This is a genomic window from Bradyrhizobium sp. 2TAF36 (genome assembly GCF_052114925.1).
Taxonomy (GTDB): Bacteria; Pseudomonadota; Alphaproteobacteria; order Rhizobiales; family Xanthobacteraceae; genus Bradyrhizobium; species Bradyrhizobium barranii.
Genome location: NZ_JBFRFR010000058.1, coordinates 1 through 54165, shown reverse-complemented (window position 1 = coordinate 54165; position 54165 = coordinate 1). Strand labels below are relative to the sequence as shown.

63 protein-coding genes, 1 tRNA gene and 1 pseudogene (1 of these 65 only partly in view) are annotated in these 54165 nt (G+C 62.8%); 25 read left to right on the top strand and 40 right to left on the bottom strand.

Features of this window, described 5'->3' with window-relative positions:
• Positions 1-400: the beginning of a division plane positioning ATPase MipZ gene (locus AB4Z51_RS29965; protein ID WP_063982760.1), read on the bottom strand. The gene continues 524 nt to the left of window position 1, outside the view; the window shows 400 of its 924 coding nt (coding positions 1-400); the start codon lies at positions 398-400; the stop codon falls past the left edge of the window.
• Between the two features lie 280 nt (positions 401-680).
• On the opposite strand from AB4Z51_RS29965, the gene panC reads away from it, so the two are divergent.
• Together panC and AB4Z51_RS29955 are read left to right on the top strand one after the other, a co-directional pair.
• Entirely contained in the window at positions 681-1532 is an 852-nt protein-coding gene (gene panC / locus AB4Z51_RS29960) for a pantoate--beta-alanine ligase (protein ID WP_135214874.1), read from the top strand.
• 76 nt (positions 1533-1608) lie between these two features.
• A complete protein-coding gene (locus AB4Z51_RS29955; protein WP_135214875.1) occupies positions 1609-2358 on the top strand; it encodes a hypothetical protein in 750 nt (249 codons plus the stop codon).
• Positions 2359-2367: 9 nt separating this feature from the next.
• Here the strand turns inward: AB4Z51_RS29955 and AB4Z51_RS29950 are convergent, their stop codons facing one another.
• From AB4Z51_RS29950 to AB4Z51_RS29930, 5 genes are all read right to left on the bottom strand, one after another.
• Complete coding sequence (locus tag AB4Z51_RS29950; RefSeq protein ID WP_135214876.1) at positions 2368-2808, bottom strand: DUF1489 family protein; 441 nt, start codon at positions 2806-2808, stop codon at positions 2368-2370.
• A gap of 43 nt (positions 2809-2851) precedes the next feature.
• Entirely contained in the window at positions 2852-3844 is a 993-nt protein-coding gene (locus tag AB4Z51_RS29945; protein ID WP_135214877.1) for a hypothetical protein, read from the bottom strand.
• Positions 3845-4001: 157 nt separating this feature from the next.
• Positions 4002-4193, bottom strand: a complete 192-nt coding sequence (locus AB4Z51_RS29940) for a hypothetical protein (protein WP_014494643.1) — start codon at positions 4191-4193, stop codon at positions 4002-4004.
• A 205-nt stretch (positions 4194-4398) separates the two neighbouring features.
• Positions 4399-4767, bottom strand: a complete 369-nt coding sequence (locus AB4Z51_RS29935) for a YidB family protein (protein ID WP_135214878.1) — start codon at positions 4765-4767, stop codon at positions 4399-4401.
• A gap of 89 nt (positions 4768-4856) precedes the next feature.
• The gene (locus AB4Z51_RS29930) at positions 4857-5519 is read right to left on the bottom strand and encodes a glutathione S-transferase family protein (RefSeq protein WP_135214879.1); all 663 of its coding nucleotides are present in this window, start codon (positions 5517-5519) and stop codon (positions 4857-4859) included.
• A gap of 130 nt (positions 5520-5649) precedes the next feature.
• Between AB4Z51_RS29930 and AB4Z51_RS29925 the strand changes: the two genes are divergently transcribed.
• Positions 5650-6366 (top strand): DUF599 domain-containing protein, encoded by a 717-nt coding sequence (locus AB4Z51_RS29925; protein ID WP_135214880.1) that lies wholly within the window; start codon positions 5650-5652, stop codon positions 6364-6366.
• 527 nt (positions 6367-6893) lie between these two features.
• Here AB4Z51_RS29925 and AB4Z51_RS29920 read toward each other — a convergent pair.
• The gene (locus tag AB4Z51_RS29920; protein WP_155257864.1) at positions 6894-7043 is read right to left on the bottom strand and encodes a hypothetical protein; all 150 of its coding nucleotides are present in this window, start codon (positions 7041-7043) and stop codon (positions 6894-6896) included.
• Here AB4Z51_RS29920 and AB4Z51_RS29915 point away from each other — a divergent pair.
• The gene (locus tag AB4Z51_RS29915; protein ID WP_135214881.1) at positions 7033-7431 is read left to right on the top strand and encodes a hypothetical protein; all 399 of its coding nucleotides are present in this window, start codon (positions 7033-7035) and stop codon (positions 7429-7431) included. The two genes, AB4Z51_RS29920 and AB4Z51_RS29915, sit on opposite strands and share 11 nt — an antisense overlap.
• 253 nt (positions 7432-7684) lie before the next feature.
• Here the strand turns inward: AB4Z51_RS29915 and AB4Z51_RS29910 are convergent, their stop codons facing one another.
• The 4 genes from AB4Z51_RS29910 to mgtE all read right to left on the bottom strand — a co-directional run bounded on the left by AB4Z51_RS29910 (position 7685) and on the right by mgtE (position 11498).
• On the bottom strand, positions 7685-8659 hold the full coding sequence (locus tag AB4Z51_RS29910; protein WP_135214882.1) for a hypothetical protein: 975 nt from the start codon (positions 8657-8659) through the stop codon (positions 7685-7687).
• Between the two features lie 49 nt (positions 8660-8708).
• Positions 8709-9527, bottom strand: a complete 819-nt coding sequence (locus AB4Z51_RS29905) for an aldo/keto reductase (RefSeq protein WP_135214883.1) — start codon at positions 9525-9527, stop codon at positions 8709-8711.
• Between the two features lie 145 nt (positions 9528-9672).
• Positions 9673-10008, bottom strand: coding sequence for a helix-turn-helix domain-containing protein (locus AB4Z51_RS29900; protein ID WP_135214884.1), 336 nt, complete (start codon positions 10006-10008; stop codon positions 9673-9675).
• A gap of 68 nt (positions 10009-10076) precedes the next feature.
• A complete protein-coding gene (gene mgtE, locus AB4Z51_RS29895) occupies positions 10077-11498 on the bottom strand; it encodes a magnesium transporter (protein ID WP_441498596.1) in 1422 nt (473 codons plus the stop codon).
• 82 nt (positions 11499-11580) lie between these two features.
• Between mgtE and AB4Z51_RS29890 the strand changes: the two genes are divergently transcribed.
• Both AB4Z51_RS29890 and AB4Z51_RS29885 read left to right on the top strand, forming a co-directional pair.
• Positions 11581-12387 (top strand): polysaccharide deacetylase family protein, encoded by an 807-nt coding sequence (locus AB4Z51_RS29890; RefSeq protein ID WP_135214885.1) that lies wholly within the window; start codon positions 11581-11583, stop codon positions 12385-12387.
• A gap of 161 nt (positions 12388-12548) precedes the next feature.
• Positions 12549-13862, top strand: coding sequence for a polysaccharide deacetylase family protein (locus tag AB4Z51_RS29885; RefSeq protein ID WP_135214886.1), 1314 nt, complete (start codon positions 12549-12551; stop codon positions 13860-13862).
• Positions 13863-13865: 3 nt separating this feature from the next.
• On the opposite strand, the gene AB4Z51_RS29880 is transcribed toward AB4Z51_RS29885, so the two are convergent.
• Entirely contained in the window at positions 13866-14240 is a 375-nt protein-coding gene (locus AB4Z51_RS29880) for a hypothetical protein (protein ID WP_441498595.1), read from the bottom strand.
• Between the two features lie 215 nt (positions 14241-14455).
• On the opposite strand from AB4Z51_RS29880, the gene AB4Z51_RS29875 reads away from it, so the two are divergent.
• From AB4Z51_RS29875 to AB4Z51_RS29865, 3 genes are all read left to right on the top strand, one after another.
• Entirely contained in the window at positions 14456-14713 is a 258-nt protein-coding gene (locus AB4Z51_RS29875) for a hypothetical protein (protein WP_174770120.1), read from the top strand.
• Between the two features lie 223 nt (positions 14714-14936).
• Entirely contained in the window at positions 14937-16151 is a 1215-nt protein-coding gene (gene zigA / locus AB4Z51_RS29870) for a zinc metallochaperone GTPase ZigA (RefSeq protein WP_441498594.1), read from the top strand.
• Positions 16148-16333 (top strand): hypothetical protein, encoded by a 186-nt coding sequence (locus tag AB4Z51_RS29865; protein WP_049826125.1) that lies wholly within the window; start codon positions 16148-16150, stop codon positions 16331-16333. Before zigA ends, AB4Z51_RS29865 begins: the two co-directional genes overlap by 4 nt.
• A 45-nt stretch (positions 16334-16378) precedes the next feature.
• On the opposite strand, the gene AB4Z51_RS29860 is transcribed toward AB4Z51_RS29865, so the two are convergent.
• Positions 16379-17554 carry a lipase family protein gene (locus AB4Z51_RS29860; protein ID WP_167768056.1) on the bottom strand — a complete coding sequence of 392 codons (1176 nt, stop codon included), beginning with the start codon at positions 17552-17554 and terminating at the stop codon, positions 16379-16381.
• A gap of 199 nt (positions 17555-17753) precedes the next feature.
• On the opposite strand from AB4Z51_RS29860, the gene AB4Z51_RS29855 reads away from it, so the two are divergent.
• The 5 genes from AB4Z51_RS29855 (at position 17754) to AB4Z51_RS29835 (ending at position 21015) form a co-directional block, all read left to right on the top strand.
• On the top strand, positions 17754-18047 hold the full coding sequence (locus AB4Z51_RS29855) for a hypothetical protein (RefSeq protein ID WP_441498593.1): 294 nt from the start codon (positions 17754-17756) through the stop codon (positions 18045-18047).
• Between the two features lie 287 nt (positions 18048-18334).
• Positions 18335-18964 carry a DUF1326 domain-containing protein gene (locus AB4Z51_RS29850; RefSeq protein WP_135214888.1) on the top strand — a complete coding sequence of 210 codons (630 nt, stop codon included), beginning with the start codon at positions 18335-18337 and terminating at the stop codon, positions 18962-18964.
• A gap of 49 nt (positions 18965-19013) precedes the next feature.
• The gene (locus AB4Z51_RS29845; protein WP_135214889.1) at positions 19014-19835 is read left to right on the top strand and encodes a DUF2182 domain-containing protein; all 822 of its coding nucleotides are present in this window, start codon (positions 19014-19016) and stop codon (positions 19833-19835) included.
• A gap of 524 nt (positions 19836-20359) precedes the next feature.
• The gene (locus AB4Z51_RS29840; protein ID WP_135214890.1) at positions 20360-20599 is read left to right on the top strand and encodes a hypothetical protein; all 240 of its coding nucleotides are present in this window, start codon (positions 20360-20362) and stop codon (positions 20597-20599) included.
• Between the two features lie 155 nt (positions 20600-20754).
• A complete protein-coding gene (locus AB4Z51_RS29835) occupies positions 20755-21015 on the top strand; it encodes a hypothetical protein (RefSeq protein WP_193560886.1) in 261 nt (86 codons plus the stop codon).
• Between the two features lie 252 nt (positions 21016-21267).
• Here AB4Z51_RS29835 and AB4Z51_RS29830 read toward each other — a convergent pair whose 3' ends face one another.
• The gene (locus tag AB4Z51_RS29830) at positions 21268-21516 is read right to left on the bottom strand and encodes a DUF768 domain-containing protein (protein WP_135214892.1); all 249 of its coding nucleotides are present in this window, start codon (positions 21514-21516) and stop codon (positions 21268-21270) included.
• A 311-nt stretch (positions 21517-21827) separates the two neighbouring features.
• Here AB4Z51_RS29830 and AB4Z51_RS29825 point away from each other — a divergent pair, with 311 nt between their 5' ends.
• The 4 genes from AB4Z51_RS29825 to AB4Z51_RS29810 all read left to right on the top strand — a co-directional run bounded on the left by AB4Z51_RS29825 (position 21828) and on the right by AB4Z51_RS29810 (position 23872).
• The gene (locus AB4Z51_RS29825; RefSeq protein WP_441498592.1) at positions 21828-22295 is read left to right on the top strand and encodes a hypothetical protein; all 468 of its coding nucleotides are present in this window, start codon (positions 21828-21830) and stop codon (positions 22293-22295) included.
• A 210-nt stretch (positions 22296-22505) separates the two neighbouring features.
• Positions 22506-23156, top strand: a complete 651-nt coding sequence (locus AB4Z51_RS29820) for a hypothetical protein (protein WP_135214894.1) — start codon at positions 22506-22508, stop codon at positions 23154-23156.
• Positions 23157-23202: 46 nt separating this feature from the next.
• A complete protein-coding gene (locus AB4Z51_RS29815; protein WP_441498598.1) occupies positions 23203-23415 on the top strand; it encodes a hypothetical protein in 213 nt (70 codons plus the stop codon).
• A gap of 241 nt (positions 23416-23656) precedes the next feature.
• Positions 23657-23872: a hypothetical protein gene (locus AB4Z51_RS29810; RefSeq protein WP_135214895.1), complete on the top strand. Its 216-nt coding sequence runs from the start codon at positions 23657-23659 to the stop codon at positions 23870-23872.
• Positions 23873-24144: 272 nt separating this feature from the next.
• On the opposite strand, the gene AB4Z51_RS29805 is transcribed toward AB4Z51_RS29810, so the two are convergent.
• The 17 genes from AB4Z51_RS29805 to AB4Z51_RS29725 form a co-directional block, all read right to left on the bottom strand.
• A complete protein-coding gene (locus AB4Z51_RS29805) occupies positions 24145-24348 on the bottom strand; it encodes a cold-shock protein (protein WP_135214896.1) in 204 nt (67 codons plus the stop codon).
• Between the two features lie 317 nt (positions 24349-24665).
• Positions 24666-25331: an HAD family hydrolase gene (locus AB4Z51_RS29800; protein WP_135214897.1), complete on the bottom strand. Its 666-nt coding sequence runs from the start codon at positions 25329-25331 to the stop codon at positions 24666-24668.
• A 23-nt stretch (positions 25332-25354) separates the two neighbouring features.
• Positions 25355-26371: a zinc-dependent alcohol dehydrogenase gene (locus AB4Z51_RS29795; protein ID WP_135214898.1), complete on the bottom strand. Its 1017-nt coding sequence runs from the start codon at positions 26369-26371 to the stop codon at positions 25355-25357.
• An 88-nt stretch (positions 26372-26459) separates the two neighbouring features.
• Positions 26460-27914 carry a xylulokinase gene (gene xylB, locus AB4Z51_RS29790; RefSeq protein WP_135214899.1) on the bottom strand — a complete coding sequence of 485 codons (1455 nt, stop codon included), beginning with the start codon at positions 27912-27914 and terminating at the stop codon, positions 26460-26462.
• Entirely contained in the window at positions 27911-28816 is a 906-nt protein-coding gene (locus AB4Z51_RS29785; RefSeq protein WP_135214985.1) for a sugar-binding transcriptional regulator, read from the bottom strand. Before AB4Z51_RS29785 ends, xylB begins: the two co-directional genes overlap by 4 nt.
• Before the next feature lie 38 nt (positions 28817-28854).
• Positions 28855-29655, bottom strand: coding sequence for an inositol monophosphatase family protein (locus tag AB4Z51_RS29780; protein WP_039151984.1), 801 nt, complete (start codon positions 29653-29655; stop codon positions 28855-28857).
• A 1-nt stretch (position 29656) separates the two neighbouring features.
• Entirely contained in the window at positions 29657-31192 is a 1536-nt protein-coding gene (locus AB4Z51_RS29775) for an alkaline phosphatase D family protein (protein ID WP_135214900.1), read from the bottom strand.
• Positions 31189-31950, bottom strand: coding sequence for a glycerophosphodiester phosphodiesterase family protein (locus AB4Z51_RS29770; protein ID WP_039151988.1), 762 nt, complete (start codon positions 31948-31950; stop codon positions 31189-31191). The genes AB4Z51_RS29775 and AB4Z51_RS29770 overlap by 4 nt, the downstream gene beginning before the upstream one ends.
• Before the next feature lie 9 nt (positions 31951-31959).
• Complete coding sequence (locus AB4Z51_RS29765) at positions 31960-32880, bottom strand: ABC transporter permease subunit (RefSeq protein WP_135214901.1); 921 nt, start codon at positions 32878-32880, stop codon at positions 31960-31962.
• Position 32881: 1 nt separating this feature from the next.
• Positions 32882-33832 carry an ABC transporter permease subunit gene (locus tag AB4Z51_RS29760; RefSeq protein ID WP_063982694.1) on the bottom strand — a complete coding sequence of 317 codons (951 nt, stop codon included), beginning with the start codon at positions 33830-33832 and terminating at the stop codon, positions 32882-32884.
• A gap of 86 nt (positions 33833-33918) precedes the next feature.
• Entirely contained in the window at positions 33919-35238 is a 1320-nt protein-coding gene (locus tag AB4Z51_RS29755; protein ID WP_039151995.1) for an extracellular solute-binding protein, read from the bottom strand.
• A 211-nt stretch (positions 35239-35449) separates the two neighbouring features.
• Positions 35450-35827 carry an NUDIX hydrolase gene (locus AB4Z51_RS29750; protein WP_063982693.1) on the bottom strand — a complete coding sequence of 126 codons (378 nt, stop codon included), beginning with the start codon at positions 35825-35827 and terminating at the stop codon, positions 35450-35452.
• A gap of 1 nt (position 35828) precedes the next feature.
• Positions 35829-36668, bottom strand: coding sequence for an endonuclease/exonuclease/phosphatase family protein (locus tag AB4Z51_RS29745; protein WP_135214902.1), 840 nt, complete (start codon positions 36666-36668; stop codon positions 35829-35831).
• Positions 36668-37477 carry a carbohydrate ABC transporter permease gene (locus tag AB4Z51_RS29740; RefSeq protein ID WP_441498591.1) on the bottom strand — a complete coding sequence of 270 codons (810 nt, stop codon included), beginning with the start codon at positions 37475-37477 and terminating at the stop codon, positions 36668-36670. The genes AB4Z51_RS29745 and AB4Z51_RS29740 overlap by 1 nt, the downstream gene beginning before the upstream one ends.
• Positions 37474-38394 carry a carbohydrate ABC transporter permease gene (locus tag AB4Z51_RS29735; RefSeq protein WP_039157426.1) on the bottom strand — a complete coding sequence of 307 codons (921 nt, stop codon included), beginning with the start codon at positions 38392-38394 and terminating at the stop codon, positions 37474-37476. Before AB4Z51_RS29735 ends, AB4Z51_RS29740 begins: the two co-directional genes overlap by 4 nt.
• A 46-nt stretch (positions 38395-38440) precedes the next feature.
• Positions 38441-39700, bottom strand: coding sequence for an ABC transporter substrate-binding protein (locus AB4Z51_RS29730; protein WP_135214986.1), 1260 nt, complete (start codon positions 39698-39700; stop codon positions 38441-38443).
• A gap of 65 nt (positions 39701-39765) precedes the next feature.
• Entirely contained in the window at positions 39766-40785 is a 1020-nt protein-coding gene (locus AB4Z51_RS29725) for an ABC transporter ATP-binding protein (RefSeq protein ID WP_135214904.1), read from the bottom strand.
• A gap of 252 nt (positions 40786-41037) precedes the next feature.
• Here AB4Z51_RS29725 and AB4Z51_RS29720 point away from each other — a divergent pair, with 252 nt between their 5' ends.
• From AB4Z51_RS29720 to AB4Z51_RS29710, 3 genes are all read left to right on the top strand, one after another.
• Entirely contained in the window at positions 41038-41841 is an 804-nt protein-coding gene (locus AB4Z51_RS29720; protein ID WP_135214905.1) for a DeoR/GlpR family DNA-binding transcription regulator, read from the top strand.
• Positions 41842-42857: 1016 nt separating this feature from the next.
• Positions 42858-43337, top strand: a complete 480-nt coding sequence (locus tag AB4Z51_RS29715; protein WP_167768057.1) for a hypothetical protein — start codon at positions 42858-42860, stop codon at positions 43335-43337.
• 115 nt (positions 43338-43452) lie between these two features.
• Positions 43453-44316 carry a tyrosine-type recombinase/integrase gene (locus tag AB4Z51_RS29710; RefSeq protein ID WP_167768058.1) on the top strand — a complete coding sequence of 288 codons (864 nt, stop codon included), beginning with the start codon at positions 43453-43455 and terminating at the stop codon, positions 44314-44316.
• 26 nt (positions 44317-44342) lie between these two features.
• On the opposite strand, the gene AB4Z51_RS29705 is transcribed toward AB4Z51_RS29710, so the two are convergent.
• A tRNA-Leu gene (locus AB4Z51_RS29705) sits at positions 44343-44427 on the bottom strand.
• Positions 44428-44607: 180 nt separating this feature from the next.
• Positions 44608-44850, bottom strand: coding sequence for a FliM/FliN family flagellar motor switch protein (locus AB4Z51_RS29700; protein ID WP_015685538.1), 243 nt, complete (start codon positions 44848-44850; stop codon positions 44608-44610).
• Between the two features lie 82 nt (positions 44851-44932).
• On the opposite strand from AB4Z51_RS29700, the gene lipB reads away from it, so the two are divergent.
• Together lipB and AB4Z51_RS29690 are read left to right on the top strand one after the other, a co-directional pair.
• Complete coding sequence (lipB, locus tag AB4Z51_RS29695) at positions 44933-45670, top strand: lipoyl(octanoyl) transferase LipB (protein WP_441498590.1); 738 nt, start codon at positions 44933-44935, stop codon at positions 45668-45670.
• 198 nt (positions 45671-45868) lie between these two features.
• Complete coding sequence (locus AB4Z51_RS29690; RefSeq protein ID WP_135214908.1) at positions 45869-46582, top strand: DNA helicase; 714 nt, start codon at positions 45869-45871, stop codon at positions 46580-46582.
• Between the two features lie 45 nt (positions 46583-46627).
• On the opposite strand, the gene AB4Z51_RS29685 is transcribed toward AB4Z51_RS29690, so the two are convergent.
• Positions 46628-47050, bottom strand: coding sequence for a tautomerase family protein (locus AB4Z51_RS29685; protein WP_135214909.1), 423 nt, complete (start codon positions 47048-47050; stop codon positions 46628-46630).
• 113 nt (positions 47051-47163) lie between these two features.
• On the opposite strand from AB4Z51_RS29685, the gene AB4Z51_RS29680 reads away from it, so the two are divergent.
• Entirely contained in the window at positions 47164-48015 is an 852-nt protein-coding gene (locus AB4Z51_RS29680) for a LysR family transcriptional regulator (protein WP_135214910.1), read from the top strand.
• Positions 48016-48023: 8 nt separating this feature from the next.
• Here the strand turns inward: AB4Z51_RS29680 and AB4Z51_RS29675 are convergent, their stop codons facing one another.
• The 4 genes and pseudogenes from AB4Z51_RS29675 to AB4Z51_RS29660 form a co-directional block, all read right to left on the bottom strand.
• Positions 48024-48452 (bottom strand): hypothetical protein, encoded by a 429-nt coding sequence (locus AB4Z51_RS29675; protein ID WP_135214911.1) that lies wholly within the window; start codon positions 48450-48452, stop codon positions 48024-48026.
• A gap of 9 nt (positions 48453-48461) precedes the next feature.
• Positions 48462-49898 (bottom strand): annotated as a pseudogene (locus AB4Z51_RS29670) (TIGR01777 family oxidoreductase).
• Complete coding sequence (locus AB4Z51_RS29665; protein ID WP_135214912.1) at positions 49895-50560, bottom strand: DUF4166 domain-containing protein; 666 nt, start codon at positions 50558-50560, stop codon at positions 49895-49897. The pseudogene AB4Z51_RS29670 and the gene AB4Z51_RS29665 overlap by 4 nt, the downstream one beginning before the upstream one ends.
• 16 nt (positions 50561-50576) lie before the next feature.
• A complete protein-coding gene (locus tag AB4Z51_RS29660; protein ID WP_135214913.1) occupies positions 50577-51134 on the bottom strand; it encodes a GbsR/MarR family transcriptional regulator in 558 nt (185 codons plus the stop codon).
• Between the two features lie 151 nt (positions 51135-51285).
• On the opposite strand from AB4Z51_RS29660, the gene AB4Z51_RS29655 reads away from it, so the two are divergent.
• Positions 51286-52806, top strand: a complete 1521-nt coding sequence (locus tag AB4Z51_RS29655) for a PAS domain-containing sensor histidine kinase (RefSeq protein WP_354113677.1) — start codon at positions 51286-51288, stop codon at positions 52804-52806.
• A gap of 67 nt (positions 52807-52873) precedes the next feature.
• Here the strand turns inward: AB4Z51_RS29655 and AB4Z51_RS29650 are convergent, their stop codons facing one another.
• Together AB4Z51_RS29650 and AB4Z51_RS29645 are read right to left on the bottom strand one after the other, a co-directional pair.
• Entirely contained in the window at positions 52874-53173 is a 300-nt protein-coding gene (locus AB4Z51_RS29650; RefSeq protein WP_014494616.1) for an acylphosphatase, read from the bottom strand.
• Positions 53170-54036, bottom strand: a complete 867-nt coding sequence (locus AB4Z51_RS29645) for an isocitrate lyase/PEP mutase family protein (RefSeq protein WP_135214915.1) — start codon at positions 54034-54036, stop codon at positions 53170-53172. The genes AB4Z51_RS29650 and AB4Z51_RS29645 overlap by 4 nt, the downstream gene beginning before the upstream one ends.
• Positions 54037-54165 lie beyond the last annotated feature (129 nt).

The window sequence follows — 54165 nt, the reverse complement described above, 5'->3', positions numbered from 1 at the left end:
TCGAGTGCGCCAAGCGCATCAGATAGCTGTCGGTGCCGGGCGTATCGATGACGATGAAGTCGAAATTGCTCTCGACCGCCGAGACCGCCTCCATGAACTGCTGGAACTCGGAATTCTCGTTCTCGGCGATCTGCATGGTCTCGCCGAGCTTGATGCAGCGATGCACCGGCAGCTCGAGGCCGAGGCCGGTGCGGCGCGCCCAGGCGGAACGGTTGCCGATGTAGCGGGTAAAGCTCTGCTGACGGCAGTCGAGGTCGATCGTGGCGACGCGCTGGCCGGCCTTCAGCAGCGCGACCGCGATGTGCAGGGCGGTGGTCGACTTGCCGGAGCCGCCTTTTTCGTTGCCGAGCACGACGACATGCGCCGAGCCGGATTGGCCTTGGCTAGCCTGCACAAGCATAGCGATCCTCAACACCCCTGATGAATATCTTCGAGTTGGYCGCGTCTGCGGTCAAGTGAAATGCGTGACAGTAAATGCAAATCGCAGCGCGCCGTGTTCGAAATGAATCACGGCACCATCTCTCGCTTGTGATTCAGCCATGTCGCGACATCGTTCGCGGCCTCGCGCGGGATGCTGTGCCGCTTCCGAATGCATGGCGTCCACGATCGGCGCTTGTTAAGGTTAGCCGGCCGGGCGCCGGGACGCGCCCGCTTCCCATTCCCAACCCTGTCGAGTCCTGATGTCACGAAGCCCCTTGATCGCCCGCACGGTCCCCGCCTTGCGACGCGCCGTCGACAATCTTCGCAAGCGAAAGGCCACGATCGCGCTGGTCCCGACCATGGGGGCCCTCCATGACGGGCATGTGTCGCTGGTGCGCCTCGCCAAGCGGCGCGCGAGTCGCGTCGTGGTGTCGATCTTCGTCAACCCGACCCAGTTCGCCCCGACCGAGGACTTTGGTGCCTATCCGCGCACCTGGAAGTCCGATCTCGCCAAGCTCGCCGCCGAGGACGTCGACATCGTCTGGCACCCCGGCGCCGAGGCGATGTATCCGGAAGGCTTTGCGACCCGCATCGTGCCGGAGGGGCCGGCGCTGGCCGGCCTCGAGGACCGCTTCAGGCCGCACTTCTTCGGCGGCGTCGCCACCGTCGTCAGCAAGCTGTTCACGCAGTGCCGGCCGGACGTCGCGATCTTCGGCGAGAAGGACTTTCAGCAGTTGCGGGTGGTGACGCAGATGGCGCGCGACCTCGACCTCGGCGTCAAGGTGACCGGCTCCCGCACCGTGCGCGAGCGTGACGGGCTCGCGATGTCCTCGCGCAACGTCTATCTCTCGCCGGAGGAGCGGCAGACCGCGACCACGCTTTACCGCGCCATGAAGGACAGCGCCGGGCTCATCCGCGCCGGCGAAGCGATCGCATCCGCGATGACGCGCGGCGCCGGGACGATCACGGCGGCCGGCTTCGCGCTCGACTATTTCGAGGCCCGCCATGCCGAGACGCTCGCGCCGGTCACCTCGCGCAAGGACGGCCCGTTGCGGATCCTGGTGGCGGCCAAGCTCGGCACGACCCGGCTGATCGACAATATCGCGGTGTAACCGCCGAGCTCGATCTTGCGCGTTCCATCGCCCGGATGGATGATCGGGGCGAGGAAACGAGCCGGCTGGCAGGGGCATGTCATTCATCCGCACGATGATCGTGAACGGCGTGCTGGCGCTTGTCGCCGCGACTGCCGCCCAGGCACAACAGCGCCCGCCGATCGGCCTGTACGGGTCGCCGCCAGATGCGATGATCTTCTACGTCGCCCATGGCCCCGCCGGGGCCTGCGGACCGGGCTGCTCCGACTGGATCGCCGCCGAGGGCACGGTGCAATGGGACAGCTACAAGCGGCTGATCGCGATTCTCGATCGCCAGGCGGGACACAAGCTGCCGCTCGTCATCCATAGCTGGGGCGGCTCCAACCTCAATGTTGCGGTCAGCATGGGCCGCATCCTGCGCGACCGCCGCCTGGATGCCACCGCCGGCGCGACCGAGGTCGGGGCCTGCGCCGGCAGGCCGGAGGCGGATTGTTTTGCGCTGAAGCGCCCGGGCGGACCGCTCGACGCCAAGGTATCCCTGCCGGATCCGGCGTGCGATTTCGCGTGCGTCCTCATGCTCGCCGGCGGGGTGAATCGCAGCCTCCCGCAAGGTGCGACGGTGGTGCTGGCCGGCCGCTCCATCCGCAATCGCCGCGCGCCCAACGTGGCGCCCGAACAGCGCGAGAGCCTGACGGCGATCTTTGGCGAGCAGTATCGCAAGTACCTGCACGAGATGGGCGTCGAACCCGAGCTGGTCGACATCATCGACGCCATCGGCGAAGGCGGACGTCCGGTCGTGATGCCGCCCTCCGACTGGGCGCGGCTGCACATCGTCACGCCGCCATGAGCGGCTGCGTCAGAGCAGTCCGAGATCGCGCAGTTCGCGCCGCATCGGCTCCGGCATCGCCGCGATCGAGCCGGCGGCCGACTTGCCGAGATCGGGCGGTACGGAATCGTCGCTGAGGTAGCGCCAGCCCTGGAACGGCCGCATCGGCCGCGGCGATACCGAGATCACCTTCGACTGCATCACGATCCGGCAACGGCCGATGCCGTCCTTGTCGCGGAACGGCTCGATGCCGATGATCTTTTCACGCGCGGCGATTTCGCCCTTGATCACCCAGTACAGCGACCCGCCCGCCAGGATCTCGGCGTCGCGCTTAGGCACCATGCGGGTGATGTGGATGTGATGTTGCGGCAGACCCTTCTTCTTGGCGGTCTGCATCCGTTCGGCGACCCACCCCTTCAATTCCTTGACGGAGTCGCAGCCGACGGCGAGCTTGATCAGATGTAGCGGCATGCGCCCAGCATTAGCCGGGCAGCCACGCATTTGGAATGCCGAACTATTCGTTATCCGCAGCCGCAGGAGCCGGGGCCGGAGCCGGCGGGGCGAGCGGAACCGGTGCTGCGGCGGGCGCACGCGCGGCCTTCGGCGCTGGCGGCTTCTTCGCAGCCGGCGCCGCAGGAGCAGCAGCCTGCGCCGAGGTCGGAGCGGACACGCGCGGCGCCGAGGCTGCGCCTCCAGCAGGCGCCGCCTGTCGCACCGCCGCCGTGGGCGGCTCCGGATTCATGATGCTCACCGGCGGCGTCGAAGACGCGCTCGGGAACTCCGCATTGGTCGGCCTGCCCGTCGGCATCGATGGCGGCATCCCGGCAAGCGCCGCGGTGGCCGGCATCGCCGGGGCCGTTGCGGGCGCGTTCCAGCCCGGCGCATAGCGTGCGACCAGCGTGTCGTAGAGATGGGAATCCATGTTGGCGGCGACCCGCTGCTGATCGGTCAGCGAGCGGAAGGCGGCGCAGTCGAACTGCGTGCAGCCGTCGCGCGCAACCAGCACCTGCGCGACGAGGCCGTAGCGATCGCGCTCCAGCGCCTTGCGCAGCACCTTCATGTCCAGCGTCAGGCTCTTCTCGGCGGTCGCGGCATCGCCGAGCGCGGTGAGCCGGTCGATCCGTGCGGCGGTGTAGGAGACGGCCGCAGCCGCCGCGTCAGGCGAGCCGAACAGYGCCTTCTCGCAACCAATCGCCACGGCATTGCCGGCGAGATCGTCGAGACAGGACAGCGCCGGCAGGCTGGCGACGACCGCGCTCTGCGCGCGCGCCTCGCCGGGCGGCGCCTCCTCCGCCGGACCATAAACGCGCACGGTGGCAGCTACCGCGATGGCAATGGAAAGCAGCGCGATGACGGTCAGCGCGCCGTTGGCAACCGACCTTTCGGCGCGCACCAGCGTAATCAGGAGAATCAGGCCGAGGAAGCCGGCGGCTACCAGGATCATCCACATCGGAAAGGCCTGCGGGCGCGAGATTTGGTCGAACGAAGTGGCCCATGCCCAGTTCATGCGCGACGCCCCCTCACGCCAGCAAAGAGCGAATGGTCAAAGCGAGCCCCCGCGAGTCGGCAACTGCCCCCGGTTCACCATGTCGAGGCGAAGGGGGCCTTTTGACGGCGAGCGAAGCGAATTCCTTCGCGATGTCAACGCGCGGCACCGTCATCCGTCAGGATTGGGCGAGCTGGCTTTCCTTGGCGACGCGCTCGAACGCTTCAGTCGAACTCTTGATGCGGTACTGGCAGTCGTCGCCATCCGTCGGCAGCAGGCGGATGATCTCGTATGAGCCACTCGCAGCCGGGCGCGCGACGTTGCTGGCAGTGAACAGTACGCGCGTTCCCACGGGGAATTTATGCTTCAACGCCCATCTCCATGACTCAAACAGCGCCGGCCGTGCCCAGGGTCCCACTGCGTCGGACCGGCTGAAAACCCGGCGTGACATATAGCACGCAATGCGGCGTTTTGGCCAGCGGTATACAGGCATGGCAAATAGGCCGATCCGGCAGTATTTTCAGGACGATAGTGCGGGAACCGGTGGGTGGAGGATACCGCTGGAACCGGCTCCCTCAGACGGTGTGGGGCAGATGCCCCTCCGGGCTTGCCTGGTCCACGGCCTTGGGCAGTTCCTGGGCCAGAATCTGGCCGAGCTGGTCGACCGGGATGTTGTAGCGCGCCGCAAGCTGCCGAACCGTGTCGCTGCCGAGCACCGCGCGGAGCTGGTCGGCCGAGATCGGCAGGTTCTGGCCGTTGCTGAGCCAGGATTTGACCTGGTCACCGAAGCCGGACTGCTGAAGCTTCGCGACGATTGCGCTGAGGCCGCCCTGATTGTTGCTGCCGAGCACCTCGTTCAACACCGCCGGCAGGACCGCGGCGCCGAGCTGGCCGAGCGCGCTGCGAAGCGCGGGGTTGTTTTCCAGCGAGTCCAGAATTCCCATGCCCCTGCCCTCTCCCAAGCGGTCCTTCCACCGCGATTGAGCGCCGCCAGCCTGCACATCGTCAAGCGGCGCCCGATCACATTCGCGGGTCAGACGTTCTCGAATTTCTCGATGACGAGCGTTTCGGCGATTCCGTCGCGGGTCCATTCCTGGAACGCCGGCAACGCCATCATCGTGTCCATGTAGGCCCTGGTCTCCGGCGTGACCTCGATCGCGTAGGTGCGGAAACGGTGCACGACCGGGGCGTACATCGCATCCGTTGCACCGAAGCGGCCGAACAGGAACGGTCCCTTGGCACCGTAGCGCGCCCGGCACTCCCGCCAAATCTCCTGCACGCGGGCGACGTTGGCCTTGGCGTCCGCCGACAGCGTCACGGCGCCCACGGGGCGGTGCAGGTTCATGCCGCATTCGTTGCGCAAGGCCATGAAGCCGGAATGCATCTCGGCGCACACCGAACGGGCGTGCGCGCGGGCGGCGACATCGTCGGGCCACAGCTTCGCTTCCGGATAGCGCTCGGCAACGTACTCGATGATGCTGAGCGAATCCCACACAGTGATGTCGCCGTCGACCAGCACCGGCACCTTGCCGGCGCGGCTGAAGGACAGGATCTGATCCTTGTCCGCGGGATTGTCCGTGTAGAGCGGAATGACAGTCTCGACGAACGGGATGTCATTGGCGCGCAGTGCGAGCCATGGCCGCATCGACCACGACGAGTAGTTCTTGTTTCCGATCGCGAGCTTGAGCGCTGCCATGTCGCTGGTCCTTCCCTAGGTCCTTTGGATGCGGATGCGGCTGCTTTTAGCGCCATCGCCTGCCGCCAATCAATCGTTGCCGCACCCGGCCGCGCGTGGCAATCGTTGCGATCTTCGCGAGGAGTGAGACATGGGCGGGCATTGGGTCGACATCACCGCGGTCGGCTTCTTCATCATCGAATGGCTGGTCTATGCCCTGACGCTGGAGCACTCGGCCTATGGCCGCGACAGCCTGTCGGCGCGCATGAACCGCTATCGCGAGGTCTGGGTCCGCCGCCTGCTCGACCGCGACACCCGCATGGTCGACATGCAGATCATGGCCTCGCTCCAGAACGGCACCGCCTTCTTCGCTTCCACCAGCCTGTTCGCGCTCGGCGGCGCACTGGCACTGCTGCATGCCACCAACGACGCCATCACCATCCTCGCCAAGCTGCCGATCGATCTCAGCCCCTCGCCCGCGCTGTGGGAGCTGAAATGCGTCGGCCTCGTGCTGATCTGCGTCTACGCCTTCTTCAAATTCGCCTGGGCCTATCGCCTGTTCAACTATGTCGCGATCCTGTTCGGCGGCATGCCGCCGGCTGACCGGCGCGACACGCCTGAGGCCGAGGCCCACGTCATCCGCACCTCGCGCCTGTTCGAATCCGCCGGCCGCCACTTCAACCGCGGCCAGCGCGCCTTCTTCTTCGCACTCGGCTATCTCGGYTGGTTCGTCAGCCCCTGGGTGCTGTTCGTGACCACGGCGGCGGTGGTGATCGTGACCTGGCGAAGGCAATTCGCGTCCAGTGCCTGGGCGGCGATGGCGCCGGAGGAGATGGATGGTGCGGAGACTCGGAAGCGCGGTTCTTGAGGCATCTGCTGCGCGCGAGCGAAGGGCGGCACGCGTTTTCTCCACACCGTCACTGCGAGCGCAGCGAAGCACTCCAGGATCTTTTCACGGTGACAGTCCGGATTGCTTCGCTACGTTCGCAATGACGACACGACTGGCTCCGTCATCCCAGGACGCGAGGCCTGCCCACACCGCGATATCCCGGCCTACTTCCTGCGCATCGTCCCGGACCGGCAATCGAATCTGGCCACAGGCCGATCCATCTGCCAGAGCTCAACGTCGCGACCGTCGACGAGCCTCTCCGCGGAGCTGATCGCAGCTTCGTCGTCGATGCAATCCATGTGGATCATTCTGATGGGACGATCGTGTAGCCCCACGATCAATGCACGGTAAGCCGACATTTTTGTCTCCAGGCAAGGCGCGATAACAAGCGCGGGCCGGAAGAATGGCGCTGACGGCATTTGAATGCGATGGGGAGTGCATCGTCTGTTTATAAGCGCGACATAAGTTGCCGGCAGCGCGCCGCCGAGGCCGGTCCTATGCCGATCCTATGCAACCGCGATCGCGCCAATCTCGAAATCATACAGCATCCAGCACCATATCCGCTCCGTCGCGCAAGCTCGCGCGGCGTAGCGAACTGGTGAAATGATGTCGAATTCAGGGGTCAGCGACAGGATCATCGATCCGATGATGGCCATCGCGAACTGCTCGACGCGGCAACGCATCGTCGTGGTCGGCGCGAAGAGCATGGAATTGGTGATTGAGCTGCATCGTCGCGGATATCTGCTGGCGGCGGCGGCAGGTAATTGCGGCCGGCCGGCAGGTCAATATGAAGTCGCGCTCGTGGATTGGCGGCGACGCACGCTTCACGCACTCGATGCGACAGTGGATTGGCTCGACGATTTCCTGAGCCCCCGCGCCGTGCTGGTGATCTGGCTCGACGCGCAGAAGGCAGCTGCGAAGGACACTCTTCGTGCCGCAGTGACGAAGCGCGGCTTCGTCGTCCTGCAAGGCGCCGAGCATCCTTGCGGCAGCGTGCTTCTGGCGCGGCGCTCGGAGGCCATCCCCCTTCGGCAGGCCGCGTGAACATCCACCCGAACTCATGGATTTGATCCGATGCCAAAATCGAACATTCGACGTGCCGTCATTCGCGAGTGGATGGCTCTCGCGCCGGCGCAGCGAGGCTCCACCGAGCAGGCCGGCGCCTTTGCACGGCGCACCATCGAAAGACATAGCTTGCCACGCAGCCGGAGAACGCCGCACGCCGTGATCATGGCATGGCTGAAGCCGCGAACCGGGAGGCCTTAGCTCGCAGAATGGATAGAGTGGAGCGAGCCGCCTACCCTCCGCCAAAATCCCGCGGCGAGAACGGCAGGTCCAAGATCTTCCATTCGCCGTACTTGTCGGCCGGCAGCATCTTGTAGGGCTGGCAGGCCAGGAGCGCTGCGGTCGCGGATTTCACGATGGCCACGCCCTTCGCGGATGGCGGAGCTTCGATCAGGATCGGCGGGCGGGCCAGTGTGCCGTCGGTGGCGAACACCGTGCGCAGCTTGATGTTGACGTTGTCGGTCGGGTCGACCCCGGCCGGCAGCTTGGCGCAGCTCTTCAGGTGGCGACGCAGCGCGGCGATGACCTCGGGTGGCAGCTTGGCCGCGATTGAATCCTTGGCATCGCCGCCATCGTCCTTGGGGGCGTCTTTCGGCAGCTCCGGCGGCAATTCCGGCGGCAGGCCCAGCATGACGCCGTACTTGACGGTCACGTCAGGCTCCGGCGCCTGATAGGCCGGAGGCGCGGCTTGCGGCTGCTGCATCGCTTGTGGCGGCGGCCGTTGCGACGGCGGCTGCGGCATCGCCTGGGGCGGCGGTTGTTGCTGGGGCTGCGGAGGCGGCTGTTGCGACGGCTGCGGCTGTTGAGGCTGCGGCTGCACATTGGCCTCCCGCTGCTTCGGTGCCTCAGAGGGCTGTGGCTGCGGCTGTTTCTGCTGCGGTTCAGGCGGGGCCTGCGGTGACGGCGCCGCGGCCTGCTGCTTGGTCGCAGGCTTCGGCGCGGCTTCCGCCTTGTCCTTGTCGGTGAAATCCAGCTTCGGCAATTTCAGGTCCGGCAGCGGCTCCGGCGGCTTCTCCTGAGCCTTCTCCTCGGCCTTGGCCTCCTCCTCCTTCACCTGCTCCGGCGTGACGATGTCCACCGAAACAGTCTCGGGCGCCGCGGCGTGAAACGGATGGACTTCGCTGATCAGGATGATCAGCGCCACCAGCGTCAGATGCGCGACCGCCGACGCTGCAATGTCCGTCCGTATGATCTTCCGCAGTTCCATCGATCGATCTTGGGTTGCCACGCCGGTCCTAGCATACAGCGGCCCCCTCTCAATCCCATTTTGGCGCGAAGCCGAAATCGGTCAGACGGCCCTTGGGATTTGCCAGCGCGGCGATCTGGGCCATCTCGTCATCCGAGAGCTCGAAATCGAAAATATCGATGTTTTCCGACAGACGTTCGACGCGCGAGGTGCGCGGGATCGCAGCGACATTCTGTTGCACCAGCCAGCGCAGGCAGATTTGTGCCGGCGTCTTGCGATGCGCGCGGCCGAGCCCGGCGAGCGTCTGGTCGGCCTTGACGCGTCCCCTGGCGATCGGGCTGTAGGCGACCAGCGCGAGGCCATGCTGGTCGCAGGTTGCCCTCACCTTCGTCTGGTCGAGATAAGGATGATATTCGACCTGGTTGCAGACGAGCGGCTCCGGCGAGAGCGCCACCGCCTGCTCGATCAGCGCCACGGTGAAATTGGAAACGCCGATGTGGCGGGTCAGGCCCATGCGCTTGGCATGCGACAGCGCACCCAGCGTCTCCTCCAGCGGCACGTGCGAATTGGGCCAGTGCAGCAACAGGAGATCGACGGAGGAGAGCCGCATCCGGGCGAGGCTCTCCTTGACCGAGCGTTCGAGATCATGGGGCGCGAAATGGTTGGTCCAGACCTTTGTCGTGAGGAAGATGTCGTCGCGGCGCACGCCTGAGCCGCGCAGGCCGTCGCCGACCTCGCGCTCATTGTCGTAGACCTGCGCAGTGTCGATGTGGCGATAGCCGAGCCGCAGCGCCTGCTCGACCACGCGGCCGCAAGCGCGCCCGCCCAGCTCCCAGGTCCCGAGCCCGATCGCCGGTATCCTTGCGCCATTGGCCTCGACGAACAGCATGAGGAATCCTCTCTGTTGCGATCGCCTCAAAACATCATCCGGGCGCCATTATGGACCCGGCCCGTGACAGTGCCAACGGACGACGCCGGCGCCGGGCCGGATATTCAGGGCAATGCTAACGGGAGGCTCGCGCCTGGCCCTGACGTCAGGCTTTGGCGAGCGCCTGGAACACGGTGTCCGGCGCATGCGCTATCACGGCGAGCAGCGCGCGGGCGGGTCCTCGCGGGGCGCGCTTGCCCTGCTCCCAGTTGCGGATGGTCTCGACGGGAACGCCGAGCTTGGCGGCGAACTCCATCTGGGTGAGGCAGGCGCGGCGGCGCAGAGCGCGCACCGCAAGCGAGCTGGCGTCATCGCCAGGGACGGCATTGGCCGCCGCCTGGACCGGCAACGGCTGGACTGGAAACGGTTGGACCGGAAGCTCCTGCCCATCCCGCAACTCGACRACCCGTCCGTCCGCCTTCAGCCGCAACCGCATGTCCATTCCCCCAAGCACGGGCGATGATGCGGCAGGTYGCTTAAGTTCGGATTAAAGATGGTTGCCCGTCGCCGCTACCTCAACCCGAACCACAGCGTCGCGATGCCGAGGAAGGAGAAGAAGCCGACGACGTCGGTCACCGTCGTGACGAACGTGCCTGACGCGACCGCCGGATCGGCCCTGACACGTTCGAGCGCCATCGGGATCAGGATGCCGCCGAGCGCGCCCGCGACGAGGTTGCAGATGATCGCAAGCCCGATGACGATGCCGAGGCCCGGGATCTTGAACCAGGCCACCGCCGCGATGCCCGTGATCAAGGCGAAGGCAAGGCCGTTGACGAGCCCGACCAGGCCTTCGCGCATCACCACGCGCCAGGCGTTGGAGGAGCCGAGCTCGCGCGTCGCAAGCGCGCGCACCGCGACCGTCATGGTCTGGGTCGCGGCATTGCCGCCCTGGCTCGCGACGATCGGCGCAAGCACCGCGAGCGCGACCATCTTCTCGAGCTGCCCCTCGAACAGGCCAAGCACCGAGGATGCAAGAAAGGCGGTGGCGAGATTGACCAGCAGCCAGTTGAACYGCGCCCGCGCAATGGTGAACACGGTATCGGAGAGTTCTTCGTCGCTGTTGACGCCGCCGAGCGCCTTGAGGTCCTCGTCCGCCTCCTCCTCGATCACGTCGACGACGTCGTCGACGGTGATGACGCCGACCAGGCGATCCTGGGTGTCGAGCACCGGTGCCGCGACGAGATTGTACTTGCCGAACATGCGCGCCACCTCCTCCTGGTCCTCCAGGACGGAGACGCGGCGGCGATCCTCGTCGGTCAGCTCGGCAAGCGCGACCGGGCGGCGGGCGCGGAGCAGGACGTCGAGCGAGACCGCACCCTGCCAGTGCTGGTCCTTGTCCACGACGTAGATCTCGTAGAAGCGGTCGGGCAGATCCGGCGTCTCGCGCATGTAGTCGATCGCCTGGCCGACGGTGAAATCCTGCGGCACCGCGATGAACTCGGTCTGCATCCGGCGGCCGGCGGAATTTTCGGGATAAAGCAGGCTGCGCTCGAGCGCGACGCGCTCCTGCAACGGCAGCTTCTCGAGGATTTCCTCCTGCTCCGCCTCGTCGAGGGTTTCCAGCAGCTCGACCGCGTCGTCGGATTCGAGCTCGCGGACGCCTTCCGCAACGGTCTCCGGCGGCAGCTCCTCGRGGATCTCCTCGCGCACGCCCTCGYCGAGCTCGTTCAGCGCCGAGAAGTCGAAGTCGCGCCCGGTCAGCTCGACCAGGCGAACGCGGTGGTCGGGCGCGAGAGCTCCGATCAGATCGCCGAGATCGGCCTCGTGCAGCTCGGCGACGCAGGCGCGCAGCGCGGCGCTGTCGCCGGCCTCGATCGCATGGGCGATCTCCTCGACGAATTCATGACGAATTTCGCCGTCTTCATTGCGCATCGGAACGTGGTCGAGTACCGAGGCCTCGGCGGATGGGGCACCGTCCATATGTTCATCCATGGCGCGCCTCGCCGTTTGACAGGTTGGAACGAGTGGTCTGAGCTGACGGTCAGGCAATACCCACAAGCGAACTGCGAGCGCAATGGCAAAGATGCTTCGGCTGAAATGGATGTCGATCTCGGTGGGCGCGGTCTTAGCGGGCCTCACCGGCATCGCTTCTTCGGAGGCCGCGGACTGCCCGCGCAAGGACGCGCTCGGCACCTCGCGCGTTCTGAGCGTCGACGCCAAGACCACGCCGCGCGTCGGCCTGAAGAGCTTTCCGCAGACGCTGCCGCTCGCCGATCACGAGGTCGTGCTGACCTTCGACGATGGCCCGCATCCGCCGACGACGTCGAAGGTGCTGGCGGCGCTGGCGCAGGAATGCGTGCGCGCGACCTTCTTCCTGATCGGCCTGCACGCCTCCGAACATCCTGACATGGTCAAGCGCATTGCCCGCGAGGGCCATACCATCGGCCACCACACCTGGTCGCACCCGTTCATGGCGCGGATCCCGTTCGAGAAGGCGAAGAGCGAGATCGACCGCGGCATCGCGGCCGACGAGACGGCGCTCAAAGGCGTGTCGACGGTGACGCCCTCGACACCGTTCTTCCGCTTCCCCTATTTCGAGGGGACGCAAGCGCAGCTCGACCTGCTCCAGTCACGCGGCATCGTCGTGTTCGGGGCCGACCTCTGGGCGAGCGACTGGAACGAGATGACGCCGGAGCAGGAATTGAAGCTCGTCACCGAGCGCCTCGCCGGCGCCGGCAAGGGCATCATCCTCTTCCACGACCCCAAGGCACGCACGGCCGCGATCATGCCGGCCTTCCTGCGGTACCTCAGGGACAACGGCTATCGCGTCGTTCACGTCGTGCCGGCGGGCACGTCACAGAAGAGCGCCGATGCGCAATGATGCCGTAATGTCACGGCGGTGCAAAATGGGGTGATTTGGGCCCTATTAACAGTCTGTTCATGCTACGGCATGCAAGGATGTAGAGGGTATTGCGCCTGAACCGTTTCTGGGCGTCTCCGACCAATTAAGGCGGCAGTCGCGTAAAGAGGCAGACGAGGTTCATGATCGGAAGTAGCGTTGTTGTTCGGACGCGATCGTGGATCGTCCTGTGTCTGGGGCTGTTGGTCGTCGGTTCACCGGCGGCCCTTGCGGCGGACTGTCCCGGCCATCCGGATGCACTCGGGACCTCCCGCACCCTCGTGGTCGATGCGCGCGAGCATCCGCGCATCGGCACCATGCAGTACCGCGAAACGCTGCCGCTGAAAGACCATGAAGTCGTCCTGACCTTCGACGACGGTCCGCTGCCGAAATATTCGAACCAGATCCTCAAGATGCTCGACGACGAGTGCATCAAGGCTACCTTCTTCATCATCGGCGAGCAGGCCAAGGCGAACCCGGAAGGCGTGCGCAAGCTGATTGCCGCGGGCCACACTGTCGGCACGCACAGCATGAACCATCCGCTGACGTTCGACCGGATGCCGCTCGACAAGGCCGAGGCGCAGATCAACGGCGGCATCGAGTGGACCTCGGCCGCGATGACCGATCCGTCCAAGCTCGCGCCGTTCTTCCGCATTCCCGGCCTGATGCGCGCCGAAGGCGTCGAAAACCTCCTGATCTCGCGCGGCATCCAGGTCTGGAGCGCCGACTTCCCCGCCGACGACTGGCGCCATGTGTCGTCCGACCGCGTCTACCAGCTCGCGATCCAGCGGCTGGAGGCCAAGGGCAAGGGCATCCTGCTGCTGCACGACATCCAGCCCCGTACGGTGGCGGCGCTGCCGAAGATCATCCGCGACCTCAAGGCGCGCGGCTATCGCATCGTGCATGTGGTGCCCGCGACCGCCGATCGGCCGGCGACGCCGACCACGCCGGTGGAATGGCTGCTGCATCCGCCGACCGAGACGGTGCCGATCGCACGCTGGCCGTCGGTGCCGAACTTCGTGTTCGCGCAGACCAAGACGCTGCCGGCGCCCTCGCTTGCCGACCTCAACGCACAGACCGAGCATCAGCCGCTGCTGCCGCGCAAGACCATGGCGCTGGCGAATGTCGCGGCCACCCTGCCCGTACCCGACCGCGATCTCTTTGCCATCCCCGAGGGCTCGGTCGAGGTCCTGCTGTCGACGACCTTGTCGCGGCGCGCCGCGATGCGGCTGGCAATGGCGGCCGAGACGCCCCATGCGGCCAAGGGCAAGGCCGGCAAGTCGCGCGGACATCGGACCGCACATACGGCGCCGGCCGGAGCGAAGCACACCGCGCAGGCTACGGGCACCGCCCCCAAGAGCATTGCCCCCAAGAGCACGGCGCCCAAGGGCGCCACACCGCGGAGTTCCGCGACGCATCCGACCCGCGTCGCCAGCCTGAAGAAGCGCGCGCAGTAAGCTCTACTGGCGCATGATGTTGGCGACACAGAGCAGCACGATCAGCGCCAGGAAGAACAGGTCCATACAGGACTTGAGCTCGCCGTCGCGGCGCAGCCGGCCAACGTCGGCCACGACCTGCTTGCGCGCGTTCGTTGCGCCCGAACCGTCATTGATCGGAGCCTGCAGGCGCTTGGTCTCCGCCTCCAGCTTCTCGATCTTCTGGAAGAAATAGAACGCACGCAGCGTCGAGGCCGCGCGCATGCCGGCATAGACCAGCACCAGGATCGCGAGGATCGCCCGGTTCTGGTATTTCTCCATGAAATTCAGGCTGAAATAGACCATCGCCATGAAGGCGAAGTTCGTCACGAAGCGGTAGACGAAGCTAAGAAAGACCATGCTGGCTCCAGCCCTGAGCGGTGCGACCCGTCTACGCCATCTTTATTTCGACAAAGATACGATCGCCGGCCGCCTTTTAGCCACGGGCGTTCACAATGCAAGCGAGAGTACCGGGGCCTGCGTGTTCCACGTAAACGCGAGGTTGCCAGCTGCGCGATGGAGATTCGCCGGAAGCTACGGTACATTGGCACAGCCACCGCATGTGGGGTCTGCCGATGCCGAAGAAGGGAATCACGGGCCACGACGACTGGGTGCTGACCGAGGCCCTGGCGACCGCGCTCGTCGCGCTGGAGCAGCTCGAACCAAAACACCAGCCGAGCGCGCATATGGACGACATCCGCAAGATGCTGGCGAACGGCAAGGAGCCGTCGGCGGTGAGCCTGCACCTCGCCCAGGCCAAATGCCGCCTGTTTCCGGACACGGATCCGCTCGAGATCTACCGCGAATACGGGATCGGCGACGAATATGGCTGAGCGCGTCGCGCGAGGCCTTCGAGCGCGCTGCTGCCTGGAGCTGAGCGGCAGCCGATCGTTACAACGATCATCCACCTCAATGTTCGCGAATTTCAGCTGAGCTGCGAAACGACTTGACGACGGCGCCGCCAACGAATGTAATGTTATAACATTACATACCCGGTCCCAATGTCCCTCCCCAAGCGTCACCGTCCTATCCCGTTGAAAAGGCTCTTCGATCTCCATGCAAAAACTCCCCGTCACCGTCTTGTCCGGCTTCCTCGGGGCTGGAAAGACCACTTTGCTGAACCACGTCCTGAACAACCGGCACGGCCTGAAGGTGGCGGTGATCGTCAACGACATGAGCGAGGTGAACATCGATGCGGATTTGGTTCGCGATGGCGGTGCGAACCTGTCCCGGACTGACGAGAAGCTCGTCGAGATGACGAATGGCTGCATCTGCTGCACATTGCGAGACGACCTCCTGAAGGAGGTGCGCGCCCTCGCAGAAAATGGCCGCTTCGATTATCTCTTGATCGAATCCACCGGCATCTCCGAACCGCTGCCGGTTGCGGCGACCTTCGATTTCCGTTCCGAAGACGGCGAAAGCCTCTCCGATGTGGCGCGTCTCGACACCATGGTCACCGTGGTCGACGCCGTGAACCTGCTCAAAGACTATTCGTCGACGGATTTTCTCGATCAGCGCGGCGAAGCGCTGGCGAACGACAAGCGCACGCTGGTCGATCTCCTCGTCGAGCAGATCGAATTTGCCGACGTCATCGTTCTCAACAAGGTCGATGACGCGTCGCCCGCACAACGCGAGGCAGCGCGAAAGATCATCCGCGCGCTCAATCCGGACGCGGATCTGATCGAAGCCAACCACAGCCGGGTCGCCTTCGATCGCGTTCTCGACACCGGCCGGTTCGACTTCGAGCGGGCGCAGCAGCATCCGCTCTGGTTCAAGGAGCTCTACGGCTTTGCCGATCACGTGCCGGAGACCGAGGAATACGGCGTGACAAACTTCGTCTATCGCGCGCGCCGGCCGTTCGATCCCGAAAAGTTCGACAAGTTCGTCAGGCAGCCCTGGCCCGGCGTCATTCGCGCCAAGGGACATTTCTGGCTGGCAACGCGCCCGCAATGGCTTGGCGAGATCAGCCAGGCTGGCACGATCACGCGCACGCAGGCGCTTGGCTTCTGGTGGGCGGCCGTACCTGCGGAACGTTGGCCGGATGATCCGTCCTGGCGGAAACAGCTGCGTGCGAACTGGAACGACATCTACGGCGATCGCCGCCAGGAAATCGTGTTCATCGGCACCGGCATGGATGAAGGTTCGCTCCGCGCCCGTCTGGATGCCTGCCTCGTCCCGGGGAAGCCGGCGATGAACGTCACGGAATGGGCGAAGCTCGCAGACCCCTTCCCGGTCTGGCGCCGCGCGGACGAAGCCGCGGAACGCAAATGACCAACGTCGTTCGATTCGTTCCGAAATCCGAGCTCGAGCGGCAGCGCCTCATCCGTGAGGCGCGTGCGATCTACGACAGCATATTCCCGCCGGTCACTTTGACCGGCGGACAAGCTGATGATCGCTTGGACCAACGAGCACCGCGCGAGGCAGTCGCCGAAATCCAGCCAAAACAGCGATAAGGATGAAGGTGGTGCGCTCGGAGGGCGCACGCAGTCCTTCCCGGCTCAGCCGCCATATTGCTGCTTCATGTATTTCAGGTAGTTGCCGAGGTGGTGCTGCCAGAAATAGTCCAGCTTCTGGCATCCCGGCGTCCCATCGGTCGGGTTGCCGCCCGGGTTGGCGAAGAGCGGCAGCAGCGCGCCGACGTCAGCATAGTTCAGCGAGGCCTGAAGCTGGTCGAGGATCTGTTGGATCAAGTCCGAGATCGTTGATCCCGTGATCGGTGCGGCGGTTGCCGCGCCGAGATCGGCGGCGGTCAAATGGATCGTCTCGGATGTCAGTCTCCGAGAAAGACTCTCGACCCGTTGCTTGAGCCGCCTCACCGCATCGTCGCGAACGCGATTGACCGCGCTCTCACCGCCGGTGACCACGCTGCCGAGCGCGATCATTGCCTCAGGATCGGGACTGCCGCCGAACCCACGCAGCGGATTTGGCGTGTTGAGGTCTGATATCCACTCCAGGGCAAACGGTGCCTGCGGCACCCAGTCCTGCGTCGACGTCACGGCCCAACCGTATCCGTCGACGGCGGCAAGCCGCGCGTAATCGTATGCGTAATGGTCGTTGCCGGCCTTGGCAGGCGCGAAGGTATAGGTCTTGTAGGCTGGCCCCTTAAAAACATCCGTCGAGTGCCGGACCAGCGAGGTCAGCAGCGTGGCGATCGAGGCACCCTGGCTGTGCCCGGTGATGTAGACGTCGTTGCCCTGCTCCGCAAGCAGCCCCAAGGTCACGAACAACGGGCTATCGGTGGTGAACAGCATGAGCAGCAAACTCAGAGCGAAGCCCGAATGCACACCGGCTTTCACCGCACTGTCACCCTCATCGCGGGCAAGATAGAACGGCAGCGAGATCGGACCGAGCTTCACGTCAAAGCGCGCGTTGATCAGGGGGAACAGCAAGTCGGCCAACACGCTGGCCGCACTTGCGACCGTGCCACGCACTGCGATCGCGTATTGGGTGGTGTCACTCTGGTTCTGCCAGACCTGCCAGTAATTATCCAATAGCGTGGCACTCGTCGGGGTGAGGTCCTTGCGGACCGCCCAATTTGAGCTTGGATCGGGCACGGAGGGCACGCCGCAGGTTGCCACCGCTTCGGTCAGCGATGGCGTGCCGGCGTAGGCACGCTGCGCCATCTCAAGCAGAAGTTGCGCCTCCGCGAATTGGAATCCCGACTTGAGCGTCATGCTGCCCTCCTTGCAAAGGTGCTCGACTCCAGCCGCCCGTGTTCGGACCCGGAAGCCAGCGACCGATATTTCGTGTCTCTTGGGTTTATCAATTATAAGATGTGATAGCATAGAAACGCAATAAGAAGGTGTCGATCGACCAGCGCCCCTGGCTGGCTACGTCCAGGAACAATTGCGTGAGCAGGGAGGATCCCCCGGGGTGGCCGGTGTTCCAGGCCTTGCCCGCTCCAACTCATTCCAACCGGACGCGCACTGTTCTATCGAAAGCGACATGAGGCATCTGCGGATTCATCGGCCACAGGTTTCGATATTCACGCCGGAGGAAGTCTATAATTTCAGTTTCGACACAATCGATTGGGGACCGCCGCCGCGCCAGGCTGCCGTGGTCAATCTCGGCAAATCAGATTGGCTGAATAGATTCGCTCAGACGCATCTCGTCCGATGCAGCCACTCTCGTCTGATGTTCTATGATCAGATCATCGACTTGATCTGAGAGGGCATTCGGCAGAAACAGGCCCCTACCCCGGCCAAAGCGGCGCGATCCGCCGTTTGGCGCGCTCGGAGGGCGGTCGCATATATTGAAGTTTCAATGGCTTGCGGAAATGGGCAAAGAGTTTGGGTGGATCTCCAGCTGATAGGTGCTTTTTCCCGTGGATTGACCGAACCTCACAATAGCTTGCGGGACTTCAGCTTGCGGGACTTCGCCACGCAGCGTAACTTTCAACTGCACGTAGCTCATTCGAAAGTAATCTAACGGGTTCGGCCTAGCGGGAGATAGCGATGGCAGATGTCCCATGGCACCTTTCCGGTGACTACTTCGAGAATTGCAATTGCAGCATCGTGTGTCCCTGCCTCGTGTCGGCGGCTCCCCCGCTGACCGCGCGACCGACCGAGGGCTTCTGTAACGTACCGCTGATCTTCCACGTCGAGAGCGGCCGCTATGGCAACATCGAGCTCGATGGACTCAATGTCCTGGTTATCCTCCACGCGCCAGGGATCATGGCAGACGGAGATTGGTCGGTGGCCGCCTATATCGACCAGCGCGCCAACGATGAGCAGACCGAGGCTCTAGCCGCGATCTTCACCGGCGCCGCCGGTGGTCCGATGGCCGCGTTCACACCGCTGATCAGCAAGAACCTGGGGGTTCGCAAGGTCCCGATCACATTCCGAATCGAGGGCAAGACGCGGTCCGCGGAAATCCCTGATATTCTGCACATGTCCGTCGACCCGTTGCCGACCATGCATCCGAGCGGGGAAATGTGGGCCAACATCGGCCATCCAGTCAGCCCCGACAGGATGGTCATGGCAGTCGGTGCCGCCGGTAATACGTTCAGCGATCATGGCATGCGCTGGGACAATTCCGGCAAGAACGGCCTCTATGCGCCGATCCGCTGGTCGAACCAGGCGTGATGCAACTCCTGACCCGGCCTTGCGAGAAGGCCGGCAACACTTATCGCAAATGACCGACGGCCCCCTGGAAACCGTGCTGCGGCGCGATCGCTGGATCGTCGGCGGCGCGATCGGGATCATTGTCGCGCTGGCATGGGTCTATGTGCTCTGGCTTGCCAAGGACATGGACATGGGCGGCATGGACATGACCGGGTTCCGCATGATCCCGGCCGGAATCGGAATCATGTTGCCGGCGAGCGAGCCATGGCGAGCGATCGAGTTCGCGTATGTGTTGCTGATGTGGGTGGTGATGATGGTCGGAATGATGGCACCCTCGGCAGCACCCATGATCCTCATGTACGCCCGCGTGGGTCGACAAGGGAAAGCGCAGGGCAAACCGTTCGCTGCGACCGGCTGGTTTGCGGCCGGTTATCTCCTCGCCTGGGGCGGCTTTTCGCTGGCAGCAACCCTACTCCAATGGGCGATCGAGCGGGCAGTCCTGCTGGATTCCCGGATGACGATCGCCAGCAATCTGCTCAGTGCAATCGTGCTGATCGCGGCGGGAGTCTATCAATGGACGCCGCTCAAAAACGTCTGTCTCGCCAAATGCCAGTCGCCATTTCTGTTCCTGATGCGCCACGGCGGCTTTCGCGACGACCTGCGAGGCTGCCTGCTGCTGGGGCTGCGGCACGGAGGTTATTGTGTCGGCTGCTGCTGGGTCTTGATGGCGCTTTTGTTCGTAGGCGGGGTGATGAACGTGCTTTGGATTGCGCTTTTGGCCCTGCTCGTCCTGTTGGAGAAACACACGCCGATCGGACGATGGATCGCGCGCGCCGCCGGCATTGCGTGTGCGGCCGCCGGCGTCTGGCTACTGGTGTCGTCGCCGTGGTGATGAGCAACCTGCGTGATGTTCAGTACGCGTGCCCTGTTGCAAACGGCGATCACGCCGAGCCGCCAGCCCTACACTCGAACCGTCAGGCGGGGACGGCCGAACGGCGAAGACCTGGGCTCCCTGAGCCGGTCCTCCCATCGATCGGCTTTCGAGGTTGGTGCGCTCGGAGGGCGCATTAACTTTCTTTGATTTCAAATGGTTACGGAGCCTGACAGAGAGGTTAGGTGCATTTCCGTGGGCAAACGTGCCTTTACCGTCCAACGAACGTCTTGATCGCGGCCCTTGAGATCCTCGAAGGCGCCTTGCTCACCTACATGTTGCCAGCGATGCCCTTTGGGCGATCTTTCCTTTGCCGGATTCAATCTGCCAGCTTGCACACGTGACTTTTAATCACGGGGTCCTGGCTTCGAGCCCCAGCGCGCTCACCAACAAGATCAGAGACTTAGCTTCGATCTTTCTCGCTCCGTCGAAAAGCAATTTTCCCTCATGCGCGCACCATGCACACAGCGCGAGGGGGTGCCGCAATGGCTGATCTCACGGCGCTGGAGCGCGAACTGCTCGCTGCTTGTCGCATCGCCCTTCGCCAGCTCGAATACGATGGCGATGACAAGACAGCCTTCCATGGCGCTGCCTGGGAGGCGCTGACGAAGGCGATCACCAAAGCTGAGGTGCGAGAGCGCGCGTCGGTGAAGGCCCGCCAAGCTAAGGCATTTGCGAGGCGGGCCAGCCCCCCTATGGCGCACGCCATGAACGGCGGGAAGTAGAGCGCCCGCCCGACCGCAGGATTGCTACCGGCTAGCGCCAAGCGGGAGGCCGTGTGCGGCTGGAACACTGCGCCAACCTGACGATTATGGGCCAACATGTCGATGACGAGAGCGCCCGGTCAGCGCTCCCGCCTTCACCGGAAGGGAGTAGAGCCATGACCATCAAGCGTCGTAACCGAACCAAACATACTAAGACATTTGAAGAGCGACTGGCCGAAGAGGCTGCGCGCTGCGAGGCCGCAGCACAGTTGCCGCCCGGCCCCCAGCGGGAGCTCTACCTCAGACGAGCCCGCCAGGCCGATACTGCCGCGAACATCAATGAATGGTTGACCTCTCCCGGTCTGCAGCCGCCAACCGCGCTGGAGAATATGCAGGTAGGAGGACCGGCAAAGCGAGATCGAGTCGCCTCGGATTAGAAACCAGGGCGCTAGTTGCCGCATTGAACGAAATGGCAGAGTCGTTTTTGGTCGTTCAAGTGACGGCGGATGACACAACAACGCAAATTTGGATCGCACTCGCTAAACCGAGTCAGGCGCTGACATTGGTTCTCGCTGCCGTTCCAGAAGGCTGGACCGCGGAAGTGTTGGATGTCCCGATCACCGCAGAGCAGCAGCGAATGTTCGAAGAGCTTAACCTTCAGCCTGGTGATGTGTATAGGTTGACGAAGCCTACGTAGGCTGACGCCGTTCGCTTTCAGCCCTGTTTGCCGCCCTCAGAAGTTCTTCGATATAGGCGGCGATGTCGCCAATCGCAGCCTGCAAGTCGGCCTCCGAAATGCCTTGCCCCTTGGCAGCCTCGATGAGACGCCGCGTGAGTTCCGCCACATCCTGCGATGCGCCCGCATTCTGGTACTGTTCGACAGCGTGGATGCTGTTCTCCACCCAGAAATCGATAAACTCGCGGGCCTTGTCTGACATGTGACCTCCCTCATCGGTACACGCTTAGCGCGCTTCCAGGGAAGGCGGTAGCCCGCCCCAACTCACGCTGGAGCGGCCTCGGCGGCGCAGGCTTGATGGTTGTCAGATACGACCGGCCGCCGATCTGCTGGCGGGCCTAGGAGGTAATAGAGGCGGCCCGCCATCCTCATTGGCCGCGGATGACGGGCCTGGCGGCGGTGGAGGCTGGGGGCATCGTTGCCGCCKGCTTCTAGCTTAACCTTGAGCCACGCTGCAAAGAGTTCATTCAACGCGCCGATCACGCGCTCCAAGCACTCTTTGCAATTGCTTCGATGTTCTACGGAAGCAAGTTTAAGGGGTGGTTTGAAGGCCTTGCGGAGGAAGTATCGCGAAAACACAAAGGTGACAGCCAATACATTGGGCTGACATCAGACGTGGCGAATTTCTGCAAATCAATTAGGAAGATTCGCAACTGCGTCGAGCACACGAAGCCAGACGAGCGTGTCGAGGTTTTTGATTTCTCATTAACGCCGAACAACGAGGTCGTCCCCCCAACGATTGCCGTGTACCATCCCCAATTTACTCAACCACGAATGCCGGTTTCCGCCTATACGTCTCAGGTCACCGAGCATATTGCCAACCTTCGAGACTCTGATTGCATTCATGTGTTCAAGAAATATCAATGCATCGGTGAAGCTTCCTGTCCAAGTGGTGGAGCTGCCGGAAAACCAACGTGGCACAAGCTTGTGAAGTATTCTTACGGCATTGACGGTGGGAATCAGATTATCCCCCTGTCGTGACGTGCTTACCGACTAGAACGTCGTCACCCACTCGCCCCACGCCGCCGAGCCCCCCATGATCGTTCGCTGCCACCACTGTGAAGAAGAGTTTGCGCCAGAACAGCTRGTCATTCTCACAGCACCGGCTGGAACGGCGAACTGGTTTACGCTCGGTGCATCGAAATCAAGCTTCGCCGGGCCATCGCGGAGCTACCCCGTGAGAACTGAACTATGTCTAAATTGAATTTTTCRCGAGCTTCGAAAAGGCAAACAGAGCAGGCAAATAAACGGCTCTTGGATCAATACGCAGGATTTATGAGTGAAATTAAGCTGCGTACTTTTGCAATTGAGGACGCGGCGAATGGTGTAATTCCACTTCATTCACATTTCGTGAAGGAATTCTGCACCCTGCAAATTCGTATGTCCTGCGAGTGCGTCGCGCTGGCATGTTTGGTCGCTCACGAAGAGTTGGAGGAGACTAAAAGCAACACGATGCAAAAGGCCTATGCGGCAGACCAGATCATAAAACGGATGGAAAGCATTCATCCTCGATTTTTTCCGCAACCTGTAACGGGCCAGCGCATCGCCCCGGGGCGCCACCACTTTTCGGATTTCGAAGGCGAATATCTAACCCAACAGGAGATCCTAACTGTTTACGCGCGGTGCGGAGGACAGCTTCACAAAGGCAGCTTGAAATCACTCAAGACGAAAACCAAAGCTTCCAGCAACGATCTTCTCGAAGAATTATCGATTGCACAAAAGATCGTAAGTTTACTCGGAAGTCACGCGACACTCTCTCGCGACGAGCAGAGCGTCATACTATGTAACTTTGGCCAAACCAGAGATGGCGCCGTGCACGTCTCATCGGCTCGCGCGCGTTGACGTCTGGTTGTGATTGGTCCGGCGTTGCCTCTGCGCGCATCTGAGCTTGAGCTGCGGCACCCAAGCCCTCAGCCTGAGCATCGGCCTGCAGTCGCGCGATGTGCTTCTCTATCGATTCCGTTGCGCGATCGAACGCATCTGCCTGCTCATCAACCTTTTTTGCCGGATCCTTGGACTTATCGCCGCGAACCGCTGTGGCAATATCCTGAGCCCGGCGCAAAGGCGCACTCAAAGGCGCGAACGCCTGTCGTCAAAATAGCCAAGATGACGAAGCGCACCGCTGGCGCCCTCCGTCAGAAGGCGCTCAGCCTCGGAATCGGGCTGGGGCATCAGCGGTAGTTGATGGTCGCGCTAGCATCCCCTTACCGACCTTCCGGACGTGGAAAACGCGTCGAACCCGCTAGACCGGATGCTTCCGTCCTCCTGATGGAGTCGCCTTCCAAGCAGCCGCGTATTAACCTGCCAGGGGCGATCTCGCCAAAATGCCCCGGAGACACTTTGTGCAAATCAAGCTTCCCGCGACCGACCTCAAGGCAGCGCAAAGCATCGACAGCATTGAGATCAAAGACGAAACCGGCAAGCACATTGGCCAATACTTTTTTGGGACGGGCTACGGACGAACCGTCTTTCTGTTCGGCAAATACAAAGGCACGTTCAAGGCTCACGCTGAATGCCAGGCTTTCGTGGACGGCGTCCTTGCTGTGATCAACTCATAGTCCGCTATTCGTCTTGGTGTGTCGTACTCATCCGCCGCGACGATGAGCCGCGGCGAAGCGCGAGGTGCCTCGCCAAATTCCGATAACGCTTTAACGCTCATATTTACGACGTTCAGGCGCAGAATGCTGCCTTCCGTCAAGGCTGCCGGAGAGTTCGCGGCCTTGGGGTTGAGGGCTCGCCTCTCGCCAGCCCCGGCGAGCCCCTCCCTCAGTCAACCTCGGACTTGGCCGATGAAAACGCCGCGAACCTGTTTGATCGGATGCTAGGCGCATCACCCGATGCGTAGATTTTCCGCCGAGTCTTTTCCGCGATTTGAAACGACGTCGAAGCTAACCTTGGCTCCCTCCGCAAGCGAGGAGAAACCAGCCTTCTCAACTGCCGAGATGTGAACAAAGACGTCCTTGCCGCCGTTGTCAGGTTGAATGAACCCGTACCCCTTTGTCGGGTTGAACCACTTTACTGTCCCCAAAGCCACTTAACAAGGCACCCGCGCGACGGGCAGTGATAGCGGTGCCGCGAAGCGGCAGCCCTTCGTGCGAGTGCCTCCGGCGAGCGACACATTATATATGCTTGCGCAAGGGATCGAAGCCGATGGACGTGACGCGAAGCGGCTCGTCCACAAGAGCCCGGCCCGCGACCAGCGGACGCGCCCAACCTTAGGCGCTGCTTCTCRCTGGTCCGGCAAACATGAGGCTGTGAACCCATGCCAAGACGTTGCGGGGACTGCGAGCAAGTCCCGATCGCTACCGATCAGCGCTTGAGAGCGGTTGAGGACATGTTTGCGCAGGCCAGTCAGTCGAGCAGTTCAGCAACGATCTGTTCAGTTTCAAGATAGTCCAGCGCCAAGTAGTGCGCCCCCGCCTTCTTAAGATAGGCGCCATGATCTTCGCGGATATGTCCCGCAGCCAGTAGTCCAACGACCGTACATCCCGCTGCCCTTGCCGCAGTCACTCCGCTCGGGCTGTCTTCAATAACAATGCACGCGTTTGGAGGAATTCCGATGCTGGCTGAAGCGTGGAGAAAGATGTCGGGGTAGGGTTTGCCCCGTTCGACGTTGGACGCACTGAATACACGCCCATGGAAAAGAGACGTCATATTCATAACGTCAAGGCAAAGAGCGAGCCTGTCCGGCGAGGAGGACGATGCGATACATCGCGGCACGTGATCGAATCTTGCAATGAATTCGCGCACGCCGGCAATCGGCAGCAGTGATCGCCTGAAACGATCCAGAGTGCGGGCCTGATACTGGTCGCCGAATGAGAGAGGCAGCTGTCTGCCGACCGTCCTGTCGATCTCAGCGAGAATTTCGCTGAAGCGCTTACCTAAATAGGCACGGTAAGAGTCCTCAACCGTCGTCGGCACGCCAAGCTCGGTTACGATTTCGGCAAGCACAGTGTTGGCCAGAACCTCGCTGTCAGCGACAACGCCATCGAAGTCGAAAATGAGCGCTTTGGCCATTCATTGAACTCGCGGGCACAGGGTTAGGGGTAAATGATCGCCTTGATGATCCCGTCGCGGCGCGCAGCCTGCTGCTCGAACGCCGCCGGCGTCTGGTCCAGCGAAAACCGATGCGTTGCGAGGGGGGCGAGTTTGACGTGACCGCCCTCTGCCAGAGCGATCGCTCGCGGATAGACCTCCGGCATGCGACGTGAAAATTTAATCGACAGGCCCTTGCGGCGCGATTCTGCGCCGCTCAGCACATACTGATTATTCTCCGGGATTCCGACGATGACGAGTCGACCACCGATGCGGGCACTGCGCGCGGCATGCTCGAAGCCGTGCGAGGAGTCCGTCGCCTCTATAACGAGGTCGGCGCCGCGGCCGTCGGTAAAGCCGATAGCTTCTTCAGGACTGCCGCAGCTGACGTGGGCGCCAAGATCGCAAGCGATATCCGCCCGTTCCTTTATCGGGTCAATCGCGATGATCTTGCTGGCGCCAGCGAGGCGCGCCAATTGTATCAGCAGCAAACCGACCGGGCCGCAGCCAAGCACTGCGACGGTCTCCATTAATCGGGAGCGCGCGAGATCCATGGCGTGGATCGCAACGCCAAGCGTTTCCAGAATGGCCGCACCTGCGGGATCGATGCTGTCAGGCACGATGTGTAACGCGGATGTCGGCACACAGATGAACTCGGCCATCGCCCCGTTGTTCGGGGCGTAACCCAGAAACCGCACATTAGGGCAGAGATTGGTATGGCCGCGATGACACCACTCGCAACGACCGCAGGAAATCGAAGGGTCCACGGCGAACAGCGCATCCGCCGGTAAGCCTGCCCGTTTCGCACTCTCCGGAACTAGCGTGCCGGAAAATTCGTGACCAAGCACAAACGGATTGATCCGGGTCGGACCCGTTGTGCCGCCTTCAAGGTACGAGTGCAAATCGCTGCCGCAGACGCCTACGGCCTTAACCTTCACGATGACCTCATCAGCGGCCGGCGTTGGCGTCGGAATTTCGGTGACGCGAATATCGCGAACTTCGTGGAGCACCGCTGCGCGCATGTTCAAAACCTTGATTCCTGCATGTTTTCGGCGCCACCGCCCTTCGCGAGGCCGAACTATACATATGTATCTCTTGATTTACAAATGTTCATACTGGCAATTTGGCATAATGCTGCCGATAGATGGCGCGTCGTTCCTCCAAACCGGGACGCCAGCCGGCGCGTGGCTCAAGCATGGTCATTCCATGGCGGTCGCCCTCGTGGCTCAATCCACCGCCGCTCGCCTGGCGTGCCAGCCGCGCGGCACCGAGCGCCGGACCCAGCAGAGCTAATGGCGGCAGCAGCAGCGGGCGATCGATGACGGTCGCGATCAATTGCCCCCAAAACCGGCTGCGCGCACCACCGCCGACAAGTGCGATCGTTCCGATCGATGCGCCGGCCGCAATCAACGCGTCGTGGCAGTCGGCAATGGCGAAAGCGACGCCCTCGATGACGCCGCGACCGATGTGCAACGGCCCCGCCGCGCCACGCAGATTCGATAGGGTTGCTGTGGCGAGCGGATCGTCATGCGGTGTCCGCTCGCCGCCAAGATAGGGCGAGAACACCGGTATATCAGCCGGCGGCAGATCCGCGGCTTCAATCTCGGCGAGGAACCGCTCGATCGAGACGACGCCGAGGATACCGGCAACCCAATTCAGCGCGCTCGCTGCGCTCAGGACGCAACCATGTTGGCCGAACAAGCCAGGCACGGCATGCCTGTGGGTGTGCATGCCCTGGCCGCGTGCCGGAACGAAACGGTCGTTGGCAACGAAATAGACCCCCGACGTCCCAAGGCTGATGTATGCGTCGCCGGTCCGAACCACGCCGGCACCGATTGCGCCGGCCATGTTGTCACCTGCACCGCCCGCAATCGGAAGATTACTGCGCAGGCCAAACCGCCGTGCCAACTCTGGCCGCAGGGTGCCGCCGACCTCCCCGCTCTCAACGAGTTCTGGCAGCAGACCGGTGCTGATGCCACAGGCTTCCGCAAGCTGGGGGGACCATGTTCCGGCCTGTGTGTCCATCAACAGCGTGGCCGACGAATCCGCTCGATCGGAAATCGCCTCGCCCGTCAGGCACAGGCGCACGTAGTCCTTCGTCAGCAGAATGCAACGCGTACGCTTCAAGGCTTCGGGCTCGTGGCGCGACAGCCAGAGGATTTTCGGGGCCGAAAAGCCCGGCATCGGCCGCGCACCGGCAATGCCGGCAAAATCCGCCACTTTTACGTCGAGCTCCGCGCATTCGGCGCCGGCCCGACTATCGTTCCAGAGCGGTGCCGGCCGGATCGGTCGTCCAGCGGCATCGATCAGGGCAACACCGAGCATCTGGCCGGACAGTCCGAGCGCCGCCACACCGGACATGAGCTTCGGATGATCAGCGGCGAGACGGTCGAGCACGGCCGCCGAGGCCGCCCACCAGGCGTCGGGATGCTGCTCGGACCAGAGCGGGTGCGGATGATCGATCGACAGTGGAGCGACTGCGCTCGCCTGCTCACGGTCCTCGGCATCGATGATTATCGCCTTTACGGCTGACGTACCGATGTCGAGTCCCAGAAACAGACTCATTTCTGCTTACCGATCAGCTTGAGCGCTCCGGCAGCCGCCTTCTCGTCGGTGACCAACACCTTGCCGATCTTTCCCTGCAACGCAGCCGCGATGACGGGCGCCTTGTTGGTGCCCCCCGCGATCAGCATCACGGTCGGTGTCTCCGCAAGCTTTTCGATCGGCAGAGCGATGGCGCGGGAATTGATGCCGTGATTGATCTGCCGGCCCGATTGATCAAGATATTGTCCCAGCACGTCGCCGACCGCCCCGGCCGCACGCAGATCCTCGATACCTACGTCCGGCGGAAGGCCGTGCCGCACCAGAAGGGAGCGCGGCGTGAGGTCGCCCAAGCTGAGCAACGCAAGTTCGAGGTTGCTGACGCGCTCCAGAACCTCCGCATAAACGTCCTGTGCCATGAGCGTGTCGCGCGAGCGCTTGCTGCTTGCGTAGATCGGAGCGGCCAGATAACTGCATTTGGCGTGCAGTCGGCGTGCCAGCTCGCCTGCGATTTCGAACGTATTGAGCTCGAGCCCTCGCGAGAGGCCCCCCATCATCGAGACGACCCAGAGCTCTGGGTATTCCGCAGGCGTGACGTGGCGGATCGTTTCACGCAGGGTCGCGCCCCAGCCAATGCCGATCGTGCGCGGACGCTTATCCTCCAGAACTTTCGATAGGTAACTCCCGGCCGCCATACCAATCAAGCTCGCGACGAGTTCAGGGTTTTCCGGGCTCGGAATCACCACCGCGTCGTCGAGCCCGCACCGTTCGCGCAACTGATGTTCCAGTTCGGTGCAGCTCGCAAACTCTGAATTCAGCCTAATGCTGACGATGCCGGAGTGCCGTGCCTCCGACAGCATGCGATTGACCCGCGCCCGCGTCAGCCCGAGCCGCTCGCCGATCTCGGCCTGGGTCAAATTCTCCATGTAATAGAGCCAAGCAATCCGCAAAACAGTCTGGTCACTCAAAGCGCAATCTCCTGGAGCAAAGTCAGAAGCTCATCGTGAATGTGACCATTTGTGGCAATCTTCTGCAAATCGTCAAATTGAGAATCGACACCTGCGATCGTCGTCACGCGCCCATTTGCCGCGCGCAGCAGCGGCATGGCCGCGGCATGCGAGACGAGATCTGACTTGAGCGAGACGAATGCGTCGAGCCGGCCGGCCGCGATCCAGGCCATTTCGAGCGCACCGGAAACAACAATGCGGACGCCCCGGACGACCGAACCGAGCCGCTCGATGATGGCCGCGGCGGCCCGCACTTCGTCGGGCTGAAAATGCGAGGTGAGGATGACTGATACGACCGCATCGGACAGCGACCGTGTTTCCGACACTCCCGCTGGCTCGCCATTGATGGTCGCAAGCGCACCACGCACATAACGGCCGCTAATACCAGACAGCGGCGACTCGACTAACCCGACCAGCGCCTCCCCACCGTCGTGATAGGCCGCGCTGACCGAAAACCACGGCAAGCCGGCTGCGTAGTTTATGGTACCGTCGAGGGGATCGATGATCCAGCGCGACGCCTTTGCGTTGCCGCTAAAGCCTGCCTCCTCCGACAGGATTGCCGAGCGGGGCGTCAGCGCCCGGAGCCCGTCAATCACGATCTTTTCTGCCGCTAGATCGGCGTCGGTGACGATATCGCGCAGTTCCTTGCGCGTCGTCGCGCGTGGACCGTGCTGCATCTCGACCAGCGTCGCGGCCGCCCGGATTACAACTGGCTCGGCACCGTGCATCAATGCCATCAATTCGGATTCGACAGCCATTTCAGATTGCCTTTGCTCCTCGCGTTCCGTCCTCGACCACAAAGGTCGCGAGTCGCCGCACGCCGCTCTTGATATCCTTGACGTCGTCGACTGCCTCGAAACCCACCGTGCAGGTCTTCTCGTCGATTTCGACCGTGGCATAGCCGCGCTTGTCGCCGCGCGCAAAAGCAAGACTTGGATTATCCGCGAGCGCCTTGTGTGTCGTTGTCTCGCCCGGCCCTTCCGAGGTGATGGACGTACCGACGAATTCGGTCGCGACCGTCGGCTCCTCGGGGCGGGTGAAATCGCGCTTCATGCTGCCGGCGAAAAAGGCATGTCGATCACCGCCGATCACGATCGGGTTGCGCGTCTTGTGCGCGACGAGCGCATCGACCAGCCGCCGGCGGGCGCTGGGATAACCGTCCCAGCCATCCATCCAGTAGCGGTCACCGTCGTCAGCGCGGCGCCGGTCCTCAGCCATCAAGGTCTGCTGCGCGACGACGGTCCAGCACGCACGGCAATCAGAAAGGCGACTATCGAACCATCTTTCCTGAGCCTGCCCCAGCATGGTGCGCGCTTCTTCGACCCGCTCCGAACAAGGTGGGGTCCAGGTCGGCCGTCCGCCGTTTACACAGGCAGGGGCCGACCGGTACTGCCGGTCGTCGAGCAACAACACGTCCATTACGTCGCCGAACCGGTAATGCGCGTAGATCGTCGCATCCGGTCCGCGCGGCCGCGCCGAGGCCGGCAGTGGCATGTGCTCGTAATAGGCCTGGTACGCAGCAGCACGGGTCCTCAGGAACCGGACGGCCTCGCGCACCGTGTAGGACCGGTCATTCGCGTAATCGTCGGTGACCTCGTGATCATCCCAGATCGACAGAAACGGAAAGGCCGCGTGAGCCGCCTGCAGATCGGCATCGCCCTTGTAAAGCGCATAACGATTACGGTACTCGGCTAGCGTCCTCGGAATTCCGACGTCGTGCTCGCGCACATGCCGTGCCCCCCAGGATCGTTCGTAGATATAATCACCTAGGTGCACGACCAGATCGAGATCGCGCGTGGCCATGTCACGATACGCGCTGAAAAAACCCTGCTCGTATTGCTGGCAGGAGGCGAAGGCGAAACGGAGGCGCGCCTTGTGCCCGGCAGGCGCCGTACGAGTGCGCCCTACTGGGCTGACCGCCGTGCCGGCGCGGAACCGATACCAGTAGACCCGATCGGGCTGCAGTCCCCTCACCTCGGCATGGACGGAATGCGCGAGTTCTGACATCGCGCGCTCGGCGCCACGCGCAACGATGCGTGAGAACTTCTCGTCCTCGGCCACCTGCCATTCGACCTCGACCGAGGTATCGGGCATGCCACCCTCTTCGAGGGGGTGCGGCGCCAGTCGCGTCCACAGCATGACACGGTCCTCGCGCGGGCAGCCGGAGGCGACTCCGAGCGTATAGGGATCGGAACTGAAGGTGACAGGTGCGCCACGCACGATCCCGAAGGGAGCCGCAAACGCGACGCCCGCCAGCGATCCAACGAGAAAATGCCGGCGCGGAATTCCCGTCATGACGCGGCGGGAACTGCCACGCGCTTGCGCCTGATATCGACGGCGAGATCCGGCCGGTCGGTCGTGATCTGCCGCACGGGCTGCGCCAGCCAGTAGCCGATATCCTCCGGCGTATTGGTGACCCACGCACCGAGCCTGGCCGTACCTAGGATGTCCAGCGCCAGCGGCAATGCCGGCGTCAGCAGCGCCTTCTCAATCGCCACGATGCAATCGCGGATTTTCGCAAGCCGCTCCAGCGCCGGCCTAATCCCGCCCATGATCTCCGCCGAGCGGCGGTCGAGCGACACCAGCACGCGCGCGTCCGGCGACAGCCGTCGCACTGTCTCGACCACCTCGGGGACGAAGCAGGTGATGACCGTCCGTCGCTCAAGATCGCGCCGCCGGATCTCCTCGATAATCTTAGCCTCGAGTCCGCGGTAGGCGTTACCCAACGCGTCGGTCTTGATCTCGATATGCAGTTCGAGCGAGGTCGAAGCATAGATATCGAGCACGGAAGACAGCGTCGGGATGCACTCGTCACCGGCGTCGCGTAGCCGCGTCGAGGTCAGCCGGTTCAGGCTGCGCTCGCCGACCGGACCGGAATCATGCGTGGTGCGGTCGAGCACGGGATCGTGGATCACAACGATGCCACCGTCCGAGCTCTGGTGGACGTCGAACTCGACCGCGTCGACGTCAACGTCGCACAGCTTGCGGAAGCCGAGCAGGCTGTTCTCGGGCCACAGATCGCGTCCGCCCCGATGTCCGGCGATGAAGACCATTTTATCTCCTCACTTGCTGCTATCGACGAGGCCTTTGAGGAACCAGCGCTGCAATAGCAGGATTACCAGTGTCGGCGGCAGCATGGTCAGGAGCGCGCCGCTCATGGCGACGTTCCAGGCCGGCTCGCTGTCGGAGTGCGGGATCAGGTTCTTCAGGGCAATGACCGCGGTCGCCATGTCCTTGTCGGTCGTGAACAGGAGCGGCCAAAGATATTGATTCCAGCCGAACAGGAACAGAATGATCGCGAGCGCCACCATGTTCGGAACCGAGAGCGGCAGCAGGATGCTCCAGAAGAAGCGCAACGGCGAGGCACCGTCGAGCGTCGCGGCCTCGCAGAGCTCGTCGGGCACGGTCAGGAAGAACTGGCGAAACAGAAACGTTGCGGTCGCCGAGGCAATCAGCGGCAAGATCAGGCCTGGATAGGTGTTGACCATATTCCATTCGAGCGCGATCGTGATGTCGTGGCCGCTGATCCAGCGCCAGAGATCGGAAAGATGCAAGGTATCAGCGAGCCATTGCAGCGGCAGCGCCGCGTTGGCCACCGCCTCAAAGGTCGGCACGATCCGCACCTCGATTGGCAACATCAGCGAGACGAAGATCAGCCAGAACGCCAACATCCGGAAGCGGAAGCGGAAATAGGTGATGGCGAAAGCCGAAAGCAAGGACACCGCGATTTTGCCGGCGGTGATGCCGAGCGCCACCACCACCGAATTGACGAAAGTGCGGCTGAAATTCGCTTTCGCCCAAGCCACCTGCAGATTTGCGAGGAACTGATCGCCCGGCAGCCAGGGCAGCGGCACCTTTTGTACTTCACTGATCGAGAGCGAACCCGCAACAAAGGCGAAATAGAGTGGCACGCACACCATCAACGCGCCAGCGATGAGTATCGCGTGGCAGACGAAGTTGAGGACAGGTGCACGCTCGACCATCTCAGACCCCGTAATTGACCTTGCGGTCGAAATAGCGAAACTGCAGCAGCGTGCAAAGCAGCGCAAAGCTCATCAACAGCACCGACTGCGCCGCAGAGGAACCGAGGTCAAGATTGACGAAGCCGTCGACAAAGACCTTGTAGACGAGGATATTGGTGGCGCCCGCCGGTCCACCTTTGGTGACGGCATCGATGATGGCGAAGGTTTCGAAGAAGCCGTAAATGAAGTTCATCACGGCGAGAAAGAACACGGTCGGTCCGAGCATCGGCAAACCGATCGAGACAAAGCGCCGGATCGGTCCGGCGCCGTCGACCGCCGCGGCCTCCATCAGCGATACCGGTACAGCGAGCAACCCCACAACCAGGAAAATGTAATCGTAGCAGATATGCTTCCAGGAGGCGGCGAGCGTCACCAGAATCAGCGCATGGTTTGGATTGAGGTTCGGGTCCCAGGCGATCCCAAGCGCATGCAGGATCTGAGCGAGTGGGCCGACCGCCGGATTGAACAGAAAGGCCCAGAGAATGCCGGCGATTGCAGGTGCAATCGCATAGGGCAAAAGAATAATAGTGCGATAGATCGGGCGGCCGCGAATGATGCGGTCGGTGGCAAAGGCGAGCACCAGTGCCACCAGCAGCGTTAGCAAGTTCTGCCCGACGGTGAACTGAAATGTCACCCACATCGACTGGCGGTAGTCGTCGCTGGCGAACAACGCCTTGAAATTATCAAACCAAACGAACTGGACTGTTGTACCAAAGGGATCAGCGAGCAGAACCGATTGCGTCAGCGCCCGCAGTGACGGGATGAAGAAGAAGAACAGCAGGATCAAGAATTGCGGCAGCAGCAGCAAGGTTGGAAGGCCCGGCCCCTCGCCAAAATTCGCCCGCTTTAACCCGGGCTCGTGCGCGCGCCGCGCTTTCTTGCGGCGCGCGGATGCCGGGTCGGAGCCGCGCAACGTCGGCTCGGCGGCCCCCGCGGAACGCGATCGTGCCTGCCCAGCCACGTCATGCCATGTCGTTGATGAACGTACGCCGCCAGAAGTCACTCGAGATTTTTCCCCGCATTGAGCTTCTCGAACTGACGGAGGATCTCATTGCCGCGCTTGACCGCGTCGTCCATCGCCTGCTGTGGTTGCTTCTGGCCCGCAAAGACCGCCTCCACCTCCTTTTGCTGCGCTAGCATGGTCTGCACGAAATTGCCGAAACGGAAGCCGCGTGAGTTCTCGTTGGGTGTACCGCGCGATAATTGTAGCACGGCAATCTCTCGAGTCGGATGGTCCTTGTAATAGCCTCGCTCGCGCGCCAACTCGTAGGCGCGATTGGTCGCGGGAACGTAGCCGGTCGCGCCATGCCACCACACCTGTGTCTCCGGCTGGGCAATGAAATTGAGGAAGGCCGCCACTGCCTCGTAACGCTCCAGCGTATGGCCCTTCATCACCCAGATCGCGCCGCCGCCGATGGTGCTGTTGAGCGGCGGATTGATGTCGCTCTCATGCGGCAGGAACGTAGCGCTCCAGTTGATGGTAGCGTTACGCTCGATATTGCCGTGCGACGCGGTCGAGTTGACGAATGTCGAACACCGGCCGGATGTGAACAATTGCTCGGGGCTGAAGCCCTGCCCCGCAATTTGCATGATGCCGTCGTCGAGCCATTTCTTCAGGCGCGCGACTTGGGAGACCACTTTGGTTTTGTTGTAGACGAACTCCGTGCCAAGCCCGTCAAAGCCGTTGGCAAGCGTGCCGTACGGCTGATTGTTGATGGCGCTGTAGTTCTCCAAGAGGCTCCAGTAAAAATCGCCGGGCAGTACGGTGCCGCACTCGCTGATGCCCTTAGCCTTGATGGCGTAGAGCTGCTTTTCCAGCTCCTGCCAGGTGCCAGCCGGCTTGTCGAAACCCGCCTTCTGGAAATGATCCTTATTGTACCAGAATATCGGCGTGGATGAGTTGAACGGCAGGGCCGACATCCGCCCCTTGTAGCTCCAGAAGCTCGCCACCGGTTTGATGAAGTCGGCGGAATCGATCTTGTAGCCCTGCTTCTCCAGGAGGTCCTGCACTGGTACGACCGCCTCCGACAACAACATGGTAAGGTAGCCACGCTCGGCGATCTGAACCATTTCCGGCGGCCGCTTGGCGCGGTAGGCGGCGATGACGCCATTGGTTACCTCATCGTAATTGCCCTTGGCGACCGCGACGACCGTGTACTTGTCCTGCGACTTGTTAAACCTCTCAACGAGCTCGTTGAGCCGATCACCCAGTACACCACTCATCGCGTGCCACCACTGCACCTCTATCCGCGCAGCTTTCGCCGAGGGGGCCAACGCCAAAACCGTAAACAAAACGGCGATGAAAATAGCGCGTTTCATGGTTGGTCCTCCCTGTCAAAGCTCGGTCAGCTGGCCGGCCTCGACGCCCATTGAGCATTTGTATTTATACAATGACATATGTCCCGGCGCGATGAAAGGGGGCAGATTTGTTTCACCGCACACGCGCCATCCGCGGGTTAGGCGCGCGCCTTCAGCCGAAGGCGGCCAGGCTATGGCCGCCGACAAGCTATTCTGTCGCACCACAAATGATTTATTTTGGGAACAGCTTGTCCCGAATGTAGCGCGAGGTCGCCGTAAGTCGGATCCCGCGCGGCTTTCGCCAGGCAACCTTGTCGATCTCTTTCTTGTCACCGATCTTCAATGGACCTGAGGCTTTCTTTGCGACGAAGATGGCGTCGCTCATCCTTCGACCGGTCTCCCGGTTCTTGCCTTTCACCTCCTTCCACAGCTTGAGCTCGCCAAGTTTGAGCTTGGGCAACTCTTCGCGGATTTCACGGTGAAGGCACTTCCTTTCACTTTCCCCGTCTTGCTTACGGCCGCCCGGAAACATCCAGAGCTTGTCACGCCGTCGCCTGACGAGCAGGATCCGCCCTTTCTTCGCCGCAACCAGTTTTGAAGACTTTGTCATTTCAGTCAGCCAACTCGATCAGAACCGGTTGATGATCGGACGCATCGGTCTGGCCATTGACGTCCACGTGCCTGATTCGATCAACCAGATCTTCCGTCACGAAGATGAAGTCGCGGCAATCGGGGCCATCTGTCCATTGCGCGTGATCATACAGCCCGCAGGTTGGAGATCGCGGCACGCCGGGCCGACCAGCTGTCCAGGCATCGCGATAGTTGAGGCCGGGCCGGATGGACCGGTCAATCATCGCGTGCTGCGGATCGGTGACGTCAAAATTGAAATCGCCGCACATCAGGCTCGATGCCGCAACCGTCTGGCTTTCATAGGGCTCGTCGGGCTGTCTGGTGGGCGCCTTCGGACCGGTCGACGCGTCCTCCTGCAAGTCGAGCAGACGCGTGATCTGCGCCTCGCGCTGCGCGACCGAATGATATTCGAGATGCGTGTTGACGATACGTAGAGCGCGGAAGGAGGCCTGAACCGTCACCTCCAGCGCGTGGCGCCGCATACTGCGCACGCTCCCCGCGCCCGGCCACGGCAGGATGTGGTTGTTGATCTGCACGACTGGCAGGCGCGACAGGGTCATGTTGCCGAAGCGATGCAACTGCCCGGCCTGATCGACGGTTTCGATCGCGGGCCGGAATATCGGCAGGTGGCCCGGCAGCAGCGCGGCGAGCTCCGCGCTCTGATCACCTCCCCCGTCATACTTGGCGAAATTCGAGCTTACCTCCTGGAAACAGAAGACGTCGGCATCCATCGTTTCCCTGGCAATCGCGACGATCCTCGCCAGATCGGTCACGCCGTCGCAGCCCTTGCCGCATTGAATGTTCCAGGTAAGAAGGCGCATCAACGAATGCCTGCACGCATGAAGGATTGAACGAACTGCCGCTGGAAAAGCAGAAACGCGATCAGCAGCGGCGCCATGGTCATCACCGTTGCCGCGGTGATGACCGACCAGTCCACGCCGGTCTCCGGCGCGCCGAATACCGCGAGGCCGACGGTAAGCGGCCGCGCCTCGACCGAGTTCGTCACGATCAGCGGCCACAGAAAATTGTTCCAGTGGTAGCTGACCGAGACGAGACCGAACGCTAAGTAGGTCGGACGTGCCAGTGGCACGTAGACCCGCCACAGGATTCCCAGCGGCCCCGCGCCCTCGACCCGGGCGGCCTCGACCAGCTCCTGAGGGACGCTTTTGAAGGTCTGCCGCAGCAGGAAAATGCCAAAGGCGCTGGCGAGATAAGGCAGCGCAATCGCGGGAATTGTGTCCAGCAGACCAAGCTTGGCAATCGCGCGATAATTCTCGACGATCAGCACGTCGGGCATGATCATCAGCTGGAGCAGAACGAGCGCGAATGCGATGCCGCTGCCCCTGAACTTGAAGCGCGCAAAGGCATAGGCCGCGAGCGTCGAGAGAATGAGCTGCCCGATCAGGACCRGGGTAACAAGGACAATCGTGTTGAGGTAATAGCGGGCGAATGGTGCCTGCTTCCAGGCGCGCGCAAAATTCTCCAGCGTCCATGGCGCGGAGAGGCTGAACGACGTCGCATAGGCGGCCGGATGCAGCGCGCTCCAGAAGGCATAGGCCAATGGCGCGAGCCAGATTAGAGCCAGGACCCAGGCAGCGACGGCCTCGACGGGATGTGTCCGGCCTCTCATTGGTAGTGGATCCTGCGATCGAGATAACCGAACTTGACCAGTGCAACGGCACTCAGCAGCACCAGGAGCACCACCGTCAGCGTCGCAGCGTAGGACGAATCCTGGAACGTGAATGCGACTTCATAGATGTAGTACAGCAGCAGCGTGCTGGCGTTATTCGGACCACCCTTGGTCATGATGACGAGCTGATCCACCAGCTTGAACGAGTTGATCACCGCGTTAATCGCCACGAACAACGTGGTCGGCATCAGCAAGGGAAACGTGATCCGGCGGAAGGTGTACCAGCGGCCCGCACCTTCGATGGAAGCAGCTTCCTCGAGGTCTGGTGAAAGTTGCTGAAGGGCTGCGAGGTAGAAGATCATGAAGAATCCGGCCTCCTTCCAGATCACCATCACGATCAGGCAGCTCATGACCGTCGAGGGATCGCCAAGCCAGTTCCAACCACCGAGACCGAAAAGGCCGCGCAACTGATCGAGCAGGCCGTAATCCGGGGTGTAGAAGAACAGCCAGATGTTGGCGACGGCGATCATCGGCAGCACCGTCGGGGTGAAATAGGCCAAACGCAGGAAACCGCGGCCGCGCATGTTCCGATTGACCCAGATCGCCATTAGCAAGGCCAGAGCGATTGACGCGGGAATGGTGCCGAGCGCGAACCAGAAATTGTTGACCAGCGCCTTCCAGAAGATCGGGTCGGCTGCCATGGCCTGATAGCTGTCGAGGCCGACAAAGACCTCGGTGCCGTTGCGGCGCGTGATGAACAGCGAATTTCGGATCGTCGCCAGGATCGGGTAATGGGTGAACGCCACCAGCAACACCGCCGCTGGCAACAACAAAAGCCACGCGTTTACGGCATTCCACCACGCCTGCGATCCAGCGCGGCGTGGTGCAATCGGCGATGATACGGCGGTGTCGGTCATTCGCCAGGCGGTGGGATGGCGGCGAACCACCATCCCACCATTGTCCTTACTTGTAGGTTCGCAAGACGCGATCGGCCTGCTGCTGGGCGGCGGCCAGCGCCTCCTGCGGCTTCTGCGTGCCGGTGACCGCCGCCTGCACGGCATCATTGACGAATTTGTAGATGCGGCCGTTCTCGTGGACGGAGAGCTCGGGCACCGCATGCTCGAGCTGATCGCGCGCGACGGTCGCCTGGGGGAAGCCCTTGGCATAGTCCTGCATCGCACTGGTCTTGTAGGCGGCAGGCGACACGGCGACATAGCCGGTCTTCATGCTCCATTCCGCCGCGCGGTCGGGCGCAGTCATCCACTCGATGAACTTGACGGCCGCCTTCTGCTGCTCGGGCGAGGCGCTCTTGAAAATGTAGAAGCTGCCGCCGCCGGTCGGCGATCCGCGCTGCTCTTTGGCCGGAAGCATGGCCACACCAAACGGGAATTTTGCGGCATCCTTGACGGCAGTCAGATTGCCGGTGGTATGCCACATCATCGCCGTCTTGCCTTCGAGAAAGTCCGTGCGCAGCGTGGCCCAGTCGACGCTGCCCGTCGGCATGACATTGTGCTTGCGCGACAGGTCGACCCAGTAATCAAGCGCGGCGACAGTCTTCGGCGCAGTCAGGTAGACCTCGTTGCCGGGCTCGTTCATCATCTTCTGGCCATTCTCGATGGCCAGCGCCTGCAGCATCCAGTAGCCGTAGCCGGTCGAGGGAATCTCGACGCCCCAGCGCGTGGTGTTTCCTGAGCTGTCCTTCTTGATCAGCTTCTTCGACATCTCGACCATTTCGTCCCAGGATGCCGGTGCCTTCTCCGGATCAAGGCCGGCCTCCTTGAAGGCGTCCTTGTTCCAGTACAGCACGATGGTCGAGCGCTGAAACGGGATGCTCCAGGTCTTGCCGTCGATCTGGCCGTTGGCCATGAAGGCCGGATAGAATTCCTTGAACCAGGCCTTGTCACTGACGAGACCGTCGAGCGGCACGATCGCGTTCTCGTCCATCAGCGTGAACACGTCGGTGGACAGCAACACCGACAGTTGCGGCGGCTGGCCGCCCTTCATCGCCGTCATCGCCTTGGTCATCGTATCCGTATAGTTGCCGGCATAGACCGCCGTCACCTTGATATCCGGATTGTCCTTCTCGAAGCGCGAGACCATGTCGTCGACGATCTTGGTGACGGGCCCACCGACCGCAACCGGATAGTACATCGTCAGATCCACCGCGGCCGCCGGGCTGACGGCGCCCATGGAGAATGCAGCGAACGCGGCTGCCATTAACATCGTGCGTCGAGCAAACATCTTGGTCTCCTTCGTTATCTGTCTTGGCCGTTCTAAAGCCACCGCTCTCAACGGTCGGAGGCTGCCAGCCGCCCCTCTTTGACAATGTGTTCCAGCCGGACTTCCGTGGTGGAATCGAACCGGTGTTCGTGCCCCGCGTCCCACGCGATCCCGACGTTTTCGCCCGGTTGAACCTTGCTGAAACCATCAAGCCGCACCGAGATGGGCTGCCCATCAATCTCGCACAGTACGATGCTGTCCGCGCCGAGATGCTCGACGGCCTTGACGCGCACGACATGATCGCCGCCTGCGACGATGCGGATGTGCTCCGGCCGGATGCCGATGAGCCGATCGCCCTGCCGCACGAGATTCATCGGCGGCGTGCCGATGAAACGCGCCGTGAACGCCGTTGCGGGGCGGTTGTAGAGCTCCTCCGGCGAACCATTCTGCTCGATGCGACCGTCGCGTATCAGCACGACCCGGTCGGCCATCGTCATGGCTTCCGTCTGGTCATGGGTCACGTAAACCATGGTCATGCCAAGGCGCTGCTGCAGCGCGCGGATCTCGGTTCGCATCTCGTGGCGCAGCTTGGCGTCCAGATTCGAGAGCGGTTCGTCCATGAGACAGACCCGCGCTTCCGCGATGATCGCCCGTCCTAGCGCCACGCGCTGGCGCTGGCCGCCGGACAATTGCGAAGGCTTGCGCTCAAGCAGATGGCTTAGCCCGACGATGTCGGCCACACGCTTGAGCCGTTCGTCCCGCTCGGCGCGCGATACGCGCCGCACGCGCAGGCCGAACACGATATTCTCGGCCACGCTCAAATGCGGAAACAGCGCATAGGACTGGAAGACCATGGAGATCTTCCGCTGCGCAGGGGTGAGATGCGTGACGTCGACGCCGCCAATGGTGATCGTGCCCGCATCGGCTTCTTCGAGCCCCGCAATCAAGCGAAGCGTAGTGGACTTGCCGCATCCGGAAGGCCCGAGCAGCACCAGCAGCGAGCCCTCGTCCGCCGTCAGACTGACGTCATCGACAGCGCGCATCGCACCCCAGAACTTGGAGACGTGGCTCAGCGTGATCGCCGACATGGCCGATTCGCTCTCGATTGCGGTGATCTGTGCAAAATGTCGCCGCGCAAACGCGTTGCGTCCTGCTCGCGCGGAGCAGCGCAAGGTCGGTCACGACACGCAGACCGATCCATCCGTGTCTCTCCCCATGACCACGCAACATTCATCGGCGTAGCGATTATTTTGTTCATATGAACATAATATGACAGCATATGAAATAGAAATTTGCGCCAAGCATGTTCGAATGATACTTTCGGTGGGCACGGAGAGCCCATGCTCAGCACCACCACCGAACGCCAGGCCCACATTCTCGAGATTGTGCGAGGCGAAGGTTTCGCCTCGATCGAGCATCTTGCGACGCGGTTCGACGTGACGCAGCAAACCATTCGCCGCGTCGTAAATGCGCTCTGCGACCAGGGGCTGCTCCGGCGGATCCACGGCGGCGTCAGCCTCCCCGTCCAGAATCAGAACCTCGCCTATGGCAGCAGGCAGGGATTGAACGCCGACGCCAAACAGCGCATCGCGCAAGCGACCGCGAAACTTATTCCCGATGGCGCGTCGCTGATGATCGGGCTCGGCACGACGCCCGAATATGTCGCGCAGGCACTCTCCCGCCGCGGCGATCTCAGAGTGATCACCAATAGCCTGAACGTCGCCGCGGCGTTCGCACACAATCCAGACGTCGAAATCACGATCGCGGGCGGTACGCTCCGCTCCCTCGACCGCGATATCGTCGGCGAAGCCGCCGCACGTTTCTTTTCGGGCTTTCGCGCCGATTTCGGGATATTCGGCGTCGGCGGAGTTGATCAGGACGGGACGCTGCTCGATTTCCATGTCGATGAAGTCAAAGCTCGGCAATCCATAGCGGCCAACGCGCGAACGGTCGTACTGGTGGCCGACATCACCAAGTTTGGGCGCAATGCGACAGTTCGAGGCGGCCACCTCGACGACTGCCATCATCTCGTTATCAATGATCGGTTGCCAGCGGCGTTCCAGCCGATCGCCGACAGATATGGCGGTCTAATTCACGCGGCGAACGACGCGCGCACGCTCGATGCGGCGGGCGTCCTTCGCTAAGTCGAATTCCTATATGGCTGGGCCGATGGCATGCGCGCCGGACTGAGCCGGCTTGAACATGATCTTCTCGACATTTCGCCTGACAGCGCCGTTCAGCGAAGAGTTACGCATCTCGGCTGACGCCGACCAGATCGTTTACGCAGGTCGGAGGGTCTGTGTCCGATTTTGCTGACGCTGATAAGCGAGCGACGAGCTGTCTCGTTCTAGTCGTTCCAAGGAGCGCCGTCGCCCGAACTATGACAAGCCCGAGGCTGTCCGATTGACGGGTAATGCTGAAGATGGGCCTGTTCCTCACCACAGATCGGCACGATCTTCTCAAAACGGATCGTGTTGCGGCTACCGACATTAAGGCATTACAGCTCGGCGCGATCTTCGCGCGGCGACTCGTTACAAGTCCCTTATTGCATCAGTGAAACGGTTGCGCGGTGCCCTCACAAGGAATGGGTCAAGAGAAAATGATCTCTTTCCTTGCTTTCGACTTTATTGCCCCACGAAAGAGCTTTTTCTTCTTCCGCTAGCCCATCGTTCTCCAGACTTTCTTTGGCTTCACTAGAGTGAACGTCATAGACGCAGTTAAATGAGGCCGCGCGGCACGCTCCCTCCTCCACTTTTGATTTCGCAGTCACCCATCCTGGACGGCGAGAAGCCGGCTAACATTGCAGTCGGGAGATGGTCATGCCGCGGCGACCAGCCAAAGTCACACAGGCAGATATTGCTCGCGCGATCCGCGCCGCTAAAGAAGCTGGCGCGAGCGCGGTCATAGTTGATGCAGAAGGCACTATTCGGATCTCGCTAACAACGAGTGCCTCAGGTCCCCAACCGGTGGATGATACTGACCCGGTATGGACACCTTCTGAAGCATTACGGCTTCACCTGAAGCGCACCGAAAGCGGGTGAAACGCACCTTATGCAATTGATGCGGAGTCACCGCATCGCTAGACTCCAGGCATTGGTCCACGGAGACGCCAATGCTTGGGAAGGAACGACGCGACCCCCGCGCAGCCGGGGATCGTCGGATGTATCTCTATTTCAACTATTCCGAGTCCGGCTCACTGCGCTGGTACGTGAAAGTCAGCAGTAAGGGCCGAAGGATCGGGATCGCCGAGGAATACGGAACGCCAGCGTTCGACGCTGCCTACGAGGCAGGCGTTGCGGCACTGGGGGGAGTTCTGCGCATGCGTCGCGTCAAAGGCATGGCGAAGCCGGACCAGCCGGAACGTCGCTACCTGCACGTCGACGTAAGCCAACGTGGTCAAGTCAGGTACTACGTGCAACTGCGCAACCGGCTGCCGAAGATCCGGATCAAGGCTGCATACGGCACGACTGAGTTCGGCGACGAGGTGGATGCCGCGGTTGCCGCCCAGATCGCGCTATACGGCGACGAGAGYGATTACATCAACGCGCAGAAGCCGCAACGAGGACCGCCCTGCTCCACCGAAGACGCCGGCACGCCCCGGTACGCTGCGCTGGTACTGGAACGGCTACAAGCGAAGTGACCACTGGCTCGGCGATCTCAGTGTCGGTCACGAGGGCCTTGCGGAATCGACCCGACTCCAGCGTACCGGACTGATCGAGTCGCTGCTGCCCGAGAATGGCGAGAAGCCGTTTGCGGTGCTGACGCGCAAAGTCATCAGGGCGGAGATGAAGGCGCGTACCCCGTCGCAGGCGGGCAACTTGTTATCGGCGGTTCGGGGCATGATCCGCTGGATGATCGACGAGGGACATCTCGACGAAGACGACGATCCGACCATCGGCCTGAAATCCGGCAAGGCAAAAGCGAGCCGCGAAACTGGCGGTTTTCTGCCCTGGACCGAGGACGACATGGCCCGCTACCGCGCGAGGTGGTCGCTGGGCACCGAAGCCCGGTTGATGTTCGACATCCTGCACTACACATTCCTGCGGCTTGGAGATGCCCATCGTTTTGGGCCACCTCACCTGCGGCAGATCGTTCGGAAGATGGCAGTGCAGATCGCCACCGACAAGAGCCGGGGCAATACCACCGTAACGGTGCCCGTCCATCCGGAGTTCGCCGAGAGCCTGAGGGCAGCGCGCGCGGCAAACATCGTCGGCGCCGAGGTATTCACCGGCAAACTCGTCCGCGGTCGGGTTCTCCCGATGAACAAGAAGGCATGGGCGGCCAAGTTCAAAAAATTCGCGGTCCTGGCCGGGGTGAATGAGCCGAAGAAAAGCTGCCATGGCGTCCGCAAGGCGAGAGCCGAAGTCGCGGCCTACGCCGACTGCACCGAGAGCCAGATGATGGCGATGTTCGGCTGGACCGACCCCAAAATGCCCGCCCACTACATCGCTCAGGCGAATCGAGAAAGGCTCGGGATCAGCGGGATGGAGAAAATCGTCACGTTCGATCGGGGCCAGTCACTTGATGATTTTGTGCCCAGGCAGGAGACTAACAGCGTGAGAACGTCGCGCGCGAACGAAGTGGTAACTTTCCCGGGTAACATTCGGAAAAAAGTCTAATGATTTCAACGTGAAAGGTGGGTTTGTGGTGCGCTCGGAGGGACTCGAACCCCCACGATTTTACTCACTGCCACCTCAAGGCAGCGCGTCTACCAATTCCGCCACGAGCGCTTTGGGGATGCCGGCTTAGGGCTTGAGGCCTGCCGGATCAACGGCGCCGATCTAACAAATCCATCAGAGGGGTACAAGCCTGCAAAGGCCCAGAATTCCACAAGCTTGGCAGGAAAAATCCGGACCCATGCCCGGATCGGCCCTATCGAGTGTCCCGGCCCCGCCGGGTACCCGGGGCCGCTACCGCGTCCCCGTCGTGCGTGGCAGCATCTGCTTGACCTCGACCGCGATCCGGTTGCGGTCGACCAGCACGACGCCCGAGGCGACCGGCAGATTGTTGGCGAGAACCTTGACCTCGTCGGCCTCGGTTGCGTCCAGTTCGATGATGGCGCCGCGGGAAAGACGTAATACTTGATGGATCGGCATGGTGGTCGTCCCGAGGACGACCATGAGATCCACGGTGACTTTATCGAGAGTGGGCACTGTCAGGACCGCCGCAACTTGGGACTTAAGCCAAAGGACTTGGCATTTGCTCCCCAGATGATCACCACGTTATGGTTAGCCAATGGTTAATTCGCCTCAAAACCCCCGCCAAGACCTCGATTTGACGTCGTTTTCCGCCTCCACCGGCGAGCCCGTGGAATGGCGAATCTCGGACGCGCCGGTGCCCTATCCGGAGGCCGTGGCCGCCATGGAGGCGCGAGTCGCCCAGATCGCCGCCGGCGAGGCGCCCGAGCTGGTCTGGCTGCTCGAGCACCCCCCGCTCTACACCTCCGGCACCTCGGGCAAGGAAACCGACCTGCTCGATCCCCGCTTCCCGACCTTTGCCACCGGGCGCGGCGGGCAGCTCACCTATCACGGGCCCGGCCAGCGGGTGGCCTACATCATGCTCGACCTCAAGCGGCGCCGGCCGGACGTCCGGGCCTATGTCGCGAGCCTGGAGGAATTGATCCTGCGGACGCTCGCCGCCTTCAATGTCCGCGGCGAGCGGTGCGAGGACCGGGTCGGCGTCTGGGTGAAGCGCCCCGACAAGGGGCCCGAGCACGAGGACAAGATCGCGGYGATCGGCGTGCGGCTGAAGCGCTGGGTCTCGTTCCACGGCATCGCCATCAATGTCGAGCCGGAGCTGTCCCATTTCGCCGGCATCGTGCCCTGCGGCGTCGCCGATCCCCGCTACGGCGTCACCTCGCTGGTCGATCTCGGCAAGCTCGCGACCATGGCCGATGTCGACGTCGCGCTGCGCCAGGCGTTCGAGGAGCTGTTCGGGCCAACCCGCGCGCTGGTGGCGGAAGCGGCCGTCTAGCGTTTCCTGTTGGACACACACCGCCCGCATTCTCCGCAGGCGCGGAATCGGCTACGGTCGATCCCGGTGCCGCCCACGCCTCCCCCCCTCCGCCGGGAAAGCAGACTTCATGCCGGGCGAATGATCATCGGACCGACTGTTCGAGCGCCAGGCATAAGGAGGGATTGCGCTTTCTGCTCGCAATGGGAGGTTTTGACGATGAGACTCTCTGCGCCGATCTATCATCTGAAGCGACGAGCCAGGCGCCTGTCGCGCGAGGAAGGCATTCCGCTCCACGACGCGCTTGACCGCATCGCTGCGACGGAAGGGTTTTCCGCCTGGAGCATGCTCGCGGCAAAGGCCGCCGCTCTGACGCCCGCCAATCGCCTGTTCCCGCAATTCCGGCCGGGTGATCTGGTGCTGGTGGGCGCGCGCCCCGGTCAGGGCAAGACGCTGATGAGCCTCGAACTCGCGGTGGAGGCCATGAAGTCGGGCCATCGCGCTGCGTTCTTCTCGCTCGAATACACCGAGAAAGACGTATTCGACCGCTTGCGGGCGATTGGCGTGGACCCCGCGCAATTCGCTGAGATGTTCGAGATCGACTGCTCCGACGCCATCAGCGCCGACTACGTCGTCAAGCAAATGGCCGCGGCGCCTCGTGGCACGGTCGTGGTGATCGACTATCTGCAACTGCTCGACCAGAGGCGGGAAAATCCTGATCTCGCTGTTCAGGTGCGCGCACTGAAATCCTTCGCGCGCAACGCGGGGCTGATCGTCGTCTTCATCTCCCAGATCGATCGATCCTATGATCCGTCGGTCAAGCCGTGCCCAGACCTCGACGATATCAGGCTGCCGAACCCGCTGGACCTCAAGCTGTTCGACAAGACGTGCTTCATCAACAACGCCGAAGTCCAGTTCCGCGCGGCGAGCTGATGGCTTCAGGCCGCGGGCGAGTTTCTTCACCCGCGGCTTGCGACCTCAAGCTGCCTGCAACGCAACTTCGAGCTTGCCGGCAATGTAGCGCCGCTCCTGGGTCAGGCCGCCAAAGCCGTAGGCGTCGCCCTTGACCTCGTCGACATGCAGATACGTCTCGGGATGCAGCGGGCCCAAAATCTCGGCCATGCGCTTGAACATTGCGGCGAGATAGGCCGCCTTCTCGTCCTTGGTGTTGGTGCCTTCGCTGACATGGATGTCGATCCAATAGCTGGCCAGTTTCTGCTCGGCGAGCGACTTGCCGCCGGCGAACCAGTCGCCTGCGTCGACCGATTTCACGATGATGGCGGTCACCCTGGGATCCTTGTGCAGGATCTTTGCGGTGAGCTCCGACACGGCGTTGGCGATATCGGCCTTCAGCGACGGCGACTGGCGAGAGGCGGTGTAGGACACAGTGATCAGGGGCATGGTGGTTCTCCTCAAGATGCTGCGCGGCGTTTGCGCGGCGTTGATGAGAAGGTAGACCTTGCTCCGTCATTTTAGTATCTTATCTCTGTTGATACCAGTGATAACCATTCATAATGACAGCCACACTCGACATCGCCACCATCAAGGCCTTCCTGCTGGTCGCCGACCTCCAGAGTTTTACGCGCGCCGCCGAAGCACTCGGCACGACGCAGGCCGCCGTCAGCCTCAAGCTTCAGCGGCTGGAGGCACTGCTGGGAAAACGCCTCGTCGAGCGCTCGCCGCGGGCGGTCCGGCTCACCGCCGACGGCGCCGCGTTCCTCGATCGCGCCCGCGCACTGATGGAGGCGCATGACAGTGCGCTGTCGGGCGACGCCCCGGCCGCGCAGTCGCTCTCGCTTGGTATCTCCGATCACGCCGCGGGCCCCGAGCTGGTGCCGCTGCTCGAACGCCTGCATGCGATGTCGTCCGACCTAACCCTCGCCGTCACCATCGGCTTCTCGCGCGAGATGCAGGACGCCTATGACGCGGGCGAATTGGACGCCGTGATCGTCCGCCAGGAAGGCAGCCGCCGCGGCGGCGAGAAGCTGACCGAGGATGAGTTCGGCTGGTTCGCCGCTCGACGCTTCACCCTGCCGAAGGGTGAGCCGCTGCCGCTCGCAACCCTCGCCCCGCCCTGCGGCGTCCGCGCCGTCGCCATCCGCGCGCTGGACAAGGCCGGCCTCGCCTGGCGCGAACGCTTTGTCGGCGGCGGCGTCACCGCGGTGGTCGCGGCCGCGCTAGCTGGCCTCGCGATTGCGCCGCTCGCGCGCCGGATCGCGCCTCCCGGGCTGATCGACGTCGGGCCTGCGCACAAGCTGCCGAAGCTCGGCAGCTCGAAGGTGATGCTGCATTCGAAGGTCAGCGATCCCGCCAAGCTGACAGCGCTGCGCGCGGTCGCTGCGACGTTCCGGAGCGTGGCGGCTTAGCTCGCAAGTCACCCCTTTTCCGTGCCGGCAAATCTGCCTGCGACATACCAATAACCCAACCCGGCGAAGCAGCCGGCGACCACGAACAGCCAACCCAGTTCGGCGAATGAAGCGAAAGACCGGTAGAGCGCCATCTGGCTCGCGGCTCCGATCAAGCCGCCCGCAGGAACAAAGAATGCGAGCGATCGGATACAAAACCGTTCGCTCAGCCAGATTGCCGCAATCGACGGAATGCCACTGAGCACGCAAACGAAGAACAAGATCAGTGGCACGCCGATCAAGATCGCGAAGACAAAATCCCACGGGGACATTGGGGTGACGCGATTGGCACTAGCCAACGCCAGGATGAACAGAAAGAACAGCCGAATAACGGCCGTCGCCGTCAGGCATCCGCCAAGCCAGCCTCGTGTCGTCCGGGCGCAGGTCTCGCAAGCCATGACATCACCTCACAGGATCGCCTCGAACGCGCTGCGAAGCGTTTCGTGCCGAAAGACAAAGCCGCGGCTCAGCGCCTTGTTCGGCAGCACGCGCTGACCGCCGAGCAGGAGTTCGTCGGCAAAGCCGCCGCCGATCCGGCGCAACAACCCGCCGGGGATACGAAACACCGCGGGCCGGTGCAGACGGCGGCCGAGCCCTTCGGTGAACTTTGCGTTGGTGACCGGGATCGGCGCGGTGGCGTTGACGGGCCCAGTGAGATCGGGCGTCGCCATCACATAGGCAATCAGCCGGATCAGATCGTCGCGCTCGATCCAGGACATCCACTGCCGCCCGGTGCCGAGCGGACCGCCGAGGCCGAACTCGAACGGCGTCAACATGCGCGTGATGAAGCCGCCTTCGGTGCCCAGCACGAGGCCGATGCGCAAACAGACCACGCGGACGCCAAGCTCCTCGGCCGGCCGCGCCGCCTTTTCCCACGCCGCGCACAGCTCGTGGCTGAAGCAGGCATGTGACTTCGCCGATTCCGTCAGCACCTGGTCGGCCCATAGGCCGTACCAGCCGATCGCAGAGCCGTTGACGAGGACCTCCGGCTTGCGCTCGAGCCGCGCGATCAGATTTACGACCTCGCCGGTCATGTCGATGCGGGAGCCGAGAATTTTCGCGCGCTTCGCCTCGGTCCAGAGGCCGTTGCCGATCGGCTCGCCGGCGAGATTGACGATGGCGTCGATTGGCGTGTCCGCGGCGAGCTGATCAAGGCTGGTGATCAGCGTGACCGGCGGCGGCAGCATCTCGGCCTTCGCGGGGTTGCGGATCAGCGCGATGACGTCGTGCCCTGCCCCGCTGAGGCTCGCCGCTAGGCGGCTGCCGATGAAGCCGGTGGCGCCAGTGATCAGCACGGTCTTGCGGCCGGGGAGCTTCTCGACGAGCCCGTGCGCGGGCACGCTTCGCATGCGGCCGAGCCGGCGCATCGCGGCAAAGTCCCTGACGCCGCAGAGCGCTGCACCGACTGCGCAGGCAGTGGCGGCGATGCTGAGCAGGCCCTGATACACGACACTCACGCCGAACGGCTGCATCGCCCATTCGATCAGCACCGGCAGCAGCAGCACCAGGATGGCGCCATAGTTGATCGCGAGCAGCGTGTGGTTGATCCGCTCGCTCGGCGGCAGTTTGCGGCTCAGATCCTCCTCGACGAAATCCATCAGCGTAGTGACGATCTCGGCGACCAGGACTGCCACGATCAKGATCGCCAGCACGCCGTAAACCTCCAACCAGTCGAGCAGCAGGAACAGCAGCGCATAGAGCATGTTGCGGATGCCGTGCAGCTTCAGCTCGAAACGCTGCGACGGGCGCTAAGCCAGGCGCTCGGTGAATTCGTGGTGATAGAAGGTGTCGAACACGCCCATCACGATCTGGATGGCGATGAGGGTCCACAACAGCGGCGTCATGATACGGCCTCCCTGAAGACGGCGGACTGGTGGATCAGCGCGCCGTAACGCGGGTGAGTGACATCGAGGGTGAAACGAAAGGCGCCCTCGCCGAGATCGCTATGCGTCACCGTGGGATCGCCGGGCGTGAGCCATTGCGGCAGCGGGATCCACAAGCGTCCGAGCTGGAGTCCGTAACCGGCACTACGGAAGGTCAGCGCCTGTCCCTCGACCGCGATGCGGAGCGCCATCGAGACGCCGAAGCCGACATATTCCTCGAGCCCGGTCGGGCCGGCAAAACGCTTGGCGGAATGGATCACTTGCGGAAAGCCGCGCTTGCGCGTGCAGATGCGGGTCCAGGTCTGGCCGCCGGTCGCGCCGTCCTCGGTGACGGTCACGATCATGGGGACACCGGTGTCACGGCCGGTCGGCAGCGGTCCGCCGATCAGGCGAGCGGCTTGCGCGAACCACCAGCCGATCTCGCTGAAGCTGACCTCGTCGACCACGCCGAGATAGACGACGCTGTCGCCGTCGGCGACGCGTTTCGAGAAGCGCCGCCAGGTCGCGAGCGGCAGCCGGCCCCAATCCTCGTCCGACAGCAACGCGCGGAAGCGGCGGTCGTCGAGTAGTTTGACGTGAGCTGAGGGAGATGCGCTGGAGCCTGATAATCGAGCCGACGTCATCGCACCCTCCTCAACGCTATTTGGCCTTGCCCAGCGGCAGCAGGTTGGCGATCTTCTCGCCAAGCCGCATCAAGGCGACCAGCCGCGGTCGCGGCACCTTCAGCATCTGCATGAACCAGTGGTCGGCGAGCTCGGTGAAGGCGAGCATCTCCTTCAGCCGTTTGGCTGCGACCGGATTGATGGTGGGATCGTCGGCCGCATCGGACACGCAGGCCCGGAGCGCCGTGATCGCCGGATCGAGCTCCCGCTCCTTGCGCCGTGCCGCGATTCTCGCGGCGACCTCCCAGATGTCGGTCTCGGCCTCGTAATGGTCGCGGCGGTCACCGAGGATCGGCACCCGCCGGATCAGATTCCAGGCGAGCAGCTCCTTCAGCGAGTTCGAGACGTTGGAGCGCGCCATGCCGAGCGTGTCGGCGATGTCCTCGGCCGTCATCGGCGCCTCGGCGAGATAAAGCAGCCCGTGGATCTGGCTGACCGAGCGGTTGACGCCCCACCCGTCCCCCATGTCGCCCCAATGCAGGATGAAGCACTCGACGGCGGCGGGCAGTTTCTTCTTTCCGGTTATTTCTGTCATAACAGAAATATCTGACGAGCGCGACTGATTGTCAAGAGCGCTCGCCGGCTTGCCTCCTGTATACCGTCCGTCGTATTTGCCTAAAAACGGCCCAGAGAACGGGAACCAAACACCCTTCCGGGCGTTTGCCCCGGTTCCAGGCGGGTTGAGAATGACGACAAAGTCCAGTCAACAGAGAGACTTGTTCGAAAGCGAGCGCAGTTTTCGGCTGTTGGTGGAAGGAGTCGCGGACTACGCGCTCTACATGCTCGATCCCACCGGGATCATCACGAGCTGGAACATCGGCGGCGAGCGGATCAAGGGCTATTCGCCCGAAGAGATCGTCGGCCAGCATTTCTCGCGCTTCTACACCGAGACCGACCGCGCCAACGGCAAGCCCGCCCGTGCCCTCGGCATCGCGCGGGACCACGGTCGCTACGAGGAGGAAGGCTGGCGCGTTCGCAAGGATGGCACGTTCTTCTGGGCGAGCGTCATCATCGATCCGATCTACGAGCACGGCAGCCTGGTCGGCTTCGCCAAGATCACCCGCGACATCACCGAGCGGCGCAATTCGCAGCTCAAGCTCGAAGCGATGCAGAGGCAGCTTGCCGAGTCGCAGAAGTTCGATGCGCTCGGGCAGCTCACCGGCGGCGTCGCGCACGACTTCAACAACCTCCTGATGATCATCAGCGGCAGCCTTCACATCCTCAAGAAGCGCGACGAGGACGAGGCCAAGATTCAGCGCGCGATGTCCGCGATCGAGACCGCAACCAAGCGCGGCGCCGCACTGACCGCCCAGCTCCTGACCTTCGCGCGGCGGCAGAGCGTCAATCCCCAGGCGATCCGCTTCGGCGACCGCATCGAGGCGATCCGCGAAGTGCTTCACGCCGGCGTCGGGAGCGCCGTTCGTCTCGCCTTCGACATCGACCGCGAGGTCTGGTCGGTCAAGGCCGATGTCTCCGAGCTCGAGACGGCGCTGCTCAATCTCGTCATCAACGCTCGCGACGCCATGCCCGACGGCGGTACCGTGACGGTCGGCGCACGCAACGTCGTCCTGAACGATCCGCTCCACAGCGGCGAGTACGTCGCCATCACCGTCGCCGATACCGGGCTTGGCATCCCCTCGGACGTCGTCAACAAGATCTTCGAACCGTTCTTCACGACCAAACCCGTCGGAAAAGGCACCGGCCTCGGCCTGTCGCAGGTGCACGGCTTCGCTCATCAGGCGGGCGGCACGGTCAGGGTCGCAAGCGAGCTCGGCAAGGGCACGACCTTCACCATCCTGCTGCCGCGCGAAACCGCGACCGCACCAATCGATATCCCTGAAGCAGTGCCGGTTCCCGGTAGCGGCACCGTGCTGCTGGTCGAGGACAATCCCGACGTCGCGCTCGTCAGCATCGGATTGCTGGAGCAGCTCGGCTATCGCGTGCACCGGGTTGCCGACGCCGAGTCCGCCTTGCGCGAGCTCGAGAAGAACGGCGTCGACTTCGTGTTCACCGACATCGTGATGCCCGGCAAGATGGACGGGCTCGGCCTCGCCCATCATCTGCGCCAGATCCACCCTGGCCTGCCGATCCTGCTCGCCACCGGCTACAGCGAAGCCGCCGCCGATGTCCGCGGCGACTTCCCGATCCTGCGCAAGCCCTACGAGATCCACGAACTGAGCGAGGCGATCTCGAAGTTGCCGCGGTGATTTTTCACCTCTCTCCGTAGGAACGGGGCGAGGGAGCGCACCGCCGCTGCGGGGCGAGGTGTGACTCTCACACCGTCGGCAATACCGAAAACGCTTCCCCTGCCCTCCGCAGGTTCAACTCATCGGCACCGGCCGTCTCGCTCGTCACGCTATCCACACGCGATGACGGCGGGCCATGGCGGCACAGCGCGACCATGTCGGCGACGTGCTTCGGTGTGCCTGCGAACAGCGCCTCCACGCTGCCGTCGCGGCGGTTGCGAACCCAGCCTTCGAGGCCACTCGTTGTCGCCTGATACTCGACCCAGGCCCGATAGCCGACGCCCTGCACGCGGCCGCGGATCATGACCTGGAGGATCGCCCGGCTCATTTTTTCAGCCCGAGAAAATCAGCGCTGCGCGCCTTGACGTCGGTCTCACGCATGACGCGGTTGGTCAGGTCCGGCGACGGGAGGCCTGTGAGGTTCTTCGGCGGCCTGCCCTCGCGCAACGCTTTCTGCGTCTCGTAGACGGCCTGCATGGCAGCCGCGATCGGCGCGTGGCCCTGAAGCGCGATGCGGACGCGCTGGCTGGCGAGATAGTCAATCGCGTTCAACTCGTCCGGCGCGCCGCCGAGCACGATGGGGAGATGCGTCGCGGCTACGATGGCTTCGAGCTCAGCGCGCGACTTGACGCCGGTGAAGAACAGCGCGTCGACGCCGGTCGCCTCATAAGCCCTGGCGCGGCCGATCGCATCCTCGATCGAGATGACCGAGGCAGCTCCAGTGCGGCCCATGATGACGAGCGAGGGATCGCTGCGGCCATCCAGCGCCGCCTTCATCTTGCCGACGCCTTCTTCCAGCGAGATCAGCTGTGTCTTTGCCTCGCCAAAGGCGGCCGGCAACAGCGTGTCCTCGATGGTGAGACCGGCGGCGCCCGCGGTCTCCAGCTCCTGCACCGTGCGGCGCACGTTGAGCGCATTGCCATAGCCGTGATCGGCATCGACCAGCACCGGCAGCGTCGCCGCGCGCGACATCCGCCGCATCTGCTCGGCAAGCTCGGTGAGTGTGATCAGCGTGACATCGGGGTCTCCGAGCACCGCGAGCGAGGCCACCGAGCCGCCGAACATGCCGAGCGGAAAGCCGAGATCCTCGGCGATGCGGATGGAGATCGCGTCATAGACCGAGCCGGGATGAACGCAGGCCGAGCCGGTCAGGATCGAACGCAGTTTTTCGCGGCGGGAACGAAAGGCCATGGTGCCCTCTCAACTGTTGCGACGCAGCCGCAACATACTCCGTCATTGCGAGCGCAGCGAAGCAATCCAAAATCTTTCCGCAGAGGCAGTCTGGATTGCTTCGCTGCGCTCGCAATGACGGTGTTGGTG

Coding starts and splice junctions, on each gene's coding strand:
- AB4Z51_RS29780 (WP_039151984.1), bottom strand. CDS start 29,655: ATGGCTGTCGAATCCGAATTGATGGCATTGATGCACGGTGCCGAGCCA.
- AB4Z51_RS29865 (WP_049826125.1), top strand. CDS start 16,148: ATGACCAACGTCGTTCGATTCGTTCCGAAATCCGAGCTCGAGCGGCAG.
- AB4Z51_RS29655 (WP_354113677.1), top strand. CDS start 51,286: ATGACGACAAAGTCCAGTCAACAGAGAGACTTGTTCGAAAGCGAGCGC.
- AB4Z51_RS29875 (WP_174770120.1), top strand. CDS start 14,456: ATGCCGAAGAAGGGAATCACGGGCCACGACGACTGGGTGCTGACCGAG.
- AB4Z51_RS29825 (WP_441498592.1), top strand. CDS start 21,828: ATGTTCTACGGAAGCAAGTTTAAGGGGTGGTTTGAAGGCCTTGCGGAG.
- panC (WP_135214874.1), top strand. CDS start 681: ATGTCACGAAGCCCCTTGATCGCCCGCACGGTCCCCGCCTTGCGACGC.
- AB4Z51_RS29765 (WP_135214901.1), bottom strand. CDS start 32,880: ATGGTCGAGCGTGCACCTGTCCTCAACTTCGTCTGCCACGCGATACTC.
- AB4Z51_RS29775 (WP_135214900.1), bottom strand. CDS start 31,192: ATGACGGGAATTCCGCGCCGGCATTTTCTCGTTGGATCGCTGGCGGGC.
- AB4Z51_RS29885 (WP_135214886.1), top strand. CDS start 12,549: ATGATCGGAAGTAGCGTTGTTGTTCGGACGCGATCGTGGATCGTCCTG.
- AB4Z51_RS29905 (WP_135214883.1), bottom strand. CDS start 9,527: ATGCTGTTCGTCGAGGCCAATGGCGCAAGGATACCGGCGATCGGGCTC.
- AB4Z51_RS29930 (WP_135214879.1), bottom strand. CDS start 5,519: ATGGCAGCGCTCAAGCTCGCGATCGGAAACAAGAACTACTCGTCGTGG.
- AB4Z51_RS29880 (WP_441498595.1), bottom strand. CDS start 14,240: ATGGTCTTTCTTAGCTTCGTCTACCGCTTCGTGACGAACTTCGCCTTC.
- AB4Z51_RS29860 (WP_167768056.1), bottom strand. CDS start 17,554: ATGACGCTCAAGTCGGGATTCCAATTCGCGGAGGCGCAACTTCTGCTT.
- AB4Z51_RS29745 (WP_135214902.1), bottom strand. CDS start 36,668: ATGCGCCTTCTTACCTGGAACATTCAATGCGGCAAGGGCTGCGACGGC.
- AB4Z51_RS29890 (WP_135214885.1), top strand. CDS start 11,581: ATGGCAAAGATGCTTCGGCTGAAATGGATGTCGATCTCGGTGGGCGCG.
- AB4Z51_RS29910 (WP_135214882.1), bottom strand. CDS start 8,659: ATGGAACTGCGGAAGATCATACGGACGGACATTGCAGCGTCGGCGGTC.
- AB4Z51_RS29660 (WP_135214913.1), bottom strand. CDS start 51,134: ATGACAGAAATAACCGGAAAGAAGAAACTGCCCGCCGCCGTCGAGTGC.
- AB4Z51_RS29675 (WP_135214911.1), bottom strand. CDS start 48,452: ATGGCTTGCGAGACCTGCGCCCGGACGACACGAGGCTGGCTTGGCGGA.
- AB4Z51_RS29830 (WP_135214892.1), bottom strand. CDS start 21,516: ATGTCAGACAAGGCCCGCGAGTTTATCGATTTCTGGGTGGAGAACAGC.
- AB4Z51_RS29835 (WP_193560886.1), top strand. CDS start 20,755: ATGACCATCAAGCGTCGTAACCGAACCAAACATACTAAGACATTTGAA.
- AB4Z51_RS29690 (WP_135214908.1), top strand. CDS start 45,869: ATGAGACTCTCTGCGCCGATCTATCATCTGAAGCGACGAGCCAGGCGC.
- AB4Z51_RS29795 (WP_135214898.1), bottom strand. CDS start 26,371: ATGCGCGCAGCGGTGCTCCACGAAGTTCGCGATATTCGCGTCACCGAA.
- AB4Z51_RS29920 (WP_155257864.1), bottom strand. CDS start 7,043: ATGGCCATCATCGGATCGATGATCCTGTCGCTGACCCCTGAATTCGAC.
- AB4Z51_RS29755 (WP_039151995.1), bottom strand. CDS start 35,238: ATGAAACGCGCTATTTTCATCGCCGTTTTGTTTACGGTTTTGGCGTTG.
- xylB (WP_135214899.1), bottom strand. CDS start 27,914: ATGAGTCTGTTTCTGGGACTCGACATCGGTACGTCAGCCGTAAAGGCG.
- AB4Z51_RS29800 (WP_135214897.1), bottom strand. CDS start 25,331: ATGGCCAAAGCGCTCATTTTCGACTTCGATGGCGTTGTCGCTGACAGC.
- AB4Z51_RS29845 (WP_135214889.1), top strand. CDS start 19,014: ATGACCGACGGCCCCCTGGAAACCGTGCTGCGGCGCGATCGCTGGATC.
- AB4Z51_RS29685 (WP_135214909.1), bottom strand. CDS start 47,050: ATGCCCCTGATCACTGTGTCCTACACCGCCTCTCGCCAGTCGCCGTCG.
- AB4Z51_RS29720 (WP_135214905.1), top strand. CDS start 41,038: ATGCTCAGCACCACCACCGAACGCCAGGCCCACATTCTCGAGATTGTG.
- AB4Z51_RS29680 (WP_135214910.1), top strand. CDS start 47,164: ATGACAGCCACACTCGACATCGCCACCATCAAGGCCTTCCTGCTGGTC.
- AB4Z51_RS29935 (WP_135214878.1), bottom strand. CDS start 4,767: ATGGGAATTCTGGACTCGCTGGAAAACAACCCCGCGCTTCGCAGCGCG.
- AB4Z51_RS29725 (WP_135214904.1), bottom strand. CDS start 40,785: ATGTCGGCGATCACGCTGAGCCACGTCTCCAAGTTCTGGGGTGCGATG.
- AB4Z51_RS29665 (WP_135214912.1), bottom strand. CDS start 50,560: ATGACGTCGGCTCGATTATCAGGCTCCAGCGCATCTCCCTCAGCTCAC.
- AB4Z51_RS29950 (WP_135214876.1), bottom strand. CDS start 2,808: ATGCCGCTACATCTGATCAAGCTCGCCGTCGGCTGCGACTCCGTCAAG.
- AB4Z51_RS29645 (WP_135214915.1), bottom strand. CDS start 54,036: ATGGCCTTTCGTTCCCGCCGCGAAAAACTGCGTTCGATCCTGACCGGC.
- AB4Z51_RS29840 (WP_135214890.1), top strand. CDS start 20,360: ATGGCTGATCTCACGGCGCTGGAGCGCGAACTGCTCGCTGCTTGTCGC.
- AB4Z51_RS29955 (WP_135214875.1), top strand. CDS start 1,609: ATGTCATTCATCCGCACGATGATCGTGAACGGCGTGCTGGCGCTTGTC.
- AB4Z51_RS29770 (WP_039151988.1), bottom strand. CDS start 31,950: ATGGTCTTCATCGCCGGACATCGGGGCGGACGCGATCTGTGGCCCGAG.
- AB4Z51_RS29730 (WP_135214986.1), bottom strand. CDS start 39,700: ATGTTAATGGCAGCCGCGTTCGCTGCATTCTCCATGGGCGCCGTCAGC.
- AB4Z51_RS29735 (WP_039157426.1), bottom strand. CDS start 38,394: ATGACCGACACCGCCGTATCATCGCCGATTGCACCACGCCGCGCTGGA.
- AB4Z51_RS29915 (WP_135214881.1), top strand. CDS start 7,033: ATGATGGCCATCGCGAACTGCTCGACGCGGCAACGCATCGTCGTGGTC.
- AB4Z51_RS29750 (WP_063982693.1), bottom strand. CDS start 35,827: ATGACAAAGTCTTCAAAACTGGTTGCGGCGAAGAAAGGGCGGATCCTG.
- zigA (WP_441498594.1), top strand. CDS start 14,937: ATGCAAAAACTCCCCGTCACCGTCTTGTCCGGCTTCCTCGGGGCTGGA.
- AB4Z51_RS29785 (WP_135214985.1), bottom strand. CDS start 28,816: ATGGAGAATTTGACCCAGGCCGAGATCGGCGAGCGGCTCGGGCTGACG.
- AB4Z51_RS29650 (WP_014494616.1), bottom strand. CDS start 53,173: ATGAGCCGGGCGATCCTCCAGGTCATGATCCGCGGCCGCGTGCAGGGC.
- AB4Z51_RS29850 (WP_135214888.1), top strand. CDS start 18,335: ATGGCAGATGTCCCATGGCACCTTTCCGGTGACTACTTCGAGAATTGC.